Source organism: Methylosinus sp. shoA (genome assembly GCF_059718125.1).
Genome location: NZ_AP046091.1, coordinates 1,640,172 through 1,697,842 on the forward strand (window position 1 = coordinate 1,640,172; position 57,671 = coordinate 1,697,842).

General features: G+C 64.8%; 32 protein-coding genes and 2 pseudogenes (2 of these 34 cut by a window edge). 7 read left to right on the plus strand and 27 right to left on the minus strand.

Annotated features, from left to right (window positions below):
- The 9 genes from AC6IW9_RS07455 to AC6IW9_RS07495 form a co-directional block, all read right to left on the minus strand.
- Positions 1 to 3,967 carry the 5' portion of an amino acid adenylation domain-containing protein gene (locus AC6IW9_RS07455; RefSeq protein WP_497770879.1) on the minus strand. The gene continues 3,140 nt to the left of window position 1, outside the view, so only the first 3,967 of its 7,107 coding nucleotides appear in the window; it begins with the start codon at positions 3,965 to 3,967; its stop codon lies beyond the left edge, outside the window.
- Between the two features lie 3 nt (positions 3,968 to 3,970).
- Entirely contained in the window at positions 3,971 to 7,312 is a 3,342-nt protein-coding gene (locus AC6IW9_RS07460) for an amino acid adenylation domain-containing protein (RefSeq protein ID WP_497772461.1), read from the minus strand.
- A complete protein-coding gene (locus tag AC6IW9_RS07465) occupies positions 7,312 to 13,938 on the minus strand; it encodes an amino acid adenylation domain-containing protein (protein WP_497770882.1) in 6,627 nt (2,208 codons plus the stop codon). Before AC6IW9_RS07465 ends, AC6IW9_RS07460 begins: the two co-directional genes overlap by 1 nt.
- Positions 13,935 to 17,258, minus strand: a complete 3,324-nt coding sequence (locus tag AC6IW9_RS07470) for an amino acid adenylation domain-containing protein (protein WP_497770884.1) — start codon at positions 17,256 to 17,258, stop codon at positions 13,935 to 13,937. Before AC6IW9_RS07470 ends, AC6IW9_RS07465 begins: the two co-directional genes overlap by 4 nt.
- Positions 17,259 to 17,267: 9 nt before the next feature.
- Entirely contained in the window at positions 17,268 to 21,797 is a 4,530-nt protein-coding gene (locus AC6IW9_RS07475) for a type I polyketide synthase (protein ID WP_497770887.1), read from the minus strand.
- On the minus strand, positions 21,794 to 27,073 hold the full coding sequence (locus AC6IW9_RS07480; protein WP_497770890.1) for a non-ribosomal peptide synthetase: 5,280 nt from the start codon (positions 27,071 to 27,073) through the stop codon (positions 21,794 to 21,796). The genes AC6IW9_RS07475 and AC6IW9_RS07480 overlap by 4 nt, the downstream gene beginning before the upstream one ends.
- 80 nt (positions 27,074 to 27,153) lie before the next feature.
- Entirely contained in the window at positions 27,154 to 28,131 is a 978-nt protein-coding gene (locus tag AC6IW9_RS07485) for a TauD/TfdA family dioxygenase (protein WP_497770893.1), read from the minus strand.
- A 145-nt stretch (positions 28,132 to 28,276) separates the two neighbouring features.
- Positions 28,277 to 29,017 carry a thioesterase II family protein gene (locus tag AC6IW9_RS07490; protein ID WP_497770896.1) on the minus strand — a complete coding sequence of 247 codons (741 nt, stop codon included), beginning with the start codon at positions 29,015 to 29,017 and terminating at the stop codon, positions 28,277 to 28,279.
- 11 nt (positions 29,018 to 29,028) lie between these two features.
- Positions 29,029 to 29,283, minus strand: a complete 255-nt coding sequence (locus AC6IW9_RS07495; protein WP_497770899.1) for an MbtH family protein — start codon at positions 29,281 to 29,283, stop codon at positions 29,029 to 29,031.
- A gap of 469 nt (positions 29,284 to 29,752) precedes the next feature.
- On the opposite strand from AC6IW9_RS07495, the gene AC6IW9_RS07500 reads away from it, so the two are divergent.
- Together AC6IW9_RS07500 and AC6IW9_RS07505 are read left to right on the plus strand one after the other, a co-directional pair.
- Complete coding sequence (locus AC6IW9_RS07500) at positions 29,753 to 30,991, plus strand: efflux RND transporter periplasmic adaptor subunit (RefSeq protein WP_497770901.1); 1,239 nt, start codon at positions 29,753 to 29,755, stop codon at positions 30,989 to 30,991.
- A complete protein-coding gene (locus tag AC6IW9_RS07505) occupies positions 30,988 to 32,964 on the plus strand; it encodes a MacB family efflux pump subunit (RefSeq protein WP_497770904.1) in 1,977 nt (658 codons plus the stop codon). The genes AC6IW9_RS07500 and AC6IW9_RS07505 overlap by 4 nt, the downstream gene beginning before the upstream one ends.
- A gap of 20 nt (positions 32,965 to 32,984) precedes the next feature.
- Here AC6IW9_RS07505 and AC6IW9_RS07510 read toward each other — a convergent pair whose 3' ends face one another.
- The 3 genes from AC6IW9_RS07510 to AC6IW9_RS07520 are packed head-to-tail and all read right to left on the minus strand — an operon-like array spanning position 32,985 to position 37,377.
- Entirely contained in the window at positions 32,985 to 35,483 is a 2,499-nt protein-coding gene (locus AC6IW9_RS07510; protein ID WP_497770906.1) for a penicillin acylase family protein, read from the minus strand.
- Positions 35,471 to 36,520 (minus strand): histone deacetylase family protein, encoded by a 1,050-nt coding sequence (locus tag AC6IW9_RS07515; RefSeq protein WP_497770909.1) that lies wholly within the window; start codon positions 36,518 to 36,520, stop codon positions 35,471 to 35,473. Before AC6IW9_RS07515 ends, AC6IW9_RS07510 begins: the two co-directional genes overlap by 13 nt.
- Entirely contained in the window at positions 36,517 to 37,377 is an 861-nt protein-coding gene (locus AC6IW9_RS07520; protein ID WP_497770912.1) for a formyltransferase family protein, read from the minus strand. Before AC6IW9_RS07520 ends, AC6IW9_RS07515 begins: the two co-directional genes overlap by 4 nt.
- Before the next feature lie 456 nt (positions 37,378 to 37,833).
- On the opposite strand from AC6IW9_RS07520, the gene AC6IW9_RS07525 reads away from it, so the two are divergent.
- Positions 37,834 to 39,123 (plus strand): lysine N(6)-hydroxylase/L-ornithine N(5)-oxygenase family protein, encoded by a 1,290-nt coding sequence (locus tag AC6IW9_RS07525; RefSeq protein WP_497770916.1) that lies wholly within the window; start codon positions 37,834 to 37,836, stop codon positions 39,121 to 39,123.
- A 15-nt stretch (positions 39,124 to 39,138) separates the two neighbouring features.
- Entirely contained in the window at positions 39,139 to 40,611 is a 1,473-nt protein-coding gene (locus tag AC6IW9_RS07530) for a diaminobutyrate--2-oxoglutarate transaminase (protein WP_497770919.1), read from the plus strand.
- Between the two features lie 177 nt (positions 40,612 to 40,788).
- Here the strand turns inward: AC6IW9_RS07530 and AC6IW9_RS07535 are convergent, their stop codons facing one another.
- From AC6IW9_RS07535 to AC6IW9_RS07550, 4 genes are all read right to left on the minus strand, one after another.
- Positions 40,789 to 41,646 (minus strand): RNA polymerase factor sigma-70, encoded by an 858-nt coding sequence (locus tag AC6IW9_RS07535; protein WP_497770922.1) that lies wholly within the window; start codon positions 41,644 to 41,646, stop codon positions 40,789 to 40,791.
- 290 nt (positions 41,647 to 41,936) lie between these two features.
- On the minus strand, positions 41,937 to 43,640 hold the full coding sequence (locus AC6IW9_RS07540; protein ID WP_497770925.1) for a cyclic peptide export ABC transporter: 1,704 nt from the start codon (positions 43,638 to 43,640) through the stop codon (positions 41,937 to 41,939).
- A 183-nt stretch (positions 43,641 to 43,823) separates the two neighbouring features.
- Entirely contained in the window at positions 43,824 to 46,247 is a 2,424-nt protein-coding gene (locus AC6IW9_RS07545) for a TonB-dependent siderophore receptor (RefSeq protein ID WP_497770928.1), read from the minus strand.
- Between the two features lie 225 nt (positions 46,248 to 46,472).
- Positions 46,473 to 46,733 carry a hypothetical protein gene (locus AC6IW9_RS07550; RefSeq protein WP_497772462.1) on the minus strand — a complete coding sequence of 87 codons (261 nt, stop codon included), beginning with the start codon at positions 46,731 to 46,733 and terminating at the stop codon, positions 46,473 to 46,475.
- Between AC6IW9_RS07550 and AC6IW9_RS07555 the strand changes: the two genes are divergently transcribed.
- Entirely contained in the window at positions 46,644 to 46,835 is a 192-nt protein-coding gene (locus tag AC6IW9_RS07555; protein WP_497772601.1) for a hypothetical protein, read from the plus strand. The genes AC6IW9_RS07550 and AC6IW9_RS07555 overlap by 90 nt on opposite strands.
- A gap of 465 nt (positions 46,836 to 47,300) precedes the next feature.
- Here the strand turns inward: AC6IW9_RS07555 and fhuF are convergent, their stop codons facing one another.
- Positions 47,301 to 48,071 carry a siderophore-iron reductase FhuF gene (fhuF, locus tag AC6IW9_RS07560; protein WP_497770931.1) on the minus strand — a complete coding sequence of 257 codons (771 nt, stop codon included), beginning with the start codon at positions 48,069 to 48,071 and terminating at the stop codon, positions 47,301 to 47,303.
- 482 nt (positions 48,072 to 48,553) lie between these two features.
- Here fhuF and AC6IW9_RS07565 point away from each other — a divergent pair.
- Positions 48,554 to 48,727: pseudogene (locus AC6IW9_RS07565) on the plus strand (IS630 family transposase); the annotation flags it as partial.
- Positions 48,728 to 48,855: 128 nt separating this feature from the next.
- Here AC6IW9_RS07565 and AC6IW9_RS07570 read toward each other — a convergent pair.
- A pseudogene (locus AC6IW9_RS07570) lies at positions 48,856 to 49,934 on the minus strand (IS256 family transposase); the annotation flags it as partial.
- Positions 49,935 to 50,406: 472 nt separating this feature from the next.
- On the opposite strand from AC6IW9_RS07570, the gene AC6IW9_RS07575 reads away from it, so the two are divergent.
- Positions 50,407 to 50,922 carry a CBS domain-containing protein gene (locus tag AC6IW9_RS07575; protein WP_497770934.1) on the plus strand — a complete coding sequence of 172 codons (516 nt, stop codon included), beginning with the start codon at positions 50,407 to 50,409 and terminating at the stop codon, positions 50,920 to 50,922.
- A gap of 186 nt (positions 50,923 to 51,108) precedes the next feature.
- Here the strand turns inward: AC6IW9_RS07575 and AC6IW9_RS07580 are convergent, their stop codons facing one another.
- From AC6IW9_RS07580 to AC6IW9_RS07620, 9 genes are all read right to left on the minus strand, one after another.
- Positions 51,109 to 51,498, minus strand: a complete 390-nt coding sequence (locus AC6IW9_RS07580; protein WP_497772463.1) for a cytochrome C oxidase subunit IV family protein — start codon at positions 51,496 to 51,498, stop codon at positions 51,109 to 51,111.
- Positions 51,499 to 51,557: 59 nt separating this feature from the next.
- Positions 51,558 to 52,280 (minus strand): heme-copper oxidase subunit III family protein, encoded by a 723-nt coding sequence (locus AC6IW9_RS07585; RefSeq protein ID WP_497770937.1) that lies wholly within the window; start codon positions 52,278 to 52,280, stop codon positions 51,558 to 51,560.
- Positions 52,281 to 52,300: 20 nt separating this feature from the next.
- A complete protein-coding gene (locus AC6IW9_RS07590; RefSeq protein ID WP_497770940.1) occupies positions 52,301 to 53,005 on the minus strand; it encodes a cytochrome c oxidase subunit 3 in 705 nt (234 codons plus the stop codon).
- Positions 53,002 to 54,768 carry a cytochrome c oxidase subunit I gene (locus AC6IW9_RS07595; RefSeq protein WP_497770943.1) on the minus strand — a complete coding sequence of 589 codons (1,767 nt, stop codon included), beginning with the start codon at positions 54,766 to 54,768 and terminating at the stop codon, positions 53,002 to 53,004. The genes AC6IW9_RS07590 and AC6IW9_RS07595 overlap by 4 nt, the downstream gene beginning before the upstream one ends.
- A 47-nt stretch (positions 54,769 to 54,815) precedes the next feature.
- Entirely contained in the window at positions 54,816 to 55,643 is an 828-nt protein-coding gene (locus AC6IW9_RS07600; protein ID WP_497770946.1) for a cytochrome c oxidase subunit II, read from the minus strand.
- A 48-nt stretch (positions 55,644 to 55,691) separates the two neighbouring features.
- Positions 55,692 to 55,883, minus strand: a complete 192-nt coding sequence (locus AC6IW9_RS07605; RefSeq protein ID WP_497770949.1) for a hypothetical protein — start codon at positions 55,881 to 55,883, stop codon at positions 55,692 to 55,694.
- Positions 55,884 to 56,011: 128 nt separating this feature from the next.
- The gene (locus tag AC6IW9_RS07610) at positions 56,012 to 56,638 is read right to left on the minus strand and encodes a universal stress protein (protein WP_497770951.1); all 627 of its coding nucleotides are present in this window, start codon (positions 56,636 to 56,638) and stop codon (positions 56,012 to 56,014) included.
- A complete protein-coding gene (locus tag AC6IW9_RS07615) occupies positions 56,638 to 57,297 on the minus strand; it encodes a ribosomal maturation YjgA family protein (protein WP_497770954.1) in 660 nt (219 codons plus the stop codon). The genes AC6IW9_RS07610 and AC6IW9_RS07615 overlap by 1 nt, the downstream gene beginning before the upstream one ends.
- Positions 57,294 to 57,671: the final stretch of a sensor histidine kinase gene (locus AC6IW9_RS07620; RefSeq protein ID WP_497772464.1), read on the minus strand. Its footprint extends 1,182 nt past the window's final position; the window shows 378 of its 1,560 coding nt (coding positions 1,183–1,560); the start codon falls outside the window, past its right edge — the gene reads right to left on this strand; it ends in the stop codon at positions 57,294 to 57,296. The genes AC6IW9_RS07615 and AC6IW9_RS07620 overlap by 4 nt, the downstream gene beginning before the upstream one ends.

The window sequence follows — 57,671 nt, forward strand, 5'->3', positions numbered from 1 at the left end:
CGGCGTAACGCCCCGCGCGATAGCTTCCTTCCGCCTTGCGTGGATGGTCCGTCGGCAATTGCAGCACGGGATGCTCGTCGCCGAGCCGCCCCCGCCAATAGGAGAGCTGCCGCTCCTTCTCGCCCGCCTCGAGCCAGTTGCGCTGCCACGCCGCATAATCGGCATATTGGATCGGCAGAGGCTCCAGCGCCGGCGCTTCGCCGCGCAGCCGCGCCCGATATTGGGCGACGAACTCCTCGACGATGATCTGCATCGACCAGCCGTCGGAGACGATGTGGTGCATCACCACCACCAGCACATGCTCTTCGCGGGCGGTCCTGATCAGCGCCACCCGCAGCAGAGGGCCCTGCGTCAGATCGAAAGGGAGGTCGCCGATCGCCTGCGCCTGCTCGCGCATGCGGGCCTCGCGCTCGGCGTCGCCGAGCCCGCAGAGATCGATCAGCGGCGCGTCGATCGGCATCGCGGCGAGAATATGCTGCTCCACGCGGCCGTCCGCATCCGCCCGGAACACCGTGCGAAGCGACTCGTGACGCTCCACCAGCGCGGCGAAACTCGCCCGCAGCGCCGGGACATCGAGCGCCCCCTCGAGCCGAAGAGCCCCGCTGATGTGATACGCCGTGCTCGAAGAATCAAGTCGCCACAAAAACCATTGGCGCGCCTGCGCGTAGGACGCCGAAAGCGGCCGGGTTCCATGCGCTCTCTGCAACTTCGGCTGCGTCGACTCTTCCCCTTCCTTCGCCGATGCTTCGTCCACGAGCCGCGCCATACCGGCGAGCGTCTTCCCTGCGAACAGCTGCTTGGGCAGCATATGAACGCCGTGCTTGCGCGCTCGCGCCACGAGCTTCAACGCAAGAATCGAATCGCCCCCCAGAACGAAGAAATCATCGTTCCGACCGGCACGCTCGACGCCGAACACTTCGGCCCAAACGCCGGCCAGCGCTTCCTCCACCCTACCCTGCGGCGCCTCATAGCCCTTTGCCCCACGATCGGCCGGCGCCGGCAGAGCTTTGCGATCGACCTTTCCATTGACGGTCAGCGGCAGCGCATCCAGCGCCATGATCGCGCCCGGCATCATGTAATCGGGCAGCGTTCGGGCGAGCGATTCGCGCACACGCTCTACATCGATCCGTTCACCTGGACGCGCCACCACATAAGCATCGAGCCGATGGCGGCCGTCGTCATCCTGCGTTGCGACGACCTCGGCCTCCGCAATTCCCCGCTGCTGCCGCAAGGCGTGCGCGACTTCCCGCAATTCCACACGGTAGCCTCGAATTTTCACCTGATCGTCGACGCGGCCGAGAAATTCCAGGCTGCCGTCTTTCAGCGCCTTGACGCGATCGCCCGTGCGATATAACCGCCCGCCTGTTTGAAAAGGGGCGGCGATGAACCGATCGGCCGTTTGCGCCGCTCGCGACTGATAGCCGCGCGCCAAACCGACGCCACCCAGATACAGCTCACCCGCGACCCCGTGTGGAGCCGGATCGAGCTCGGCGTCGAGCACATATGCATCGCAGTTCGCGAGAGGCTTTCCCACCGGCAATGAATCGGCCAGTCGCGCTGCGTTGCTTGCTTCCTGGGTGAGTATGCCGACAGTTGTTTCGGTCGGGCCATAGTGATTGAGAACCGCACATGCGGGCTTGAGCGCGGCTATCCGTTCGAATAACGGCCAGCGCGTCGCTTCGCCTCCGACCACCAGTCGAGTGGTCGGCAGCACGTCGGCGGGCGCATTTGCATTCATGAGCGCTTGCAGATGACTGGGCACGATCTTGAGCACATCGATACGCCGATCCGCCATGAATTGCGCAAAGGCGTCGGGATCGAAAGCGCGATCCTGCGAAACGAGGTGCAAAGTGCGTCCGCTGCACAAGGCGCCGAACAGGCTCGTGTTGCCCAAATCCGCCGCCACGGTCGACGCCATGGCGACTTCCGTCGCGCGTTCGGGGAGATTCATTTGCTCGAGAACCGCCTGCACATAATTGGCGAGCGCTTCGCGAGTGACGACCACACCTTTGGGCTTTCCCGTGGAGCCGGAGGTGTAAACGACATATGCCGCCTGATCCGGATGCGGACTGTCTCGCAAAATGCGCCGGCCATTCGTCTCTTCGTCGAACGCTAATCGAATGATCGGCGCCGGGATCGTCCATGCCGGCGATTTCGTGCACAAGAGAGCGCGAACGCCGCTATCTTCGGCCTGAAAGGCGAGGCGTTCCGTGGGCAGTTGCGGATCCAGCGGCACGTAGGCGGCTCCTGCCTTGAGCGCCGCGAGCACGCCCAGCACGAATTCACACGAGCGCTCTGCTAGAATACCCACTCGCGCTTCCAGGCCGATATCACGATCCGTCAATTCCGCTGCGAGCCTATCGGACTGAGCGTCGAGCTCCTCGTAGCTATAGGTGTGACGTTCATCGCGAACAGCGGTTCGGCTCCCGAAGCGACGAACAGACGCGATCCACAAGCCCAACACATCGGCATTATCGAATGCTCGCCGGTCGCCTGGCAGACAGGAGGATTTCTCCCCGAGATCCAATTCGCTCAATTTGGATCCGGGGCGCTCGACAACCTGCTTCGCCAATATTTCGAACATATGTGCGAAGCGCTGGATCGAATCACGATCGAACAGCCCCTGCGGATAGGCGAATATCGCTTCGACGCCATCGGCGCCATCGACAAAGTCGAGACTGAGATCAAAATGGGCGTCCCCCGCTGAAAAGTCTTCGACCTGGATTTCGAGGCCGGGCAGTTCCCAATCGGCCGGCACATCATCTTGTTGCGTGCATTTCACCTGGAACAGCGGATTCACATTCGGCTGGCGCTCGGGCTGCAGCGCTTCCACCAACAGATCGAAAGGAAGATCCGGGTAACTATGGGCGTCCAGAACTGCTTTTCGCACATCGCCGAGCAGGTCGGAAAAAATTCGGAACGTCTCCACGCGGGTTCGCAATACCAGAACATTGGTCAAGCACGCGACCATGCCGCGAACTTCGGCGCGTGCGCGATTGGCAATCGGAACCCCGACGCGGATATCGCTCTGCCCGCTGAGGCGGCGCAACAACAGCATGAATAGCGCGAGCATGACCATGAACAGAGAGGCGTCGTGCTCTTTGGCCAAGACCGCGAGTCCTGCGCTCGTCCCCGCGGACAATCTGAAATGATGGCGGCCTTCTTTTCTTTCGGGCGACGATCCTCGCGCCCTGTCGAAGGGTAGTTCCAACACAGGATGGTCATCGCCGAGCCGGGCGCGCCAGTAAGCCAATTGTCGTTCTTTCTCGCCCGCCTCGAACCAATTACGTTGCCAAACGACATAATCCGCGAATTGGACCGGCAGCGGCTGCAGCCTTTCCACTTTCGGATCACATTCGATTTGATACAGATGAAGAAGCTCCTCGAGCAATATGCGAGCGGATACGCCGTCGCCCGCAATATGGTGAAGAACGATACCCAAGACATGGTCACTTTCACCGAGCTTCCACAACACGGTTCGCACGGGTGGCTCTGCATCGAGTATGAATGGAGCTTGTGCGAAGCGATGCTGCAGCCGGCGCAGCTCTTCGAAGCGAAGCTGCTCGGGGACCCGACCCAAATCCACGACTTCAGCGCCGATAGCGCTCGGCGACATGACCACCTGAACCGGATCGCCGTCGGCGCCGGCCCGTAAGACGGTGTGCAAAGTCTCGTGCCGTTCGATGAGAGCCCGCACCGCGGACAGCAATGCGCTTACGTTCAGCGATCCTTTGAAACGCAATGCGCCGGGCAAATTGTAGGCCGGGCTCGTCGGGTCCAGCTTCCAGGTCAACCACAGACTGCGCTGGGCGTAGGAGATCGGAATCGGATCGCCCCTGTCCGCTCTCACGATGGGAAGCTCGGCGAAACTCAGCCCGGCTTCGCGAAGCTTCTTTAAGAAATTGCATCGTGCGTCAGGGGTAAGCGCAGCGAAGCGGCGAGCGAGACGCTGATCATCACGTTCCATCAGTCAAACCTCGAATTCGCTCATAAGGCTATCGATCCGCGCCAGCCGGTCGCTGCGCGAGGCGGCGGTGGTCGACCACGATGGCGGGAGTTCGGCGGCGCATTCATGCAGCACCGGCGTCTCGAACAGGAGCCGAACGGAGACCTCGCAGGCGTGACGGATCGCCAGAAGCGCGACGACCTGCGACGCGAGCAAGGAGTGTCCGCCGAGCTCGAAGAAGTTATCGTTTCGTCCGACGCGGGTGACGCCGAGCGTCTCGGCCCAGATGGCGGCGAGCGCCTCTTCGACGTCGCCCTGCGGCGGCTCATAGCCGCGATCGCTCACGAACTCCGCCGCCGGCAGCGCCTTGCGATCGATCTTGCCGTTCGCGTTCAGCGGCAGGCTCTCCAGCACGACGAGCGCGCCCGGCGTCATATGATCCGGCAGCGTCTCGCGCAGCCGCGCGCGCAGCGCCGCGGCGTCGATCGCACGCCCGGCCGCCGCCGATACATAACCGACGAGCCGCGCGCCCGCAGGACCGGCCTGCGCGACCACGGCCGCCTCGCGCACCTCCGGCTGCGCCAGCAGCTGCGCCTCGATCTCCCCCAGCTCGATGCGGAACCCCCGCACCTTCACCTGATGGTCGATCCGCCCGAGATATTCCAGCGCGCCCTCGCTGTTCCAGCGCGCCAGATCGCCGGTGCGATACAGCCGCCCGCCATGATCGTCGAACGGATCGGCGACAAACCGCTCCGCGCTCAGCGCCGGACGATTCGAGTAGCCGCGCGCCAGCAATTCTCCGCCGATATAGAGCTCCCCCGCGACGCCCGCCGGAGCGGGAGCCAGCGCCGCGTCCAGCACATGGACCTGCGTCTCCGCGATCGGCCGGCCGATCGGAACCCGGCTGCCGCCATCGTCGCGGCAACGCCATCGCGTGACATGGATCGTCGTCTCGGTCGGACCATACAGATTCTCCAGGCTCGCTCCCTTCAAGCGCCGCAGGGCGTCCCGCTGCGTCGCCGCCGGCATGGCTTCGCCGCCGCAGATCACATGGCGCAGACGCGTCTCGACCTCAACGCCGTCATGCGCCAGAAACGCCTGCAGCATCGCCGGCACGAAGTTCAACGTCGTGATCTCGTGCCGGCGGATCAGCTCGACGATCCGCTCGGGATCGCGGTGATCTCCCGGATTCGCCGCCACCAGGCGCGCCCCCGAAGTCAACGGCCAGAAGATTTCCCACACCGACACGTCGAAGCCGAAAGGCGCCTTGTGCAGAACCGCATCGTCGCCCGTGAGCCCATAGGCGTGCTGCATCCAGTTCATGCAGCTCGCCAGCGACCGATGCCGGATCGCCGCGCCCTTGGGGCGTCCGGTGGAGCCGGAGGTGTAGATCACATAGGCGAGGCTCTCGGCATGAACGGCGACCGAAGGATCGAGATCGGATTCGTCGTCGAGGGCGAGCCGGTCGAGCTCCAGCGTCGTCAGCCGATCCGCGAAAGCAAGACGCTCCTTCACCCCGCTCTGCGTCAGCAGCAGGGCGATCCCGCTGTCCTGCGCCATATAGGCCAGCCGATCCGCCGGATAGTCCGGATCCAGCGGCACATAGGCTCCGCCCGCCTTCAGAACCGCCAGCAGGCCCGCCACCATGTCCAGCGAACGCTCCACCGCGACGCCGACCAGCGCATCCGGCTTCACGCCCAATGCGATCAGACGATGCGCCAGCCGGTTGGCGCGCGCGTTCAGCTCGCCATAAGAAAGCGATGCGCCGTCGAACGTCAGCGCGATCGCGTCGGGGCGGCTGCGCGCCTGTCGCTCGAACAGCCGCTGCACGGGCTCCACATCGGCGAAACGCAGATCATTCGCGCCCCACCGCCGCAATTGCGCCCGCTCCGCTGCGCCGAGAAGATCGACATCGCCGACCGCCTGCTCCGGCCGCTCCGCCAACGCCTCCAGCAGCGCCATGTAATGACCCGCCATCCGCTCGATCGTCGTCGCATCGAACAGCTCCCGCGCATAGATGAACGTCACGCTCAAACCGCCGTCCGCATCCTCGACGCTGTCCACCGCCAGCTCGAATTGCGCGCCCTGATCCCCGAGCGCGAGCTCCGTCAATCGCAATCCCGGCAGATCCCGCAGCGCCCGCCGATCCTGCCGCTGGTGATTGAACATCACCTGGAACAGAGGATTGGTTCCCAGATTGCGTTCCGGCTGCAGAGCCTCCACCAATTGCTCGAACGGCAAGTCCTGATGCGCCTGAGCGCCCAACGCCGCTTCCCGCGTCCGCCGCAACAGCTGCGTGAGGCTCTGCCGGGGCTCGACGACATTGCGCAGCACCTGCGTGTTCACGAAGAAGCCCACGACGCCCTCCGTCTCCGCCCGATGACGATTGGCGATCGGCACGCCGACGCGGATATCGCTCTCGCCGGCGTAGCGATGCAGCAGCGCCTGCAGGCTCGCCAGCAACGCCATGAACAAGGTCGCTTCTTCCGCCTGCGCACGGCGCTGCAGAGCGCCGACGAGACGCGCCGGCGCCTCGACGGCGTAACGCCCCGCGCGATAGCTTCCTTCCGCCTTGCGTGGATGGTCCGTCGGCAATTGCAGCACGGGATGCTCGTCGCCGAGCCGCCCCCGCCAATAGGAGAGCTGCCGCTCCTTCTCGCCCGCCTCGAGCCAGTTGCGCTGCCACGCCGCATAATCGGCATATTGGATCGGCAGAGGCTCCAGCGCCGGCGCTTCGCCGCGCAGCCGCGCCCGATATTGGGCGACGAACTCCTCGACGATGATCTGCATCGACCAGCCGTCGGAGACGATGTGGTGCATCACCACCACCAGCACATGCTCTTCGCGGGCGGTCCTGATCAGCGCCACCCGCAGCAGAGGGCCCTGCGTCAGATCGAAAGGGAGGTCGCCGATCGCCTGCGCCTGCTCGCGCATGCGGGCCTCGCGCTCGGCGTCGCCGAGCCCGCAGAGATCGATCAGCGGCGCGTCGATCGGCATCGCGGCGAGAATATGCTGCTCCACGCGGCCGTCCGCATCCGCCCGGAACACCGTGCGAAGCGACTCGTGACGCTCCACCAGCGCGGCGAAACTCGCCCGCAGCGCCGGGACATCGAGCGCCCCCTCGAGCCGAAGAGCCCCGCTGATGTGATACGCCGTGCTCGAAGAATCAAGTCGCCACAAAAACCATTGCCGAAGCTGAGAATAGGACGGCGTCTCTCCCCTACCGGCGCAAGCAGGCCGCGGAACGATCGGCAACTGCGATAGCGCCACACCTTCGCTACGCATCTTGGCGTAGAAAGCGCATCTGTTTTCGGCAGAAGCCGAGCCAAACCGCTCCATCAAACGAACAGCCACCGAGCGATCCATCAAGAATTCTCCAACACGCTCAAGAATGTGTCCAGGCGTTCCAGCGTGTGGTCACTCACGTGACCGCCTCGTTCATCGACGCTCGACGAAAATCGCTCGAAGGTTGGCGATGAAATCAGAACATTGATCGGAACGTCCTGGCGTAGAACGCTTTGAATCCGGGCAATCACCTGCATAGCGCTCAGCGAGTGCCCGCCCAATTCGAAGAAATTGTCATCAAGCCCGACACGATCCACATTCAGAACCTGCCGCCAGATATCCGCCAGACGCATCTGCGTTTCGGTGACTGGCGCCCGAAAGGCTCTGCTGTCCGACGAAAATTCGGGGGCAGGCAGCGCTCGCCGATCGACCTTTCCATTCGCATTCGTGGGCAGGGCGTCGAGCCGCATCCAAATAGTGGGGACCATATAGTCGGGCAGCCGATGCTCCATATACGCACGCAACTCGACGAATAAATCCTCGACATGTTCGGATGAAGACACGGGCACGACATGAGCGACGAGTCGTTGCCCTCGCGCCGTATCCACGCAAGCGGTGACGACCGCGTTCTGCACGTCGCCATGCTGAACGAGCAGTGCTTCGACCTCTCCGAGCTCGATCCGGTGTCCTCGAATTTTGACTTGGCTATCCGAGCGCCCCAAGTAATGGAACACTCCGTCGAATCCTTGCCGAACGATATCGCCGGTGCGATACATCCGAGCCCCCTCGACACCCGAAAACAGATCGGCGACAAATCGCTCGGCGGTGAGGTCCGGACGCTGCAGATATCCTTGTCCGACGCCTATTCCGGCCACATAGAGATCACCTGGAACGCCAGCAGGAACCGGATCGAGATTATCGTCGAGCACGCAAAGATGAATATTGTCTACCGCCCGGCCAATGGGAAATGTTCCGTCGGTCCAGGATTCCGTTGCGTCGAGCGCTTCGCCGGGAAACTTCATTTGCAGAGCCACGTCATCGGCGCATTCCGCTGGACCATAAGCATTCACCAGGATCGTCTGCCGATAGCGATCGTGCCAAACCTGTACATGCGCCAGCTTTGCCGCCTCTCCCGTCACCAAGGTCACACGCAGCTTCGGCAATGAGATAGGGGCGGCCTCCATCATCGCCTGCATCATCGATGGCACGCACTCGAACACCGTGACTCCGCGCTCCTCTAGGAGACCGAGGAGCGCGATCGGATCACGCGTCACGATCGTCGGAACGATTTCGACACACGCCCCACAAAGCAGGCCGCACAGCAGCTGCCATACGGAAATATCGAAACTCTGCAGAGCCGTCTGCGCGATGACGTCGTCGCAGCCCAGCGAGAACAGATCGATCTTGCTGAGTTGATTGTTGAGCATTCCCCTGCTCGTCACCACAGCGCCCTTGGGCTCGCCGGTCGAGCCGGACGTGAAAATCACATAAGTCGGAAGATCCGGATGAACGGGAATGACAGGCAGTCTTCCACTGGACATATCGCGTGCGAGCGAAAAATCGATGATGCGGGGCGTAGCGAAGGTCGCGGGCAGCGACGACAGCACGAGGTTCAACATCGCCGCGCAGCCGGGTCCTACGACGATGACCTGTGCGTCGGAGGAAGCGACGACTTGCGCCAGCCTCTGGACTGGCATGTCCACATCGACGGCCAAATATGCGGCGCCCGCTTTGAAGCATCCGACCACGATCTCCAAGAAGCCGATACTCCGCTCCGCAAACACGAGCGCCGTCCGGCCGGGCGTCACATCCGCATCCAGCAGCAGTCGCGCGATCCGGTTGGTCGACGCGTCGAGCGCTTCGTAAGTAATGGAAAGGCTTCCACACCGAGCCGCGATACGGCCAGCGTGGATCGCCACCTGCCGCTGAAACAGTCCGACAAATCCCAATTCGAATGGCTGCGCGCGATCCGGCCCTCGGCCGCTGGCAATCAAGGAGAGCTGCTCCGAATCTGGCAGCGCGCGAACTGCATCGAGAGTGGCGGCGGGAGCGCTGATGAGTTGCTCCACGATATGTCGAAAGCTCCTCAACAGCTGTTCGGCGACCACAGCGTCGAAAAATCGCTCGTCATAGGTGATCTGCAACAGCATTTCATTCTCGGGAACGACCACGACGGTGATCGGATAGTTGGTATGAGTGCGCGAGCTGGCGTCATGGACAGACCATTGTTTCGCCCTTGCGATGAGCGATACGTCCACGGGAGCATTTTCAAAGACGAATAGACTATCGAACAGCGACTGATCATGCGGCATGCCGGTCAGCCCGTGCACTTCGACCAAGGGCAAATATGCGAACTCCCTCGCCTCCAGATTCTGGGACAGCATCGCGCGCAGCCATTCGGCCACGTTTGTCGCAGAGCCGGGATCAGGCAGCTGCACACGCAAAGGAATAGTGTTGATGAACAAGCCAATCGTCCGGTGCAGCTCGGGCAGTTCTGCGGGACGACCGGCGACGGTGACGCCGAACAACACCTCCCGAAGTCCCGAGTAGCGTGCGAGAACCAACGCCCAGGCGCCTTGGACGAGCGTGTTCGGCGTAATCCGCTCGCGCTTCGAAACAGCGTTCAACTGCCGCGTCTGCTCCGCCGAGAGCGCGGTTCTGACATTGACCATTCTCGATCCGGCGGCGCCCGCCGGCGCCCGCCGATTGACAGGCAATGGCGTCACCTGATTGAAGCCGGCGAGGTTCTCACGCCAATAGCGAAGCGCGGCATCGCGGTCTTGGCGAAGCAGCCATGAGAGAAAATCTCGGTAAGGAGTCGACGGCGCAGGAGGTCGAGGCGGCTCGCTCGTCGCTATAAGTTTGTCATACTCGGATAGAACTTCTCCCATCAACAAACCCGAGCACCAAGCATCCATCAGCATGTGATGAAAGCTGAGCACCAGATGGAATTCGTGATCGGAGATTTGCGCCAGACGCAAACGTATGAGCGGAGCCCTGCTCATGTCGAAGCCGGTAGCGAGCTCCTCCTCCAAAATCTGCTCGATATGGGCGATTGCCGTCGATCGTTCGAGATGACGCAGGTCGAGGCCCTCCTTCGGTAGCGTCACGTTTCGATGAATGATTTGACACGGCGTTTCCATGCCTTGCCAAATGAATCCGGCGCGAAGCGCGGCGTGCTCCTGAAATGCGATATCCCAGCTTCGCCAAAGAGCATCGATGTCGAGAGCGCTATGAATGTCGAACCTGTCCTGCATCAGATACATGCCGGATTTCGGGTCGAGCAGCGTGTGCAGGAGCATGCCTTGCTGCATCGGCGTCAGCGGAAGAATGTCCTCGATCGATTCGACCGGAATTGCGAGCGCGTCGATCTCGGCCCGGCTGAGCTGCAAGAGCGGAGCGTTCGGCCGGCGTGGATTCGAGCGTTCATAGTTTTCGTTTGCTTTTTCCGCCCACGGCGCCAATTCCGCAACGGTCTGGCGTTCGAACATTTGGCGCGGCGCAATTTTCCATCCTGCCCGATGGAGTCTCGCCACGATCTGCAAGCTCAGAATAGAATCCCCGCCGAGCTCGAAGAAGTTATCGTTTCGTCCGACGCGGGTGACGCCGAGCGTCTCGGCCCAGATGGCGGCGAGCGCCTCTTCGACGTCGCCCTGCGGCGGCTCATAGCCGCGATCGCTCACGAACTCCGCCGCCGGCAGCGCCTTGCGATCGATCTTGCCGTTCGCGTTCAGCGGCAGGCTCTCCAGCACGACGAGCGCGCCCGGCGTCATATGATCCGGCAGCGTCTCGCGCAGCCGCGCGCGCAGCGCCGCGGCGTCGATCGCACGCCCGGCCGCCGCCGATACATAACCGACGAGCCGCGCGCCCGCAGGACCGGCCTGCGCGACCACGGCCGCCTCGCGCACCTCCGGCTGCGCCAGCAGCTGCGCCTCGATCTCCCCCAGCTCGATGCGGAACCCCCGCACCTTCACCTGATGGTCGATCCGCCCGAGATATTCCAGCGCGCCCTCGCTGTTCCAGCGCGCCAGATCGCCGGTGCGATACAGCCGCCCGCCATGATCGTCGAACGGATCGGCGACAAACCGCTCCGCGCTCAGCGCCGGACGATTCGAGTAGCCGCGCGCCAGCAATTCTCCGCCGATATAGAGCTCCCCCGCGACGCCCGCCGGAGCGGGAGCCAGCGCCGCGTCCAGCACATGGACCTGCGTCTCCGCGATCGGCCGGCCGATCGGAACCCGGCTGCCGCCATCGTCGCGGCAACGCCATCGCGTGACATGGATCGTCGTCTCGGTCGGACCATACAGATTCTCCAGGCTCGCTCCCTTCAAGCGCCGCAGGGCGTCCCGCTGCGTCGCCGCCGGCATGGCTTCGCCGCCGCAGATCACATGGCGCAGACGCGTCTCGACCTCAACGCCGTCATGCGCCAGAAACGCCTGCAGCATCGCCGGCACGAAGTTCAACGTCGTGATCTCGTGCCGGCGGATCAGCTCGACGATCCGCTCGGGATCGCGGTGATCTCCCGGATTCGCCGCCACCAGGCGCGCCCCCGAAGTCAACGGCCAGAAGATTTCCCACACCGACACGTCGAAGCCGAAAGGCGCCTTGTGCAGAACCGCATCGTCGCCCGTGAGCCCATAGGCGTGCTGCATCCAGTTCATGCAGCTCGCCAGCGACCGATGCCGGATCGCCGCGCCCTTGGGGCGTCCGGTGGAGCCGGAGGTGTAGATCACATAGGCGAGGCTCTCGGCATGAACGGCGACCGAAGGATCGAGATCGGATTCGTCGTCGAGGGCGAGCCGGTCGAGCTCCAGCGTCGTCAGCCGATCCGCGAAAGCAAGACGCTCCTTCACCCCGCTCTGCGTCAGCAGCAGGGCGATCCCGCTGTCCTGCGCCATATAGGCCAGCCGATCCGCCGGATAGTCCGGATCCAGCGGCACATAGGCTCCGCCCGCCTTCAGAACCGCCAGCAGGCCCGCCACCATGTCCAGCGAACGCTCCACCGCGACGCCGACCAGCGCATCCGGCTTCACGCCCAATGCGATCAGACGATGCGCCAGCCGGTTGGCGCGCGCGTTCAGCTCGCCATAAGAAAGCGATGCGCCGTCGAACGTCAGCGCGATCGCGTCGGGGCGGCTGCGCGCCTGTCGCTCGAACAGCCGCTGCACGGGCTCCACATCGGCGAAACGCAGATCATTCGCGCCCCACCGCCGCAATTGCGCCCGCTCCGCTGCGCCGAGAAGATCGACATCGCCGACCGCCTGCTCCGGCCGCTCCGCCAACGCCTCCAGCAGCGCCATGTAATGACCCGCCATCCGCTCGATCGTCGTCGCATCGAACAGCTCCCGCGCATAGATGAACGTCACGCTCAAACCGCCGTCCGCATCCTCGACGCTGTCCACCGCCAGCTCGAATTGCGCGCCCTGATCCCCGAGCGCGAGCTCCGTCAATCGCAATCCCGGCAGATCCCGCAGCGCCCGCCGATCCTGCCGCTGGTGATTGAACATCACCTGGAACAGAGGATTGGTTCCCAGATTGCGTTCCGGCTGCAGAGCCTCCACCAATTGCTCGAACGGCAAGTCCTGATGCGCCTGAGCGCCCAACGCCGCTTCCCGCGTCCGCCGCAACAGCTGCGTAAGGCTCTGCCGGGGCTCGACGACATTGCGCAGCACCTGCGTGTTCACGAAGAAGCCCACGACGCCCTCCGTCTCCGCCCGATGACGATTGGCGATCGGCACGCCGACGCGGATATCGCTCTCGCCGGCGTAGCGATGCAGCAGCGCCTGCAGGCTCGCCAGCAACGCCATGAACAAGGTCGCTTCTTCCGCCTGCGCACGGCGCTGCAGAGCGCCGACGAGACGCGCCGGCGCCTCGACGGCGTAACGCCCCGCGCGATAGCTTCCTTCCGCCTTGCGTGGATGGTCCGTCGGCAATTGCAGCACGGGATGCTCGTCGCCGAGCCGCCCCCGCCAATAGGAGAGCTGCCGCTCCTTCTCGCCCGCCTCGAGCCAGTTGCGCTGCCACGCCGCATAATCGGCATATTGGATCGGCAGAGGCTCCAGCGCCGGCGCTTCGCCGCGCAGCCGCGCCCGATATTGGGCGACGAACTCCTCGACGATGATCTGCATCGACCAGCCGTCGGAGACGATGTGGTGCATCACCACCACCAGCACATGCTCTTCGCGGGCGGTCCTGATCAGCGCCACCCGCAGCAGAGGGCCCTGCGTCAGATCGAAAGGGAGGTCGCCGATCGCCTGCGCCTGCTCGCGCATGCGGGCCTCGCGCTCGGCGTCGCCGAGCCCGCAGAGATCGATCAGCGGCGCGTCGATCGGCATCGCGGCGAGAATATGCTGCTCCACGCGGCCGTCCGCATCCGCCCGGAACACCGTGCGAAGCGACTCGTGACGCTCCACCAGCGCGGCGAAACTCGCCCGCAGCGCCGGGACATCGAGCGCCCCCTCGAGCCGAAGAGCCCCGCTGATGTGATACGCCGTGCTCGAAGAATCAAGTCGCCACAAAAACCATTGCCGAAGCTGAGAATAGGACGTCCCGCACGCTACCCCGAGCTCCTCGCCGCGAGGCAGAATCGGAAACTCGTCGATGGTGAAGCCCTGAGATCTGATCCGCTCGTATACTGCGTGACGCTGTTCCAGAGACAGGGTGACGAAGCGTTCCGCGATTCGACGGGCTGCCGCGCTTTCCATCATACGCCCTCCAGGCTATCGATGAAGCAATCGATTTCCAGCAGCGCTTCTTCGCCCGCCGCTACGCCCATCACATTCGCGCCTAGAGCCATTTCTCGCAGCGTGGAATATTCGAAGACATCACGAACGACCAAATTCGCTCGCATTCGTCTTCGCGCTCGGGTGACGAGCTGCACGGCCGAGAGCGAATCCCCGCCGAGCTCGAAGAAGTTATCGTTTCGTCCGACGCGGGTGACGCCGAGCGTCTCGGCCCAGATGGCGGCGAGCGCCTCTTCGACGTCGCCCTGCGGCGGCTCATAGCCGCGATCGCTCACGAACTCCGCCGCCGGCAGCGCCTTGCGATCGATCTTGCCGTTCGCGTTCAGCGGCAGGCTCTCCAGCACGACGAGCGCGCCCGGCGTCATATGATCCGGCAGCGTCTCGCGCAGCCGCGCGCGCAGCGCCGCGGCGTCGATCGCACGCCCGGCCGCCGCCGATACATAACCGACGAGCCGCGCGCCCGCAGGACCGGCCTGCGCGACCACGGCCGCCTCGCGCACCTCCGGCTGCGCCAGCAGCTGCGCCTCGATCTCCCCCAGCTCGATGCGGAACCCCCGCACCTTCACCTGATGGTCGATCCGCCCGAGATATTCCAGCGCGCCCTCGCTGTTCCAGCGCGCCAGATCGCCGGTGCGATACAGCCGCCCGCCATGATCGTCGAACGGATCGGCGACAAACCGCTCCGCGCTCAGCGCCGGACGATTCGAGTAGCCGCGCGCCAGCAATTCTCCGCCGATATAGAGCTCCCCCGCGACGCCCGCCGGAGCGGGAGCCAGCGCCGCGTCCAGCACATGGACCTGCGTCTCCGCGATCGGCCGGCCGATCGGAACCCGGCTGCCGCCATCGTCGCGGCAACGCCATCGCGTGACATGGATCGTCGTCTCGGTCGGACCATACAGATTCTCCAGGCTCGCTCCCTTCAAGCGCCGCAGGGCGTCCCGCTGCGTCGCCGCCGGCATGGCTTCGCCGCCGCAGATCACATGGCGCAGACGCGTCTCGACCTCAACGCCGTCATGCGCCAGAAACGCCTGCAGCATCGCCGGCACGAAGTTCAACGTCGTGATCTCGTGCCGGCGGATCAGCTCGACGATCCGCTCGGGATCGCGGTGATCTCCCGGATTCGCCGCCACCAGGCGCGCCCCCGAAGTCAACGGCCAGAAGATTTCCCACACCGACACGTCGAAGCCGAAAGGCGCCTTGTGCAGAACCGCATCGTCGCCCGTGAGCCCATAGGCGTGCTGCATCCAGTTCATGCAGCTCGCCAGCGACCGATGCCGGATCGCCGCGCCCTTGGGGCGTCCGGTGGAGCCGGAGGTGTAGATCACATAGGCGAGGCTCTCGGCATGAACGGCGACCGAAGGATCGAGATCGGATTCGTCGTCGAGGGCGAGCCGGTCGAGCTCCAGCGTCGTCAGCCGATCCGCGAAAGCAAGACGCTCCTTCACCCCGCTCTGCGTCAGCAGCAGGGCGATCCCGCTGTCCTGCGCCATATAGGCCAGCCGATCCGCCGGATAGTCCGGATCCAGCGGCACATAGGCTCCGCCCGCCTTCAGAACCGCCAGCAGGCCCGCCACCATGTCCAGCGAACGCTCCACCGCGACGCCGACCAGCGCATCCGGCTTCACGCCCAATGCGATCAGACGATGCGCCAGCCGGTTGGCGCGCGCGTTCAGCTCGCCATAAGAAAGCGATGCGCCGTCGAACGTCAGCGCGATCGCGTCGGGGCGGCTGCGCGCCTGTCGCTCGAACAGCCGCTGCACGGGCTCCACATCGGCGAAACGCAGATCATTCGCGCCCCACCGCCGCAATTGCGCCCGCTCCGCTGCGCCGAGAAGATCGACATCGCCGACCGCCTGCTCCGGCCGCTCCGCCAACGCCTCCAGCAGCGCCATGTAATGACCCGCCATCCGCTCGATCGTCGTCGCATCGAACAGCTCCCGCGCATAGGTGAACGTCACGCTCAAACCGCCGTCCGCATCCTCGCAGGTCTCCAAAGCGAGCTCGAACTGCGTGGCCGGCGCGTCGAAGTCCAATCGCTGCGCCGAAACGCCGGGCCAGGCCCGAAGCGCGCCGTCGTCGCGGCGAAGATGGTTGAACGCCACCTGAAACAGCGGGGTGTGGGCGACGCTGCGGACAGGCTGCAGAATCTCCACCAGCCGCTCGAACGGCAGGTCCTGATGCGCTTGGGCGCCGAAGGCGACGTCTCGCGTCCGGCGCAGCAAGTCGGCCAGCACGACACGTCCGTCGAGTTCGGCGCGCAGCACCTGCGTGTTCACGAAGAAGCCGACGACTCCGGCGACCTCCGCGCGATTGCGATTGCCGATCGGCACGCCGACGCGAATGTCGCTCTCGCCGGTATAGCGGAATAGCAGCGCCTGAAACGCCGCGAGCAGGCCGATGAACAGCGTGGCGCCGAACGACTGCGTTCTCTGGCGCAGCCTCGCCGCCAAGTCCTCATCTATCTCGACAGCGTGTGTCGCGGCGGCGTAACGGCCGTCCGTATTGCGTGGCCGATCGGTCGCGAGCACGAGCGCCGGAGCGTCATTGCTCAGCTGCGCCTTCCACCAGCCGAGCTGTCGCTCCCCTTCCGGACCGGCCAACCATTCGCGCTGCCAAGCCGCGTAATCGATATATCGGATGGGGGGGTCGGGGAGCCGCGGCGTCTCTTTCTGCAAATTCGCCCGATACAGCTCCGGCAGCTCGTCGAGGATGATCTGCGTGGACTGCGCATCCGAGACGATATGATGCATCACCACGATCAATCGATGCTCGTCCGTCTCGACACGAAGCAGCTCCGCGCGCATCAGCGGACCAGCGCCGAGATCGAACGGCGTCACGCGCAACTGCAGCGTCTCCTCGCATATGCGACGCTCGCGCGCCTCCGCATCGGCGCCGCTCAGGTCGACATAGGGAAGCGCCACCTCGCCTCGCGGCGAGATGATCTGCTCCACGTCGCCGTCATCCCCTTCTCGGAAGACGGTCCGCAACGACGCATGGCGGTCGACGAGAGCGTCGAGGCTGGCCCGGAGCGCCGCGGCGTCGAGCGGCCCGATCAAACGCAGTCCGCCGCTCAGATGATATGCCGCGCCGCCGGGATCGAGTTTCCAGAGAAACCACAAGCGCTGTTGCGCGAAAGAAAGCGGGCTGCGCTGCTCCTGCCGACAGCGTGGAATGACATGCGCCGCGGCGACGTCGCCCTCGCCTCGCAACCGCATCGCCAGCTTGACACGCTGGTCGGGACTGAGCCTCGCTCGACGTTCTGCGAGCTTATTCGTCTCGGGCATGAGTGCTTCTCATACGGTTGCAGAGCTGCGTTGCGCGGTCTCCAGGCCGACGCTTTCCGTCTCGATCTCCTCGATCAGCCGCTCCTCGACGAGCAGAGCCAGAGCCGCGATCGTCGGTCGTTCCAAGAAGGCGGTCGGATGAATCTCGACGCCATAGACATGGCGCACCTTCGCCAGCAGCTGAACCGCCTGCAACGAATCGCCGCCGAGCTCGAACAAATTGTCCTCGGCGCCGATGGACGACAGTCCGAGGAACTCTCCCCACAGATCGACCAGCCCCTCCTCTAGCTCATTGGACGGCGGAATGTAGATCGTGCGGAGCGCAGGACGTGGCTGCGACCGCTGCTGCTTCGTCGGGAGAACGGACGGCAAGCGGTCGGCGAGCGCGCCGGAGTTCGCCTGCGCGAACTGCCGGTCGAGATCGACAGTAGAAATCAGCACGCGCGCGCCGAGCGGAGCGGATAAAATTTTCTCGAGCAGCGCGCCGGCCTGCGTCGGCGCGATGCCGACGCCATCGGGCAATTTCTGGCTCATGGCCATTCCCACGCCGCGCCAAGCATCCCAGTTGACGGATAGAACAGGCGTCTCGCCGCGACGCGATTCTTCGGACGCCAGCGCATCGAGGAAGCAGTTGGCCGCGCAATAATCAACTTGGCCGAAATCGCCGGTGATCGCGCTGAGAGAGGAGCACAGCAACACGAAGTCGAGCATCTCCCCCTCGAGCGCAGCCATGAGATTTCTCGGTCCTCGCAGCTTCGGCGCGAACACCCGCTCGACCGCGGCGCGCTCGCGCTGCGCGATCATGCCGCCGCCCGCCACGCCCGCCGCATGCACGACTCCATGCAGGGCGCCGAAGCGGCGACGCGCCTCGTCGACGGCGGCGCGCAATTGCGTCGCCTCGGTCACGTCGGCCCGAAGGATCAGAACCTCGACGCCGAGCGCTTCCAGCTCGGCCGCCGCCTCGGCCTGGTCCGGCGAGATATTGCGCCCGAGCAGCGCCAATCGCGCCTGCCACTGCCCGGCCAGATGGCGCGCCAGCGCGAGACCGACGCCGCCCAAGCCGCCGGTGATCAGATAGACGCCGTTCTTGCGCAATGAACCGGCGCTCGGCGTTTCGATGCGCAGCGGTTCGAACGTGCGAGCCCAGCGGTGCGGGCCTCGATAGGCGACGATCGACTCTTCGACCGGAGCGTCGATTTCGGCGGCGATCTGGCGCACGAGCCTTTCCAGCGCGCCGGAATCCGTCGTCGGCGGCACGTCGATCACGCGGCAGGCGATATGCGGGTATTCTTGCGGAATGACCTTGCAAGGCCCGTGCAGGGTCGCCTTTTCGGGGCACAGGGGCTCGGCGCCCGTCACGTCCTCGAGCCGGCTCGCCACCACTGTCAGCGAGACCTTGCGCCCGCCGGTCGCTCCGAGCGCCTGCGCGAGGGCGAGCAGGCTGAAGAAGCCGCGTTCGACCGCCTCGTCAGGAGGCAGCGCTCTTTCGAGATCGACGTTCCACAAATGACAGATATCGGAGAGCGGTCCGACCTCGGCGTCGATGCGACGCAGAAGCTGCTCGATGTCATCGCGCGCGCCGATTCGCAGGGCGTAGCGACGCTCGCCGAGTCGTGCGAACTCCGGCCCCTGCTCCGCTCGGACCACCGCCCGGCCCGTGGCCTGCAAGACCTCGCACAGACGCTCGGTCAAATCGTCGCCGGAAGCGCCCATCACCAGAATGCAGCCGCTCTGCTTTTCGCCATTCGCCGCAGATGGAGGGGGAATGCGTTTCCACGCCGGCGTATAGAACCAATCGGCGATGTCGCGCTCGGCGGAATCGCGCTTGTCCGGACCTACGCCCGCACGCTCCTTCGGCGCCTCGACCCAGTACGACCGGCGCTCGAACGGATAGGTCGGCAGCGGCACGCGACGGCCGTAGACGCCGCGGAACAAATCCGCAGCCTCCACATCGACGTCGGCGACCCACAGCTGCGCCAGGCAACGCGCCGGCTGATCGGTGTTCTGCGCCGCCTGCCGAGGATGGCGCTGCGACGCGAGCGCCGGTCGCGTCGCGAGCCGCGGATGGCGGCGCGCCAAAGCAGTCAAAGATTCCCCCGGTCCGACTTCGAGCAGCACACGATCGGGCTTGGCCAGCAGCTCGTCCAGACCGTCCGCGAAGCGCACGGCGCCGCGCATGTGACGCGCCCAATAGGCTGGATCGCGCGCCTCGTCGACGGTGATCCAGCGCCCGCTCACATTAGAGACGAAGGGGATTCGCGGCACGGAGAGCGCAATGCGCGACAGGAGCGCCTCGAACGCGCCGAGCATCGGCTCGACCATTGCGGAGTGAAAAGCTCTCGACACATGCAGGCGCCGAACGGCGACGCCGCGGCCCGCGAGCTCCTGCTCGGCGGCATCGATCGCCGCGGTCGGCCCAGATAGGACGCAGAGATCCGACGCGTTGATCGCCGCCAACTCGCACCCCGTGAGATCGGCCGGCAATTCGGCCTCGGGCAGGCCGACCGTGAGCATGGCGCCGGGCTCCATCGCCTGCAGCAGCCGGCCGCGCGCGGCGACGACGGCCAGCGCGTCTTCCAGCGCGAACACGCCGGCGAGGCAAGCGGCCACATATTCGCCGATGCTGTGCCCGAGCATCGCATCGGGTCGGACGCCCTGCTGAACCCACCATTGCGCCAGCGCATATTCCACGACGAACAGCGCCGGCTGGGCGATGTCGGTCTGGGCCAGCCGCGCCGCCGCGTCGGCTTCGTTTGCGACCGGATACAGCAGCGCGCGCAGGTCCAGCCCCAGATGCGGCCGCAACAGCTCGCAGCACCGGTCTATTGCTTCGCGGAATCCGGCCTCGCGCTCGTACAGCGCGCGGCCCATGTCCACATGCTGCGCGCTCTGGCCGGGGAACAGAAAGGCCACAGTAGGGCGCGCCGACAATGCCTCGCCCTCGAAAAAGGCGGTGAGATCGTGTCGCGTCAGCGCGCGGATCGCCTCCTCTCGATCGCGGGCGAGCGCGACCGCGCGATGGTCGAAGCGCTTGCGCCCCTCGCGCAACGTATACGCCACATCGGCCAAGCATAAATCCGGGCGCCGCTCCAAATGGCGCGCGAGCTCGAGGCTCGCGGCCTCCAACGACGATGCGCTGCGGGTCGAGAGCATCAGCGCGTGCAAGCCCTCGGGCGATGCGACGCCTTCCGAAGGCTCCACGCCGTCGGCGGCCGAGGGCGCCTCTTCCAGCACGAGATGCACATTGGTTCCGCCCATGCCGAAGGAGCTGACGCCGGCTCGCCGCGGCGTCGCCGATTCCGGCCAGGGCTTCGCCTCGGTGTTCACGTAGAACGGGCTGTCGGCGAAATCGATCTGCGGATTGGGCCGCTCGAAATTCCGACTGGGCGGCAGAGTGCGGCGCTCGAGCGCCATCACCGTCTTTATCAGCGCAGTGACGCCGGCCGCTGCGTCGAGATGTCCGACATTGGTTTTCACCGAGCCGATGGCGCAATGGCCCTTGCGGTCGGAGCCGGCCCGGAACGCTTCGGTCAGCGCGGCGATCTCGATCGGATCGCCGAGCGTCGTGCCGGTCCCATGCGCCTCCACATAGTCGATCGTCTCGGCGCCCACATCGGCCATCGCCAGCGCGGCGAGGATCACCGCCGCCTGACCGTCGACGCTCGGCGCCGTATAGCCGACCTTGGCTGCGCCATCGTTGTTCATCGCCGACCCCTTGATCACCGCATGAATGGCGTCGCCGTCGGCGATCGCCTCCGCCAGACGTTTGAGCGCGACCACGCCGACGCCGCTGCCGATCGTGGTGCCCGCCGCCTCGGCGTCGAAGGCGCGACAGTGACCGTCCGGCGACAGGATGGCGCCGGGCTGATAGCGGTAGCCGCGGCCCTGCAGGAGATTGAGCCAGACGCCTCCGGCGAGCGCCATGTCGGCTTCATGGTTCAGCAGGCCTCTGCATGCGAGGTGCACCGCCGCGAGCGACGTGGAGCACGCCGTCTGCACACAGACCGCCGGCCCGCGCAGATCGAGCTTGTAAGCGACGCGAGTGGCGAGAGAATCGTGATCGCTGCCGTTCAGCAGGCCGAGCAGCGACGCGATGTCGCTCTCGCACAAATCTATCGACGGCAAGAGATGCCGCAGCAGATAGAGGCTCGGGCCGCTGCCGGCGTAGACGCCGACCAGGGCGGAGCCGGCGCCCGCGCCATATCCGGCGTGCTCCAGAGCCTGCCACGCCGTCTCGAGAAACAGGCGCTGCTGCGGATCGATGCGTTCCGCCTCGCGCGGCGAGTAGCCGAAGAAATCGGCGTCGAACAGATCGATGTTCGGCAGCACGACGCCGTTCTTGACATAGCTCGGATCGGCGAGAGCCGCGGCGGCGACGCCGCATGCGCGCAAGCTCTCGTCGCTCAGCGGCCTGACCGACTCGACCCCGTCGCGCACATTGCGCCACAGAGCGTCGACGTCCGGCGCGTCGGGAAAGCGACCAGCCATGCCGACGATGGCGATCTCCACGCCGGTCCGCGCTTCGGATGAACCGCTCATGTCCGCGTCCTCTCCACGCCCGGCCGGCGCGGCAGAAACGCCTGCCTTTGCCGCGCCGCCCGTTCCGAGATCTCTTGCCTGGAGTCGCCCGCAGCAGCCGCGCCGGCGGCCAGAAACGCCGCCAGGGACTCGATCGTCGGATAGCGAAAGAAATCGACGACCGAAGGCGCGACCGCGAAACCATGGCCGTCGAGGCGCTGGTGCAGCTTCAGCAGCAGCAGCGAATGGCCGCCGAGCTCGAAGAAATTGTCGCGGCGGCTGACGCGCTCGATCCCGAGAGTCTCGGCCCAGAGCCGCGCCAGCACTTCCTCCACTTCGCCTTGCGGCGCCTCGAATGCGAGCCGGCTCGGCCGTTCGGGCGCGGGCAGCGCGCGACGGTCCACCTTGCCGTTGGGGCTCAACGGCAGGGATTCCAGCAGCACGATCGAGCCGGGCGTCATGTAGTCGGGCAGCGCGTTCGCCAATCGCGCGCGCAACTCGACCACATCGATCGCCTGTCCCGCCTGCGGCGATACGTAAGCGAGCAGCCGGGCGTCTTTCGCCACTACCACCGCCTCCCGCACCTCAGGCTGCGCCAGCAATTGCGCTTCGATCTCGCCCGGCTCGACGCGGAAGCCGCGGATCTTCACCTGCTGATCGACGCGCCCGAGATATTCGAGATCGCCGTCGACGTTCCAGCACACGCGGTCGCCCGTGCGGTAGAGACGCCCGCCGGCAGCGTCGAACGGATCGGCCACGAATCGCTCCGCGGTCAGTCCCGCCCGGTCCAGATAGCCGCGCGCGAGCAAGGGGCCGCCGATGCACAGCTCGCCGGCCACGCCGAGCGGCGCCGGCTGCAGATCGGCGTCCAGCACGCGCAGGCTGCGGCCCGGCAGCGGTCCGCCGATCGGCATATGCAGCGGCGGCGCGCGATCGCCGGCGACGAAGGGCGCGCAGTCGAGCAGCGAGGCGACCACCACCGCCTCGGTCGGACCATAAGTGTTGAGCAGCTTCACGCCGCAGAGGCCTGCATCACGCCAGATCGGCACCGCCTCCGCGGGCATCGCTTCGCCGCCGATATGAACTTCACGAAGGCTGCCGTAGTCCTTGCGATCCGCGCGGGCGAAAGATTGGATCAGAGCGAACCAATAAGCGGTCGGCAGATCGACGATGCTGATGCGGCGCTCGCGCAGCTCATGCAGGAACTCGTCCGGGCTCCACAAGTCGGGCCCACGCAGCACGACAGCGGCGCCCACCAGCAGCGGCGGGAACAGCTGTTCGATGAAGCCGTCGAAATTCAGCGTCGCGAATTGGAGCATCCGGTCTTCCGGAGCGAGGCTCGAAAACACCGCCGACAGTCGGGCGTGCTCGGCGAGCGCGCCGTGCGCGACCGCGACGCCCTTCGCCCTGCCCGTCGAGCCGGAGGTGTAGATCACATAAGCGAGAGTCTCGCCGTGCACCATGACGCAGGGAGCATGATCGGGCTCGGCGCGGAGATCGAGCTCGTCCAACGCCAGCACATTCTGCGCCCGTCCGACGCAGAGCCGCTCCCGGACATGGCTTTGCGTGAGCACGAGCTCGATCCGGCTGTCCTCGACCATGTCGGCCAGCCGCTTGGACGGATAGCGCGGATCGAGAGGAACGAAAGCTCCTCCCGCCTTCAGGATCGCCAGCAGCCCCACGATCATGTCGATCGAACGCTCCACCGCGAGGCCCACCCGGCGTTCGCGTTCGACTCCCAGCGCGATCAAACGGCGCGCGAGGCGATTGGCCCGGCGATCGAGCTCTCCATAGCTCATCGTCTCCTCGCCCAGGATCAACGCCGTCGCATCGGGCCGTTGCACGACTTGGCGCTCGATCAGCCGATGAACGGGCTCGGCGCTCGCATAGCGCTCGCGGTTCTCCCCCAATTGCTCGAGCCGCCTCAATTCCTCGGCGTCTTGAATGACGATTTCGCCGAGCGCCTGATCGGGACGATCGGACAAAGCCTGCAGCAGCGCGAGATAGTGGCCGGCCAGACGCTCGATGCGCGAAGGTTCGAACAATTCGCGCGCATAAGTCAGATGAGCGTTCACGCGCCCGTCCGAATATTCCCGCGTGTCCAGCGTCAACTCGAACTGCGCGGCCTGTTCGGACAGCAGCTGCCCTTCCACGGCGAGGCCGGTCCGACGCGCGAATTCGCCGTAGTCCGCCTGAAGATGATTGAACACCACCTGGAACAACGGGCTGTGGCTGAGGCTGCGCTCCGGCTGAAGCGCTTCGACGAGTTGCTCGAAAGGCAGGTCCTGATTCGCCTGGGCGCCGATCGCGGCCTCCCTGGCGTTGTCCAACACATGGGCGAAGCTCGTTCGTCCATCGACGACAGTCCGCAGCACGAGCGTATTGACGAAGAGACCGACCACGCCTCGCAGCTCCGGGCGGCCGCGGTTGGCGACCGGCACGCCGACGCGGATGTCGTTCTGCCCAGTGTAGCGATGCAGCAGCGCCTGGAATGCGGCCAGCAGCGCCATGAATAGCGTCGCGCCCCGACTCTCCGCCTGCCGACGCAGCCCGATCAGCAAATCGGCCGGCAGTTCGAAACGGTGATGCGCCGCGCCATATCGGGCGACCGCCCGACGAGGATGATCGGTCGCCAGGACGAGAACCGGCTGAGCCTCGCCCGGCGCCACAGCGAGCTGCTCGCGCCAATAGGCCAATTGCCGTTCGTGCGCCTCCCCGTCCGGATGTTCGCGCCGCCACGCGGCGTAGTCCGTGTAACGAAGCGCTGGCGGTTGCGGCGGCGACGCGCCCGTGAGCCGCGCCGCATAGAGCGCCGCCAGATCATCCACGAGGATCTGCATCGACGCCCCGTCCGAGACGATGTGATGCGTCACCAGCGCCAGCGCATACGCCTGATCGTCCAAGCGCACGAGAGCGGCGCGCGCCAGAGGGCCGCATGTGAGATCGAAAGGCTGCGCATCGAGCTCGCGCAGCGCCTCCGCCGCGCACGCCTCGCGTCGATCCTTCGCGATGTCGCGCAGGTCGATCAGCTTCAAATCCAGCGAAACATCGGCTCGGACGATCTGTTCTGTTTCGCCGTCCGCCCGCGCGCGAAACACGCAACGCAGCGAATCGTGCCGCTTCGCCAGCTCTGCGACGGCATCGCGCATGGCGTCGACATCGAGCGCGCCGGCGATCCGCAGCGCGCATTGGATGTGATAGGCCGTGCTCTGCGGATCGAGCCGCCACAGGAACCATTGCCGCTGCTGGGCCGGGGACAAGGGCGAGGGTTCGCCGCGACTCTCCGGCGGTAAGACCGGAATGCGCGTCGTCCGCACGCCGGCGCTCTGGCGGGCCTGAACGCTCTCCGCCTGCTCCCGCAGACGCGGGCGCTCGAAGACGTGACGGACCGTGAAATCGATCTCCCATTTCTGCGAGACATGCGCCGCCAGTCGCGCGGCCGCCAGCGAATTGCCGCCCAGGGTGAAGAAATGCGCGTCGTCGGCGTATTGCCGCGTCGACTCGTGTCCGAGCGCCTCACGCCATATCTCCGCCAGCGCGCGCAACGTCTCGTCCCGGCTCGAGCGATCGCCGGTCGTCGGAGCGCTTTTCGTCAGCCCATCGCCGAAGACGAAGCGCCCGCCCTCGAACAGCGCATAGGCGTCGAGCGAACGTTCGGCCCATCCGTTACGGCAGGCGGCGCGCTGCAGCTTGCCGCTGGAGGTCTTGGGCAATGCGCCGGGATTGAGGAGCACGACCGCTTTCGGCGCCTCGCCGCATTGCTCGCTCACCGCTGCGCTCACGGCGTCGACCAGCGCCTGCGCAGGCACGAGCTTCTGCAGCCCGAGCGACACTTCCGCGGCGACGCCGACGCCTTCCTGCCCATCGATCGCGACCGCGAAGGCCGTCACCCTGCCCTTGCGGACCGCTTCCACTTCGGCTTCGACCGCGCGCTCGATGTCCTGCGGATAGATGTTGTGCCCGCGCACGATGATCATGTCCTTGAGCCGACCGGCCACGAAGAGCTGAGCGTCATGCAGGAAGCCGAGATCGCCGGTGCGCAGCCAGCGGACGCCGTTGCGCTCGACGAAGGCCTCCGCGCTCTCGCGCGGCTTGTTCCAATAGCCTGCCGCTATGCTGGGCCCCGCGGCCCAGATTTCTCCGATCACGCCTTCGGCGGCGGCCTCGCCGGTCTGCGGATCGACGATCCGTATCTCGTGCTCCGGGGGCGAGACGCCGCAACCGACCAGCGCCACGCCATCGACCTTGGCCGCGACGCGTCGCATCGCGAGCCCCTCGCCGTCGAAACGGTTCACCGCCATGCCGGCGTCACGGCCCGCTCCGGTGACGTAGAGCGTCGCTTCGGCCAGGCCGTAGCAGGGATGAACGGCGCCGGCGCGGAATCCGGCGGGAGCGAAACGCTCGACGAACGCCTCCATCGTGTCGTGCCGCACCGGCTCGGCGCCGGTGTAGGCCACGCGCCAGCTCGACAGATCCAGCCCATCGAGCTGCGTCTCCTTGATCCGATCCAGGCACAAGCGATACGCGAAGTCCGGGCCGCCGCTGATCGTCACGCGATGGCGCGAGATCATCTCCAGCCAGCGCAGCGGACGCTCCAGAAAAAAGCGCGGCGACGACAGCACACACGGAATCCCGCTGTAGAAGGGCTGCAACAGGCCGCCGATCAGTCCCATATCGTGGAACAGCGGAGACCATACGCCGAGCTTGTCGTCGGCGCGGATCGAGAGTCCCTCGCGGATCGCCCGCTCATTGGCCATCAGATTGCCGTGCGTCACCATCACGCCTTTCGGCGCCGAGGTGGAGCCGGAGGTGTATTGCAGGAATGCGATATCCGCGGTCGCCGGTTCGCGCGGACGCCAATCGCCGGCCGCCGCAGGATCGATTTCATCCACCGCGATGAGCTCCAGCCCGCCGAATTGGCCCGCGGCGGCGGCGATGTGCGTCCGCAGAGCGCTCGCGGTCAGGACGCCGCGCGCTCGCGCATCGGCGGCGATGCCGGCCAGTCGCGCCAGATGCTGCGGGCGCGTCGACTCCGGCGGAAACACAGGCACCGCGATCACGCCGGCGTGGAAACAGGCGAACAGGCCGACCGCATAATTCTCGTCGTTGTCGAGCAGGATCATGACGCGATCGCCCGTCTCGAAGCGACGCTGCAGCACTGCTGCGAGCGCCTGCACGCACAGGACGAACGCGCGATAGGTCGAGGTCGTCTCGACGACTTTGTCGTTACGCACCGCGACGACGGTCAGCGCCTCGTCCTCGGGACGAGTCGCGGCGAGGCGCTGCAGGCGTTCCACAAAATTCGCCGGATTATCGAACGCACTCCCAGGCGACGCGGGTCGTGTCGTCATCGGTCTTCCCCTGCTGGTCGAAGCGTTCAGAACCTGCTCAGATTGCTGTGGGATTCCGCCATCGCCACCACTACGTTTCGCGGTCCCTTGAACGGCGCGCGCGCATGGGCGACGAGCATGTTGTCGAGCATCGTGACGTCGCCCTTCTCCCAAGGAAACGACACCGTCTCCGCGTCGAGCACGTCGCGCACATCGTCGAGCATCGCATCGGGAATGGGCGAGCCATCGGCGAAATAGGTGTTGCGCGGCAGGTTCTCGACGCCGAGCAGATCCTCGAGCGATTCGCGCACCTCGGGCTGCAGGTTGGAAATGTGGAAGAGGTGCGCCTGGTTGAACCACACCGTCTCGCCGGTGACGGGATGGGTCTCGGCGGCTTGGCACAATTGGACGGTGCGCAGATCGCCATCGGGCTTCCACTCCCAGCGGATGCCGGCCTTGCGGCAAAAGGCTTCGACGTCGTCGCGGCGTTCGGTGTTGAACACCTTCCGCCAGCACACGTCGAAATCGCCGTAGTTGCGCACATAGATGATCCCGGGCGCGAAGCGGTCCCGGATCCGCGCGGGCATGCGCCGGTAGATCGACCGGCTGTCGGCGATCGGCGTCTCCCCTCCTTCGGTCGCCGGCGTCACGCAATGGAACCAGGCTTTCATGGGCCACATGCGGGTGTAAGCCTGCTCGTTGTGCAACGGGATCGATTGATGCGCCGGATACTCGGTGGTCGTATAGACTCCGCCGCCCACTTCGGTTCGCGGAGTCGAGCCGAACTCGTAGCTCAGCAGAGGATGGCCGAATCCCGCCGCAAACGCGCGGAAGCTCTCGACCGAGGGCACATCGAATCCGCGCAGCAGGACCCCGCCGACCGTGGCGACCCGCGCCTCGATCTCGGCGCGCAAGCGCGGCAGAGCCTCGAGCAGCGGCTCGCCGCGTTCGGCGGGCACGATCAGCGTCGGCAATTCGGAGCCGGGCGGCGCCTTGCGCTCGAAGCGGGGCTTCAACTCGATCATTTCAATGCTCCCGCGCCATCGCCTCCCCAGACCGGGATGGCGGCGTGACCCAGCGGCGTAACGAGGCGCATACGCAACGCGCGCACGCCCGCTTCATGCGGCGACACGATGTCGGCGTCGAGCGACGACGCCGGTCGGCCATAGCTCAGGCGGACGCTGTGGCTGCATGCTCCACTCCGGAAAACCGATGCGTCAGCTCCCGCACCACTGCGGCGATCACCCTTTGCTCTTGCTGTCGAATGAAGAAGTGGCCGCCGTCGAACCAGTCGAGCGTGAACCCGTCGCCGGCCTCGCGCCGCCAAGCCTCGATGCGCTCCGCGGCGATGTCGTCATCCCGTCCCGCAAAGGCGCGCATCGGCGCGGCGATCGGCGCGCCCCCCCGGTAGCGAAAGCTCGCGCAGACGCGGTAGTCGGCGGCCAATGCGTCCAGGGTCAGGCGCAACAGCTCGCTGCTGGCGAACACCTCCTCGGGCGTGCCGCCCTGCTTACGCAGATCGGCGATCAGCGCCGCGTCGTCGTCCTTGCCGGCGAAGCGATCCGGATCGCGGCGCGAGGGCGCCGGGCTGGCGGACACAAACACCGCACGGGGCGGAGGCTCGGCCAGCGCATGCCGGCGCTGCGCGACACCATAGGCCAGCAACGCGCCCATGCTGTGTCCGAACAAGGCGTAGCGGCCTCGCATCGACGCCGCGTGCTCGTCGCAGATCTGCGCGACGAGCCGATCGAAATCTTCGACGAAAGGCTCGCCCAGCCGACCGCCGCGCCCCGGCAACTCCACGGGAACGACTCGGATCCACGCCGGCATCGAGCGACGCCACCGCAGATACATGGTGGCGCTCGCTCCCGCGCAAGGCAGAGCCAGCAGATCGATGAACGGCGAGCCCATGAGACCGGCCGTCAAGCGTTCGCCGTGGAGGGCTGGGCGGTCTTCGCGGCTTGTTCGTCCATCCACTTGCGCAGCGACAGCGGACGCATGTCGGTCCATGTCTTCTCGACATATTCGAGGACGGTCTTCTTGTCGCCTTTGACGCCCTCGATGGCCCGCCACCCGCCGGGCACGGCCTTCCAGTGAGGCCAGATGGAATATTGTTCCTCGTGATTGACGAGAACGATGAAGGTTTCGTCCTCGCGGTCGAAGCAGCTGGTCGACATGGGCATCCTCGGGCAGTGAACGAAAAGCGCCCTCGCGCTCTGCCGGCCGCAGACACGTCGCAGGCACGCGGGTCACTGGCTATTAAGACGTGGCAGCCTTCGATTTGTTTAGTCGCCGATCGACTCGCAAGCGCGAAGCGCGCCGACGCAGGCGAACGCGACGTAGAGCTTGCGATGCGACCGCCGACGAAGCGCGCGAGAAGCGGCCGCCGTTTCGCGCGACGCAAAGGCCGCCGTGACGATCGCGTCGACAAATTCTCTCGCGAAAAGTGCAGAATCGCGCCGCTTGTTCGTCATAACAATGAGAGCACGCCGAGGACGAGGTTTCGATGGCTTCAAGTTCACCCAATGTTCCAGGCGCCGCATCGAGAGCGCCGGGCGAGACGAAGATCGTCGTCTCGCAAGAAGACGGTGATGTCGAGACGGCGTGGCCGAAACAGCCGGAAATTCAGGCGCAGGAGGCGCGAGGATGACGCCCGTCCACGGCATTGCTCCGATCAAGAGGCTCGGCGCGCAGAGCCGACCCGCGCGTCGCTTCAAGACGCTCCTCTTTTGCGCGGCGGCCATCGCTCTCGCCGGAGCGATCTATTCTCTGCGCCAGTTCGGTCAGGCCGGCGGCGAGACGCTCGTCACCTCCGTCGTCGCCCGCGGCGATCTCGAGGAGGTCGTCACCGCCACGGGCAAGATACAGCCTTTCGCTTATGTCGACGTCGGCGCGCAGGCCTCGGGACAATTGACCCATATCCTGGTGAAGATCGGCGATCACGCGAAGCAGGGCATGCTGCTCGCCGAGATCGATCCGCAGCTCCAATCCGCCAAGGTCGACGCCGACGAAGCGCAGCTCGCGCAATATCACGCCAATCTCGTCGAGCAGCTGGCGATCGTCGAATACGCCAAGGCCACGCTCGATCGCAATGCGAAGCTCCTCGAGAGCAAGGCGGTGTCGAAGCTGGCGATGGACGAAAGCCGGCGGGACGCCCAGACGGCCGCCGCCAAGGCCGACGCCATCCGCGCTCAGATCAAGCAGATGCAGTCGACGCTCGAATCCGATCGCGCCACGCTCGGCTATACGCGCATCTTCGCGCCCATGTCCGGCACGGTGGTGTCGATCGACGCGCGCGAAGGCCAAACCCTCAATGCGACCTATTCGACGCCGCAGCTTCTACGCATCGCCGACCTCTCGACGATGACCGTCTGGACGGAAGTCTCGGAAGCGGACGTCACGCGGCTCCATGCGGGCATGCCGGTCTATTTCATGACGCTCGGCCATGGCGACCGGCGCTGGGCGGCGCATCTGCGTCAGATCCTCCCGGCGCCGCACAAGCCCGTCGGCCCGCAAGGCGGAAACGACGCGAATGCGAACAAGAACAATGTCGCCAACAATGTCGTTCTCTACACGGCGCTGTTCGACGTCGACAACGCCGCGGGCGACCTCCGCCCTGAAATGACGGCCCAGGTCTTCTTCGTCGCGGCGCAGACGAAGGACGCGGTCATCGCGCCCGTGACGGCGCTCCGCACGGGGGTCGATGGAGGGACGACCGTCGGCGTCGTCGACGCGGAAGGCAGAGAGAGCGAAAGAACCGTGCAAGTCGGGCTGCGCACCCGCTTTCGAGCGGAGATACTGAATGGGCTCGCGGCGGGCGAGCGCGTCGTCACAGGCCGGAAAACCGATTCGGGCAAGGCGCCTCTCGTGAGCTTCCACCTGTGACCGCGGCGATCTCTCCGCCTCGACCGGGCGCCGGCGAGCCGCCGCTGATCGAGATCTGCGACGTCCACAAGTCCTATTTCACGAGCGGGAGCGTCCCGGTCGCCGTCTTGCACGGCGTCTCGCTGACGATCCGGGCCGGCGAATTCGTCGCCGTCATGGGCCAGTCGGGCTCCGGCAAATCGACGCTCATGAACATTCTGGGGCTGCTCGACAAGCCGACCAACGGCGTCTACCGCTTCGCGGGTCGCGACGTGACGGCGCTCTCACGTGACGAGCTCGCACGGCTCAGGCGCGACGCCTTCGGCTTTGTCTTCCAGCACTATCATCTCATTCCCGCCGTCACGGCCGTGGAGAATGTCGAAATCCCCGCGGTCTACGCCGGCATGGCGCCGGCCGCGCGGCGCGCCCGCGCCATCGCCCTGCTCGGCCGTCTGGGTCTCGCCGAGCGCGTCGATCATCGGCCGAACCAGCTCTCCGGCGGCCAGCAGCAGCGCGTGTCGATCGCCCGCGCGCTCATGAACGGCGGCGGCATTATTCTGGCCGATGAACCGACCGGCGCGCTCGACAGCGCGACGGGCGCCGAGGTCATGGCGCTCTTCGCCGAGCTCGCCGCGGAGGGCCATACGGTCATCCTGATCACGCACGACCTCGAGATCGCCAAGGCCGCGGATCGAATCATCGAGATCCGCGACGGGACGATCATCTCGGACGACGGGCCGGACGATGTGAGGCGCGACGCCGGTTTCGCGCAGTCCTTTCTCGACGGGAATGTCGGCGCGTCTTTCCTCCTCGATATGCGCGAAGCATTGCATGCGGGAGGCCGGACCCTCGCCGCCAATCCGTTCCGGACCGGCCTCGTCCTCCTCGGCATCATCCTCGGCATCGCGTCGGTCATCGCGCTCCTCGCGATCGGCGAAGGCGCCAAACGAGCGGTGTTGTCGCAACTCGCCGTTTTCGGGACCAATCGCATGTATGTGATTCCCGGCGGCGGCAGCAGCCACGGCTTGGCCGGGCGACTGCTCGCCGCCGACGCCGACCTCGTCCGCGACGTCCCGAACATCGCCGCCGCCATGCCTTATCTCGAGGGACAGGTCATGGTGCGCGCGGGCAATGTCGACTATGGCGCGAGCGGGGTCGCGATCACGACGGATTTCCCGCGCATTCTGAACTGGTCCGTCGAAGACGGCGTGTTCTTCACGAAGGAGGACGAGCGCGCGTTGACGGCCGTCACGGTGATCGGCTCCAAGCTCGCGACGCGACTCTTTCCCGACGGAGAAGATCCCATTCAGAGAATGATTCTCGTGAACAATGTGCCATTCCAGGTGATCGGCGTATTGTCGAGCAAAGGCGCGCTGTCGGGCAACAGCGACGACGACGACACGATCGTCTTTCCCTTTTCGACAGGCAGCGCACGCGTCTTCGGCAAGAAGGAGCTCTCGTGGATCTCGGTGCTGATCGACGATCTCGCGCGCGCCGACGAGACCGCGGACGCGATCGCCGCCGTTCTCGAGAAAGCTCATCATGCGCATGACTTCCGGGTTTTCAACAAGGCCGCCACGATCGAGGCGCAGAATCGCACGCAGGATGCTTTGACCCTGCTGCTGGGCTTCACGGCCGCGATCTCGCTCTTCGTCGGCGGCATCGGCGTGATGAACGTCATGCTGATGGCGGTGACCGAACGAACGCGCGAGATCGGCATCCGAATGGCGACGGGCGCGCGCACGATCGACATTCTGCGCCAGTTCCTCACCGAGGCGATGATGGTTTCGGGCGCCGGCGGACTGGTCGGCGCCGCGATCGGCGTCGCCGCCGGAGTCGGCGCCTCGCTGGCCTTCGGCATGCCGGTGATCTTTTCCGGCGCCGCGATCCTCGGCGCCATCGCCGGCGCGGTGCTGACCGGCCTCGTCTTCGGCTTCATGCCGGCGTTGCGCGCGGCGCGGCTCGAGCCCGTCGCCGCCCTCGCCCGGGAGTGACGAGACCGACAGCCCGAGGCTCAGGGCCGCAGCACGACGCGGCCGAGCATAGGATCGCGCGCGATCTCATCCTTGCGGAACGGGAAGCGCAGCCAATCCTTGCGGGCGTAGCGGGCGATCGGGGCCACGCCGCGGCCGCCGGTCACCGCCGCTTCATCCAGTCCATGCGCGAGCAGCGTGTGAGCCTCGACGCCGTCCGCGCCGAAACGCACGACCTGCAGATAGCTGTTCGCTACGGCGTCCGGTCCCATGCGATCACCATGCATGTGATCACAGGCCACGGTGAAATAGCCCGCCGACTGGCATCCCCCGTAGATCGGAAAGCGATGTCCGCCGCTCTCCACGAAACGGCGCCCGCCCAACGCCTCGTCCAGCGGCCGGCCCTCGGCGCCGAACGCCGCCACGGTCGACGCCAGCGCCTTCGCCGCGTTCCCTGCCAGCAGCTCGCGAGGCGTGTCCAGCGGGGCGTCGCCGGAAAAGGCGACGCGATAGAGATCGTCGGCCGGACTCTGTTCCAAGCGCGTCCAGAGCGCCTCCCACAGCAGGACGCCACGGTCGTCGACATCCGCCTTGTTCGACCAGCGGCGAAGAACGTCGCAGGCTTCGGCGATGTCGATGCTGCGCGCTTCCGCTCCCACTTTCACGAGCCCGTCCAGACCAGCGACTTTCGGCGCGCCGGCGTCCAACCGGACCTGCGGCTGCGCACATGCCTCGGCGAGAACCTCGTCCTTGAACAATTCGGCCGAATAGGCCCTCGGCGTCAGCACGTCCCGCATCAAGCGCAGGGACAGCGCCTCCGCCGACGCCTCCCGGACCTGCAGCAGATCGAGCGCCATGCGATGCCCCAGCCTGCCCCGGAGCCCCAACGGCCGGCGTTCGCCGCCGAGCAGCGAAGGAAATCCCTCCAACGGCCGCCGGGCGTTGCTCAGCCAATAGCTGTCGTTCATGTTCGCCACATAGTCGTCGCGCAGCAGCCGAGGCAGCGCGTCGGCGGGCATGGCGCCGGCCTGCGCCGCGGCCGGATCCACCCGCCAATCGCAAGCCGAACGACTGCCGTCGAGCACGGGCGTGAGCGGGTCCACATGCGCGAATCGCGCCGCCGAAGGCGTCATGCAGGCCTTGCGCAGACCATCCGGGGCGTTGGGGATCGCGCCGACGTCGCCGAACCACACCCGCCCGTCGCCGCGACCGATCGCCACCGTATTGACCCAGGGAACGGCCGCTTCGCGGCGCTGGATGGCGATGAACTCCTCCAGCGACTTCGCCTGATTCCAATAAAAATAGTTGCGGAAGATGCGAAAGTTCTCGGCGTTCACGTCCCGAATGGCCAATGCGTGCGCCGCGCCCCAGCCGAGCGCCGCGTCATGGCGGCCGAGGTCCACCACCGGTCCTGAGCGGGTTCGATAGAAGGAGCGTGTCAATCGATGCGTGCTCCCGTCGTCTCCTCGCACATCGACGCCGATTTCGTGCGCCGTCATCGCTTCGGTCTCGCCGTCGATCCGGTAGCGTGTCGGATCGGCCGCATCCAGCGTCAGATCGAACAGGCCGAAACGCCGCGCCTCCGACACGGTGTGACTCCAGGCCACATGATCGTTGAAACCGATCATGATCAGCGGCACGCCGAGAAAGGCGACGCCCGCCACATCGACCGTTCCGGGAATCGTCAGATGCATTTGATAGAAGCGATCCGGCCCGCCCCAGAACCAGTGCGGATTGCCGAACAGCACCGCGCCATCTCCGCCCGTCGCCTCGCGGCCGAAGGCGAGCACATTGCTTCCGACGCCCGGCTGTTCGCCGATCTGCTGGGCGAGCCGGCTACGCAGCGCGAGGCCGTCGTTCTCGCCCGATTTCGACGGCGCCGCGGACTGCGCCGGCGCGGCGTCGGCGATCTCGGCGATGAATTTGGCGTAGCCGGCGGCGATCTGCGCCGCATACATGCGCCTAAAAATGTCGTTCGCGGCGATGTCCCGAATCCAGGGCTGCTCCAGACAAGACCTGTCGACCGACGGCGCGCGGCCGCCGCGGGCGTCCGCGAGATAGCGGTTGTAGCCGGCGGCGAATCCCTCGACGAGCTCGTTCAGCTCGGGCGGATTCTGCTCCCGGTAGCGGGCCGCCACTTCGTCGGTGGCGAAGGCGCGAAAGAAGAAATCCAGATCGAGGTTCTTCGGCCGCCCGAATGTGGAGCCGCGAGCCGGCTTGCCGTCGGCCCCGAAGAACCAGGCGCGCCGACCCTCATAGGTCACGAAGGCCTCGGCCAGAGTGCACAGAGCGTCCTGCGCCTGGACATAGCCGACGCCGATCCCGAGCTCCCGCCAACCGCCCGCACGCAGATGCGGCACGCCATCCGTCGTGCGCCGGATCTCGACCCCCGTCGCGGTCGGCCCCACCGACGGCGTAGGCCCCATTCTCGCGAGAAAGACCGCCCCGACCAGCAGCAGCGCGCCGCAGAGCGCCGAGACCCGGCCGCGCCAGGAAACCGCGCCTCGCCCGATTTTCTGCGACCCGCTCACGAACGACATGCCTCGAATCCTTCCAGCACATTCGTCACATTGACGCCGATCTCGTCGACCGCATAGCCGCCTTCCATCACGAAGACCGTCGGCAGGCCGGCGCGGGCGAGGTCCTCTCCGACCCGGAAGTAGTCTTCGCTGCGCAAACGGAACCCGGAGATCGGGTCGGCCTCGAATGTATCGACCCCCAAGGACGCGACGAGGGCGTCGGCGCGGAATTCGGCGACGGCGCGCAGCGCATGCGCCAGTGCTGCGCGCCAGGCGGAGAACTCGGTTCCTCGCGGCAGCGGGATATTCAGGTTGAAGCCATGCCCCTGCGCCGCTCCTAATTCATCGGCGTAGCCCAGGAAGAACGGATATTCGGTCCGCGGATCGCCATGGATGCTCGCGAAGAAGACGTCGCCGCGCTCGTAGAAGAGGCATTGGGTGCCATTTCCGTGATGATAGTCGACGTCCAGCACGGCCACCCGCTCGACGCCGCCGTCGCGCAGCGCCTGCGCCGCTATGGCGGCGTTGTTCAAAAAGCAATAGCCGCCGAAGAAGTCGTAGCCGGAATGGTGCCCGGGCGGGCGCGTCAGCGCGAAGGCCGACCGTGCCGCGCCCGACCGGACGCTTTCTGCGGCGGACAGCGCGCAGGCCGCGCCGCTGCGCGCCGCACGCCATGCGCCGGAGGTGAGAGGCGTCCCCGCATCGAACGAGAAGAGGCCCAAGCGCGCGGCGAAGGTCTCGGGCAGCACGTCGCAGCGATGCTGTCGCACCGGCCAGACCGAGGGCAGCGCGTCGCGATCCTCGTGCGCTGGATTCAGCGCGACCCACTCGTCCCAGGCGCCGCGAAGGAAATCGACGTAGCGAGGCGCGTGAACCCGATGCAAGGCCGCGTCGTCGCAGGACGACGGCTCCTCGATCGCGCCGAGCCGGCGGCGACGCAATTCGTCCAGAACGCGCTCGACTCGCGCCGGCGTCTCGAAGCACGGCAGCAGTTCGCCTCGAAACATCTCCACCTTGCCCTGGTGATGAACATGCTCCGCATTGAAGAAGGTGATCATCGGACAGATTCGCTCGCGACGACGCCCGAAACACCGGCCATATGCATCAAGCCCTGGCGCAGAGCCGGGAACAGGCTATTGTTGAAATTGTTCCAGCGCAGCTCCAGTATAGTGTCCCGAGGATCGATCCTGGTGGCGAGCGCGTCGACGATCACCTCTCCGGAGTCGATGCCATTGTCGACATAGTGGAACGATGCGCCCGTCATGTCGACGACCGGCGCGGGCTTCGTCTCCATGGTTTGCCAATTCACCACTTTGAGACCCCTCGCGCCATACAGAGCGTCGAGCGTCGCATGAGCCCCGCGCCGTTCATAAGGCGATTCGATCCGGGTTACGCCGGGATGGATGTTGACGATTCTGCGGTGGAACCGCGCGCCCGGACGCACCAGCTCGTCCAGTATGACCAGCAATCCGTCCAGCACCACGAGATCCGCGTCCAGCGTCGACAATTTGTCCAGCAGGCGGGCTTCGAAATCGCTCTTGCCCGCCTTGCGCTCGGGCGCGTCAGGGGGCAGCCGGCGATAGGTCGACGGGATGGCGCAGAGCAGATCGTTCACGCGCCGTCCGTTCACCGCGAGCGTCGGCGGATAGAACCATTGGCGGCCGGCACCGCAAGAAAAACCGTAGTCCTCGAGCTTCTCGCGATCACGAGCCGACCCCTCGTCGTCGTCGAAGACGACCGCCTCGAGGGAATAGGCCTCTCCGAGCTTCGTCCCATTCAAGGACTCGACCAGATACTCGAGCGGCGACTTCATGTACCGCCGCTCCCCTTTGTAGTCGATGTGCCGCCCGGCCTCGTCCGCCGCGGCATTCCTCAACGACCATATGTAGACCAGCCTCAGCTTCGCCTTCGCCATCTACGTCCATCACCATGAAGTTGGAAGAACGACGGTCGGGACGCGCGAGGCGCTCTCGACGCGACATCGACGCACATGCCATCACGCCGATGCGCCGGGAGAAACGCGCGGCGCGTCCCACTGTGCAAGACGAAGATCTCGCCCGAATGTTTAGCGCGCGTCGTGCGGCGGCCCTCTGGTTCGATGCGCGGAGCGCATCGCGGGCGTGCGCGTATCGGCTTCGACGTCCGAACGCGACGCCGCTTCAGCGCGCTGCGCCACTCGCGGCGACCAGGCGCGAACGCTTCGCCGTGTCGTCGCCGATCTGCGACGCATGCGAGATCCGCCTAGTCTCTTCGACGCGTCGACTAAACAAACGCCGGCGCATCTCGTCTAGGACGTTGTGACACGGCCGGACGAGCGGCCGACGACCCGGCCCATGCGGCGTCGACATTCAACCCGACAAAGGAGTGCGGCATGCTCATTTATGACGTCCTGGGCATCGGCTTCGGCCCATCCAATATCGCGCTGGCCATCGCCCTGGAGGAGAAACGGCAAGCCGGCGACCACAATATCGACATGATGTTCATCGAACGCCAGACGAGCTTCACATGGCATCCGAACATGCTGCTCGATCACGCGCACATGCAGATCTCCTTTCTCAAGGATCTGGCGACCCTGCGCAACCCGACCAGCCGATTCACCTTCGTCAACTACCTGCACGAGAAGGAGCGCCTGCAGGATTTCATCAATCTCAAGACGTTCTTCCCGAGCCGCCACGAGTTCTGCGACTATTTCGCCTGGGCCGCCGCCCAGTTCCAGGACCGTTGCGTCTATGGCGAGACGGTGTTCGACGTCTTGCCGGAGAAGCGCGGCGGCGAAATCGCGCTTCTGCGCGTGCGCTCACGCGACCAGGCGGGCGAAGTGCGCGAGCGACTGGCGCGAAACCTCGTGGTGAGCGTCGGCGGCTCCGTTCACGTGCCCGAGTGCTTCCGGCCCTTCGGGGACGATGCGCGAATCTTTCATTCCCACAACTATCTGCGCAGCATCGAGGCGAATGCGCAGGCTCGGAAGATCGCCATCATCGGCGCGGGCCAGAGCGCTGCGGAGATATTCATGGACCTGCACGGCCGGCCCAACGCTCCCCAGCTCGACTTCGTCATGCGCGCGCGGTCGATCAGGCCGTCCGATGACAGTCCCTTCGTCAACGAGATCTTCAACGCCGATTTCGTCGACCACATGTTCAGCCGCACGCCGGCGGAGCGCGTCGAAATGCTTCGAGAGTTCCGCCACACCAACTACGCCTGCCCGGATCTGGAGCTGATCCAGCAGATCTTCGGCGTCTTCTACGAACAGAAGGTCAAGGAGCAGACGCGCCATCGAATGCTGCGCCGACACGAGGTCAAGGGCGTTCGCGCCGCCAATGACGGCGTCCATCTGACCCTCTTCGACCGAAACAGCGAGCGCGCCAGCACCGTTCGCTATGACGCCGTGGTGCTGGCCACGGGCTATGAGCGCGAATACCACAAGACAATGCTCACGTCCCTGGCCCCGTATCTCGGCGATTTCGAGATCGATCGCCAGTATCGCGTCAAGACGTCCCCATACTTCCGTCCGGCCATCTTCGTGCAGGGCGCCAGCGAGCCGACTCATGGCCTGAGCGACACTCTGCTGTCGGTGACCGCCGTGCGCACGGGCGAGATCGGCGACGCCTTGCTGGCGACGGCGCAGCCCTCCGAGCGGCAGATGGCTGTCGGGGCCCACTGACCGAAGGAATTGGCCATGTCGACTTCCGTCGCCTCGACCACCCGCGCGGTCACCGGCAAATGCGACGAGTTTGCGCTCCGGCACAATGCGCTGACCCATCCCTACACTCTGGCGTCGAACGCCTTGCTGGAGCGACAGGCCGCGCGCGAATCCAATGCGCGAAGCTATCCGCGCCGCATCCCGCTGGCGCTCAAGCGGGCGCATGGAATCTATGTGGAGGATGTCGAGGGCCGCGTCTTCATCGACTGCCTGGCGGGCGCCGGCACATTGGCCCTCGGGCACAATCATCCCGTCGTCATCGAAGCGATCCAGCAGGTCATGAAGGACGGCCTGCCGCTGCACACATTGGATCTGACGACGCCGGTCAAGGACCGCTTCATTCAAGACCTCTTCGACATCCTGCCGACGGAGTTCGCGCGCGACGCCAAGGTGCAGTTCTGCGGGCCCACGGGCTCCGACGCGGTGGAAGCCGCGCTGAAGCTCGTGAAGACGGCGACCGGCGGCGGCACGATTCTGGCGTTCCATGGCGCGTATCACGGCATGACGCAAGGCGCTCTGCAGCTGATGGGAAACCGCGGCCCGAAGCGCCCGCTGAACTCCATCCAGCACGGCGTGCAGTTCCTGCCCTACCCCTATGACTACCGCTGCCCGTTCGGTCTCGGCGGCGAAACCGGCGTCCAGGTGGGGCTGCATTACATCGAAACGGTGCTGAATGATCCGGAAGGCGGCGTGCCCCGAGCCGCCGGCATGATCTTGGAGGCGATCCAGGGCGAAGGCGGCGTCATCCCCGCGTCCGACGCCTGGATGCGCGGCATTCGCGAGTTGACGGCCAAAGCCGATGTGCCGCTCATCGTCGACGAGGTGCAATCCGGCTTTTGTCGCACCGGCAAGATGTTCGCCTTCGAGCACGCCGGCGTCACGCCCGACGTCGTGGCGCTCTCCAAGGCCATCGGCGGTAGCCTGCCCCTGTCGGTGGTGGTCTATCGAGGCGAACTCGACCAATGGAAACCCGGCGCGCACGCGGGCACGTTCCGCGGCAACCAGATGGCCATGGCGGCGGGCTCCGCGACCATTCGATTCCTTCGCGCAGAGGGACTTCACGAGCACGCCCGGCAGGTCGGCGACCGCCTCGCCAACGGCCTCAGGCAATTGCAGAGCTATTTCCCGCAGATCGGCGACGTGCGCGGCCGGGGGCTGATGATCGGGGTCGAGATCGTCGATCCCGAAGGACGCCGAGACAATGCCGCGCAGCCACCGCCCGCTGCTCCCACGCTCGCGAGCGCCATCCAGACCGAGTGTCTGCGACGAGGGCTGATCATCGAGCTCGGGGGCCGACACGGCAGCGTCGTTCGCTTCCTTCCCCCCCTCGTCATCACCGAGCAGCAGATCGATCACGTGCTCGAGATTTTCACGATCTCGCTTCAAACCGCTACGAAATTCGGTTGCGTCGAAAATTTCATCTATGAGGAGATGGGCGTGAGAGAGTGACGAGCGCCGCCGCGCGCGTCCAGTGCTTGCGCTCGACGCATTCCGGGCTGCGATCGCCTCTTTCCGATTACGCGCATGAGGCCGACTACGGAAGAGTCGCTGCGACGACCGAAAAATTCGAAACCCGGCGCCGGCCGTCCCTCGTCACCGGCAGGCGCTCCGATCCGAACGAGATCCCTATTCTTTCTGCGCCGTCGCTTCTCGGCAATGCTTCACCGCGTCTCGGATCATAAAATTGACGAGCGTCGGCGATACGTTCAACTGCTTGGCGACCTCGCGCTGCGTGTAGCCGCCTATGCTGTGGAGCGCGAATGCGCGCTGCGTCCGTTTCGGGAGGTCGGCGAGCGCCGCGGCGAGACTTCGCAATTGGAGACGGTCGATGACGATCGTCTCCGGCGTCCGCGTCGAATCCGCGATTCCGCTTCCCTCTTCTTCGCTCGTGAAGTAACGGCTCTCGAGCAGGGCCCGCCGATAATGGTCGATCGCCAGATTCCGCACGATCTGATATAGATAAGAGACAGGGCGCTCGATTTCCGCCGTGGCGGCGGTCTCGGCAGCCTTTATATAGGCGTCCTGTACGACATCCTCCGCGCTGTGAGGGCAGCCGAGTATCTTTGCTGCATGTTTTTCCAGCCGGCATCGATGTTCCATGAACACGACCGACAGGGCCCGAACGCCGAGAGTATTGGACGCGATCGACCTCGTCGAGGACGATGACGCATCGACGGCCCGATCTTTCTTCGGCGCCGAACGAAGCTCGTGCAGTCGTAGCGACGCGTTCATACGCCCGACTTCCTCTGGAGGTCGGCCGTCGAATGGAGCGGCCGCCCCGTGGCGGCGAGAGCCGATCGCTCGGCGTTCGACTGCCGAAGACGAGCGAGCTCGTTCTTCGGTTCGGAGATCGAACCGCGTCGACATGAAAGATCGACAGGAGCGAGACCAAAATATAAATCCGACGTGTAGTCGACGTCCGACGTATTTATCTTTCTCACAGAAGGCACGACACGCGCATATATACTCATTTTTCCGCTCCATTCTCAAGTATTTAAACTATATATGTTATAATATAACATATATGTGCGTATGTCAACTATGGCATGTAATTTGTTACAACAGTTACAGAGTTATAAAAGTGAAAACAATCGCGATTTGTGCATATTAGATTGAATATAATCGTAGTTGCAGAGCGCCTGAGACGCGATATAGCGTATTTTTTCTCGTCACAACTTGGAATCATGGCTGAAAACGCCTCCGGGGAAGAGTGCAACGGCGCCGGTGCGAAAGTGACGCGATCGTATGGGATGCCCCGTTTCGCGGCCAGCCGGCTAAGCCACTTCCTGCCGTGGGGCGAGGCCGCGACGAGCCGCCTCGCCCGGAGCTTCGACGATCTCCACGATGCGTCCCTTGTCGAGGCGCACGAGCCGGTCCGCCGCTCCGAAATAGCGGTCGTCATGGGAGATCACGATCAGCGTCTTGCCCTGGGCTTTGAGGGCGGGCAGCATCTCGGTGTAGAACACCCGCCGAAAGGTCGGATCCTGCTCGGCCGCCCATTCGTCGAACACGACGATCGGCCGCTGCTCGAGATAGACCTGGATCAGGGCGAGGCGCTTGCGTTGACCCGCCGAAAGGTCGGTGGTCGAGAACTTGCCGTCCTCCACGCTGACCTTATGGGCGATCTCGAGCGCCTCGAGATAGGTCCCGGTCTTCTCCCGTACGTCGCCTTCCGGCGCAACGAGATCATCGAACAGGAAATAGTCGAAGAACACCGCGGAGATGAGCTGGCGGTAATCGTCGCGCCCCTCGGCGGTGATGGGCGCGCCGTTCAGCAACAACTCGCCCTCCTGTGGCGGATAGAGAGCGAGCAGGAGTTTGATCAGCGTGGTCTTGCCGCAGCCGTTTTCGCCGACGACGAAGAGAAGCTCGCCGCCGCGGACCGTGAGGTCGATGGGCCCGAGCGCGAAGGGCTCGGCGCCTTCCGCCGCCGGGAAAGCGTAACGGGCGCCGCGCAGCGCGATGCTGCCGATGCGCGGCGACGGTCCCGAAGGCGCCGGCGTCGGAAGAGCCGCCACGAAGCCGGGCTCTGGATTGGCGAAGTCGGCCGAGAGCTCGGCGATGCGCCGGAACGAGACCTGCGCATTGACGAAATGCGAATAGGCGGCGAGCGCCTGGTCGAGCGGCCCCTTCACATAAAGCAGGACCAGGACGAAGCCGGAGACCGCCGCGCGCTCGACTCCGAGCCAGCCCTGCCATCCGATGATCATCGCGATCATCACGAAGAACAGGGCGCTGTCGGCGGCGTTGGCCGACATGAAGATGCAGAACGCTCTGACCTTCATGTCGCGGATGCGGTCGATCGCCTGGGTCAGCAGCTCGCCATGCACGCGGCGGCGGCGATCGCGATTGAGGCGCAGCTCCTTCGCGCCGTCCGTGATGGCGCGGTAATGGCGATAGACTTCGTCCTGCGCGACGCGGGCCTCTTCGTAATAGGCCGATCCGCGCTTGCGGGCGCAATAGTTGACGAGAACCCCGGCGGCGATCGCGACCGCCACGATCAGGAACATGATCGGCGACAGGAAGACGAGATAGAGCACGCAGCCGGAGGTCACCGCCAATGCGATGGCGAGCGAGGAAAAACTGTAGGAGAAGATCGACACGGCGTCGACGTCCTGCCCGAGGACGGAGAGCAGCCGGTGCGCCTTGTACCGCTCGATCTGATCGATCGGCGCCGCCACGACCTTGGCGACGAGCTCCTTGCGCAAGGATGCGACGACCTGCTGCCCTATCCAGCTATTGCCGAGGTCCGAGACGATCTCGCCCATGAGCGTCACCGACACGAGCCCGGCGAAGGTCCACATCAATGCGGCGGCGATGTCGCCATCCGCATAGAGCGCGTGGTTGATCGTCGCCAGCAGCCAAGCCGTCGCGAGCCCGCTCAGCGCGCCCATGGCCGTGGCGAAAACGGCGATCGGCCAGAACGGCCGGAGCAGTCGTAGCGCTGTGCGCGCGAGCGTTTCCTGTTTCGGATGCATGGCTCCGCCTTTTCTGACCCCCTAGGGGCTCCTCGATATGTCAACGTGCGAACGCAGAAATTTCGGCAATCGTTTTCTTGATAATTTCGCCGCGTGAGACGGCCGGAGCCGTGTCGCCCTCCCGCGGCGCGTGACGAGCGCGGCGGAAGCGGGGAGTGGGCGGATGATTGCTGGTCTCCATGATCAAAAGTCCACGGCCGCCGACAATCTGAACATGCGCGGCACGCCTATCGTCACCCACCCGCCGTCGACTCCGGCCCAATAATCTCTGTCGAAAACGTTCTCGACACGGGCGCGCAGAACGACTGGGTTGCCGAAAGCGCGAAGGCGATATCGAGCGCCGACATCGAACCGAGTCCAGCCGGATATCTTCTGGGTGTTGGCCTGATCGAGAAATTGAGAGCTGGTCGCGATCATCCGGCCCGAGAGCGTCGCCCCCTCGAGGAAATCCGGATCCCATTCGATCCCGAAATTGCTCTGCCACTTGGGGACGCCGATCGCAGCCCTCCCATCGAACTCGCCATTGGCCGTCCTGGTGAGCGCGCCTTGCGTGTAGGCGAAGCCGCCGAGCAGGCGAACGCCCGGAACGACCTCTCCGAACACATTGAGCTCGACGCCGCGATTTTGCTGCTGGCCATCGAGGCCGAACGTCGAAACGTCGCCCACCGTCGTGATCACGGCGCTCGGTTGAGTGATCTCGAAAAAACTGGCCGTCACGGCGATCGCTCCGAAGTCGTATTTGACCCCGGCCTCGTTCTGCCTAGTGCGCACGGGCGGGAACGCCTGCCCGCGGTTCGCTCCGCCCGAGGCCGGGCCTTGCTCCAGGCCCTCGATATAGTTCGCATAGAGCGAAAGCCTTTCGAACGGCTTCACCACCAGAGCGAAAGCGGGCGTGAAGGCATGATCGCCATATTGCTGCGAAACGGTCGCGTCCGGGTCGAATATGTCCTGCGTGATCTGCTGGTAGCGAACGCCCGCCGTCAGCAAGACGCGATTGTCGAAGAAGGAGAGCGTATCGGCGAATGTGACGGTCGGGAATGTCTGTCTCCAATATTTCGGCGGCTTGCCGCTCTCGCCGGCGGTCGACGGTCGCACACGCCGAGCCGCGGCATAGATATTCGTCTCGAACTCCTCGAATCCGTAATATTGTCCGGTGTAGCTCATCGTCTGGAAAATGCTCGATGCGTTCAGACTTACTCTATGAGTGACCGGGCCTGTCGAGAACTCCCCGCGAGCTCCGATCTGCGCCGATATCCCATAGCCGTCGAACGGGGTGAAATATGTCCATCCGTCGGCATTCCCGAGCGCATCGGTAACGAATATGTCCGACGACAGATATTTCTCGTCGTAGCGACGATATCCGGCGGCCGCGTAGATCGTCCAATTTTTGCCGATATCATATTCGAGCTTGCTGATCACATAGGTGCTTCTCGACTTCGCATATTCCCAATTCTGATAAATTTGCTTCTCGAGATTTGGCGCGGAGAGGGACAGGACCTCGGAGGCGACGCCGAAGCCGGCGGCACCGGTGGGGCTCTCGACCTTCGAATTCACATGGCCGAAGTCGAGACTGGTTCGAAAATCTCCGCCGCGATAGTCGAGCGCAACGGCGCCGACGCCGAGCTCGGCGAATTGGCCGTCGATCGCGGTGTTTCCGCCCCGGAACAGGCCGTTGACGCGAACGCCCCATTCTTCGTTCGCGCCGAAGCGGCGTCCGACATCGACATGAGTTCCGAATAGACTATTGGAGAAATAGCTCGCCGTCACGCGGGTGATCGGCGTATCGGTCGCCCGCTTCGGAACGACATTCACGATTCCACCGAGCGCGGCGTAGCCGGTAAAGCCGTTCAACAATGCGTTCGGGCCCTTCAATATCTCCACCCGCTCCATCGTTTCGACCGGGATGAGACGCAATGGCGCGACGCTCCCCAATCCGTCGAACAACACCGTCGAAGAGCCGACGGTGAATCCTCTGATCCGGAGGCTGTCGCCCTGGCCCGCGGACGAGGCGAGGCCGGTCGTGAAGACGCGAACCGAGGGGTCGTTGGCGACGACGTCGGCAATGGTGGCGGCCTGCTGGTCCTGTATCGTCTTCGACGTATAGCCGGTGACGTTGAACGGCGCGTCCATGACGCTCGTGTTGCCGAGCAAGCCGAGCTTGGCGCCGGTCGCGACCTGACCGCCCGAATAGCCGGGCGGCGGGTCCCAATTCTCGATGTATTGTTGTTCCGCGCCGATCTCGATCGTGTCGAGCACCGTCGCGCCGTCATAGACGTCGGCGGCCTCGCGGTCGACCAGCGCAGCGGAGCCCGGAGCGGCGATGACCACATGAACGCCCGTGCCGGAGACGAGGAGCCGCAACGCCTCGGCCGGCGTCATGCCGCCATCGACCGGCGTGGACGTCTTGCCGCGAGCGAGCGCCGAGGCATAACTGATCTGCCAGCCGGTCTGGCGGATGAAAGCGTCGATCGCCGCACGGAGAGGCTGCGCCGGTATCGAGAAATTCATGATCTGATCGGCCGCCGCCGCGGGCGAGGATTGTTGCGTGCGAGCAGGCTGAGCGATCAAAGCCGCGCCGCTCACGACGACCGTGGTCGCCAGGAGCATCGACGCCGATCGACGACGCTCCGCACGCCCGTCTCGCGCCGACGCCCTTGCGAGCCCAGCCCTTGCGCACATTACTCGCACCCCCTTCTCGACAGGAGGGCCTCGGTCGACGTGACGCCGAAAATATCCCTCGTACAGCTGACGTTTCGAGAGAGCAGTGTCGGCAAAAAAATTGTAGCGTCAGAGAATGATGATGATCCCGCGCCCGGCAATCGACGGGCATCGTCACGCCGGCCGCGTCCGTCGACGTGCGAATGGCGCCTTCGATATTGTCGAGGCGAAGATTGCCCGTGATCGACAAGCAATATTGCCGAGAGCGTCGTCATCATCCGACTCCACTTCGACCGCGGCGCGCGCGCCGCGACGCCTGCGAACGGCGAGATTGCGCACCGTCTGATGCAGGAAGGCTTCGAGATGCTCGATCGGACCAATCTCCGCCGTGCGACGCACTCGCAGATAGGTTTCGTGCGCGAGGTCCTCCGTAATCTGCGCTTCTCCCACGATGCGCCTCACGCTCCACATCAGGGACCGGCGCTGGAGCTGGAAAACGTGATTCAGGGCCGCGAGCATATGCATACGCCCTCGTGACTGCAGCCGCGCCGACGCGAGAGAACGGCGACATTCACCAGCCGGCCGTTTGTTCGAGCGGATTCGTTCGCTCTGTCACCAGTCGCCGTACGCATGAACCGCGTACCTCCGCTCACCGATGGCGTCCGTTCCGGCCGCCGGAAAGCCCCTAGCCGCCAATACATATCGAAAGCGGAATCTACCTACAACAACAGTGATTTAGAACAAATCCAGAGAAAGTCGCGTCACCGTGCGCAATTCTTGTATGGGTCGGTCGGGTTTCGTGCTTGATTTTCCTGTGCGCGACCGGCCCGCTTCGGCGTCGCTCGGAGGACGCGACATCGCCTTCTTCTCGCCGCTTTTTGTATGAGTGCGGCCGGACTGCAACAATTATGGCGATCCGAAATCTTCCCGACGCGCGCGATCGATCGTCACGGTCGCCGTCGCGCGATTCTCCGCGCGCTCTCGCGATCCGATCCATGCCCTTCATGGCGATCGAGGCGCCGGCCTCCGACGATGTTGCGGCGCGAGTGGGCAGACGTCGCAATAGCTCTGTCCGGGCAATCGGTAGGACAGACAGCACTCGCGGCGCAGGGAGATGGCGGCGGCGACGCCGTTTTCGATGCGCACCGAAGTGCGCTGGCGACCGTAGAGAGGATTGGGACGACCGTCGGGACGAATGGGCTGCCGCAGCAGCGCCTCACGGTCCTCGGCGATGTGGCCGGCGTCGTCGGTCAGCGCCAGCGCCTGGTCGAGAATGGCCTCGAGATAGCGCGCCGCATTGCCCCAGAGAATTTTCTGCGCGAGGCGAGTCTGCCGACCAAAGGCCTCGAACAGCGGGTGGAGGTGCTCCTCGAGCAGAGGTCCATAGCGGACGGCCGTCGGAGAGCCGGGCATCGCGCGGCCTTCATGCATGATGTGAAAGCGAACGGGCGAGCCGACGTCGTCGAGACTTACCGCGACGTCGTCGACGCGCATCGGAAATCTGTGCTGCAGCACGCTCGCCGCAGCGGCGGCTGCAGGCAGCAAGCTCCACAAATAGTTCCGGCTCCAGGCCGAGGCCGCCGCCCGTAAATCGTCGCCGGTGACGCCGAGATGGGTCGCATAGCGGCGAATGGCGTCGCCGAGCAGAGCGTCGTCGCCCGCCGAGAGGCGGGAAACGGGGATGGCCCCGGACGGCCATTGGGACGCGCAGGCGAGCGTCTCGCCATATGCCGCCCATTCGCCTCGAAACAAAGGCGCGAGCAAGGGAATCATCGCTGCTTCCCCCGCGCGCCGCTGTTCCTCGGCAGACAAGGAGCCGGTCGGGCGTGGTTCCGAAAGCCGCGTCTCATGCACTCATGACGTTCCGGCCGGTCGGAATGTTTATGCCCGAAGCTCCCTATTCCGATCGAGCGGAGCTCTTTCGGCGATGCGTCGATGAGATCTCGCAACGCGCATTCGGCCGCACGCCGTGTCGGCGGCGTTGGCCAAAAGTGCTATTGGGCTTATCCTCGATAGGCGAGGATGAAGATCGCAAGCAGCCGATGCCCCGACGTTCCGCGCAAACCCTTCGATCCGACCGGATGTTGCAATGTCCGAATTTGTTCGGTTGCTCGTTTCGAATGTGCCGGCGATCGCCTTCGCCGCGGTTCTACTCATTGTGGCATTGCGACGCGGTGGCCGTCCGATCGCCGCTCGGCTCCTCGACTGGATGCTCCTGCTCGGCGCTGGAGTCGAATCGCTATGAGCGGACGGCTTCACCGGACTTCAATCCGATCGAGAAATCCCTCTCGAAGATCAAGTCCGTTCTCGAGCGCATCGCCGCGCGGACCGTCGACGCCCTCGACGCCGCGGTCGCGCAAGCCCTGCGAAGCTTCACACCGTGTGAATGCGCGAACTACTTTGCTGCGTCCGGCTACGACGCAGCTTGATATCGCGGTTGGGACGCATATTGCTATGCGCCCTCCGCACAAATCCGTACGTGCGGATTGGATCGTGCCCCAGCGGATGGTGTAGCTCTGGTCGGCCTTGGCAGGACCTCCGGCAACAGCCGGCTTGATCAAGCTGCCACGGCGAGCAGCTTGACGATGGGATCATCGCTCAGAGTGACGATTGTTTCCAGCGTCATATAGCGACCGCGCTGCACGGCCCATTCGTCGTTTTGCTCCAACAGGATCGCGCCGACGAGGCGTCTGATCGCCTTTTCGTCGGGGAAGATGCCGATGCCCTCGGTGCGGCGCTTGATCTCGCCGTTGAGGCGCTCGATGCCGTTGGTGGGATTGAATTTTCGGCCAGTGATCCTTGGGAAAGCTCGCATAGGCGAGCACGTCGCACTCGGCGTCGTCCATGAAAGCGGCGAGCTTGGGGAGCGCCGGCCGGAGCTGACCGGCGACCTTACGCCATTGCGTCTCGGCGGCGCCTTCGTCCTCTTGCGCGAAGGCGGTGGCGATCAGCGCCGAGACGACGCGCCGGCCGCTCCTGTCCGCATGGGCGAGCGCGTTGCGCATGAAGTGCACGCGGCAGCGCTGCCAGGAGGCGTTCATCATCTTGGCGACCGCGGCCTTCAGCCCCTCATGCGCGTCGGAGACGGCGAGCTTCACGCCTCGCAGTCCCCGTCGGCGTAGGCCGCGCAGGAACTCGGTCCAGAAGGTCTCAGCCTCTGAGGGGCCCGTATCCATTCCCAGCACTTCGCGGCGCCCATCGGCGTTGACGCCGACGGCGACGATCGTCGCCACCGAGACGATGCGGCCATTTTGGCGCGGCCTTCACATAGGTGGCGTCGATCCACAGATAGGGCCAATCGCCCTCGAGCGGGCGCTCGAAGAAGGCGTCGACCTTCTCGTCGATCTCCTGGCAGAGCCGACTGACTTGGCTCTTGGAGACGCCGGAGCCGCCCATGGCTTTGACGAGATCGTCGACGGAGCGTGTCGAGACCCCATGCACATAGGCTTCTCGAATAACGGCGGCGAGCGCCTTCTCGGCCATGCGGCGCGGCTCCAGGACGCAGGGAAGTAGGAGCCCTTGCGCAGCTTGGGGATGCGCAGCTCGACGATCCCGGCCCGCGTCTCCCAAACCCGGGGCGGTTCAGTTGCGCTGGACGCGGCGGTCCGCCGAGCGCTCGCCATGGGCGGCGCCGGTCAGGTCTCACATGCCGAGCCGTTCGCGTTCGTCGCCGCCGTCGCTCTGACTAACCTTAGCAGGGCGTGAACCCCGCGCCCGATCGGGCTGACCCAATCCGGGACCGGCGGTACAGGACCGGCACAAACCCTGTCCGAATCGGAAGCGGCGGAGTTCCGCCGCTGATTCCTTGCGAAAGGGTCGAGGGCCAGGGCTGCTGCGCTGGGCCGACGAGCGCTACGGATTCTGAGCCGGGCGAGGCTCGTCCTGCTGGCGGGGCGAGACGCCTCCGGCACGACAGTCGTCGATGAGCCAAGTACTGCCCGCATAGCGAAGCGACATCGAGGGAGAAGACATGTCTCTTTTTGCAATGCAAAAGCCTCGACGGACTGCACTAAAGGTGCGAGACTGAATGTGGCGAATGCTCCGGCGCGCCCGTCATGAGCGCGGTCGAAATCAGGCGCGCGAAGTCGACGATGGGGAGGAGCGGTCCATGAGAATCGAAGAGCTTCCCGAATTTCAGAACAAGCCCGAGCCATTTGCGCTGCAGGGCGACGAAATGGTGTCCACTGCCGTCGAAACCATGGCGGCGATGAACATCGGCTCCGTCGTCATCGTCGACGGCGATCGGAATGTGTGCGGCATCGTCACCGAGCGTGATCTTCTGCGCCGCCTGCTGGGTCGCAAGCTCGATCCGGAAACGACGCCGCTCTCCGTCATCATGACGCGAGAGCCCCACCTCGCGAAAGTCGACGACGAGCATTACGACTGGCTGCGCATGATGTCGAACAAGCGCTTCCGCCACTTGCCGGTCGTGGACGACGATGGGCGGCTTGTCAATCTGCTCTCCCAGGGCGACTTCGTCTCGCATTCCTGGCCCGAGCTGGTCGCCATGGTCAGCGGCAAGGCGTCCGAGACGATCAAGGGGCCCGCCGCGCAACTGCCGATTCTCCTCGGCGGCGTGATAATTTATACGTTCGCGATCGTCGCCCTGATGAAATTGCTGTAGGCGCTCGGCGTCGTCGACGATCGTATCGGCGACGCTCCGTTTCCGCAAACCTCATTGCACGCTCATCCCCAGTCGTTCGACGACGCGCCAAGCGGCGAAGAAGACGACGAAGATGATCGCGACGGCGGTTGCGACCAGCAAGATGGCCCTGCGCCTCGGAGCGCTATTCATCGCCCTCTCCCGCGTCTACGACCCGGCGAAAAACACCAAGCGTGAAAAATTGGTGTAATAGCCCTCGAGAGCCATGATCCCCATGAAGACGAGCACGGCGAGCGGCGGCAACAAGATCGCATAGACGAGCGCGAGCCGCTCCCATGCCATATGCATGAAGACAGCGACGATCAGCCCTGCCTTCAACAGCATGAAGGCGATGATGAGCGTCCAGCGCAGATAGCCGTGAAAGTTGAAATAATCGACGGCGTAGGAGCAGGCGCTCAGTACAAACAGCAGGATCCAGACGGTGAAATAGAGCTTGAGTGGATGCTGCTGACCTTGAACGTGAGCTTTCGGCGTCGCAGCGGGCGTATGGTGATAGCCGTGCTCACTCTCCACCCGAGCCACGGCCGTCGCATTCATCCTGTCTGTATTCGTCGTCGATGTCATGTCTGCCTCATAGGAGCGGCCGCCGCCGCGTGTCACCAGAGATAGAAGAAGGCGAAGATGAAGACCCAGACGAGGTCGACGAAGTGCCAATAGAGCCCGACGACCTCGACGATCTCATAATCGCCGGTGCGATGAGAATATGTGGTGCGGCGGCCGACTTCATAGTCGCCCCGCCAGACGTTGCGCCCGATGATGAGCAGAGCGATGACGCCCATGGACACGTGGAACCCATGGAAGCCGGTGATCATGAAGAAGGAGGAGCCGAACTGGGCGGCGCCGAACGGATTGCCCCAGGGTCGCACGCCCTCGTGAATGAGCTTGCTCCATTCGAAGGCCTGCATGCCGACGAAGGCTGCGCCGATGACGGCGGTCAGGACCAGCAGAATCGCGGCGGGCTTGCGCTTGCGCGCATAGGCGTAGTTCACCGCGAGCGCCATGGTGCCCGAGCTCGTGATGAGATCGAATGTCATGATGGCAATGAGGATCAGCGGAATTTTCCGACCGTTGAACTCGAGCGCAAAAATCTCGCTCGGATTCGGCCAATCCACCGTCGTGGAAATGCGCACCGTCATGTACGAAATCAGAAAACAGCTGAAGATGAAGGTGTCGCTGACGAGGAAGATCCACATCATCGCCTTGCGCCAGGACGCCGTCTTGAACGAGCGCTGGTCCGAGCTCCAGTCGGCCACGACGCCCAGAAGGCCCGACGGCCGTTTCGAGAGATGATCCGACGTGGTCGTGGGTTCCGCGGTCATGTGCCTCGTCCTGCGCTGGTTCAGCTGAGTATGCGTCGGCAGATGGCCCCGAGCGCGTCGGCCCGTCCGGTCAACATCAGGAAGAGCAGTAGCCAGACGAACAGGAGGAAGTGCCAATAGATCGCGCAAAGCTCGACGCTCGACGCGAGAGTTTCGTGCGGCCGCTGGTCCCGAACTTTGCCTATCGCGCCCGTCAATGCCACCAGCCCGCCGACCAGATGCACGCCATGGGCGCCGGTGAGCAGATAGAAGAAGGCGTTGGCCGGGTTGCCTGCGGCATAGACGCCGGCCGCGATGAAGTCGCGCCACGCCCAGAGCTGGCCCAGGACGAATAGCAGCGACAGAGCGGCGCTCGCGACGAGCCATGTCGCGAGCCGCTCACGCGCGCCCTGCATGGCGGCGGAATGCGCCATCTGCATCGTGACGCTGGCCGCGATGAGCGTCAGCGTGTTGATCACGAGCACGCCGGGCATGGGCGGCGTCTGCCAGTCGGGCGACTCCTGGCGCATGAAATACGCGGCCGTCATCAGCGAGAAGACGCAGGCCGCGACGGCGAGGAACACGACGAGACCAACCTTCGCCGCGGGCGGCGGCGAGACCGCGTCCCCCGGATAGGCTGCGACCTCGCCCTCCTGCAGCCAGGGCGCTTGCAGCACGCCCTGACGCCAAAGCCAAACCGCCGCGACGGCAGCGATCACGACGAAAAGCAGCCCCATCACGCTCATGACGAATGCTCTCCCGCGATCGGCGGCGCGTTCTGAGGGAGATAATCCTCCGGCGCGCCGGGGACGCTATAGGCGTAGGCCCAGCGATAGACGATCGGCGGCTCGTCGCCCCAGTTGCCATGGCCCGGCGGCGTCTGCGGCGTCTGCCATTCGAGCGAGGCCGCCCGCCAGGGGTTGCCGCCCGCAGGCTTGCCGTGCTTCAGGCTTCTGAACAGATTGTAGAAGAATATCGCCTGCGCGAAGCCGACGGCAAGCGCTATGACTGTGATCGCGATGTTGAGCAGATGCGCGGAGTCCGGGACGAAGGCGGTCTCGCCCAGCTCGTAGAAGCGGCGCGGCACGCCGAGCACGCCGAGGTAATGCATCGGGAAGAAAATCGCATAGGCTCCGAGGAAGGTGACCCAGAAATGGGTCTTTCCCAGCGTCTCGTCCATCATTCGGCCGGTGATCTTCGGATACCAATGATAGATCGCGCCGAAGATGACGAGAACGGGGGCGATGCCCATCACCATGTGGAAATGCGCGACGACGAAAAGCGTCTTCGACAGTGGCACGTCGACGATCACATTGCCGAGATAGAGGCCGGTGACGCCGCCATTGACGAAGGTGACCAGAAAGCCCAGCGCGAACAGCATCGGAGTGGTGAACCTGATGTCGGCGCGCCAGAGCGTGATCACCCAATTGTAGACTTTGAGCGCCGTCGGCACAGCGATGGCCAGCGTCGTCACGGCGAAGAAAAAGCCGAACAGGGGATCCATGCCGCTGACGTACATGTGATGGCCCCAGACCACCATGCTGAGCACGCCGATCGCGATGATCGCCCAGACCATCATCCGGTAGCCGAAGATATTCTTGCGCGCGTGAACGCTGATGAGATCGGATACGATGCCAAACGCCGGCAGCGCCACGATATAGACCTCTGGATGTCCGAAGAACCAGAAGAGATGCTGGAAGAGGAGCGGGCTGCCGCCGACATATTCCTTGCGGTCGCCGAACTCGACGATCGACGGCATGAAGAAGCTCGTTCCGAGCGTGCGGTCGAAAAGAAGCATCACGCAGGCGACGAATAGGCCCGGAAAGGCCAGCAGCGCCATCACCGCCGCGGCGAAAATGCCCCAGACGGTGAGCGGCATGCGCATCAGCGTCATGCCGCGTGTGCGCGCCTGCAGCACGGTCACGACATAGTTGAGACCGCCCATCGTGAAGCCGACGATGAACAGGATGAGCGAAGCGAGCATCATGATGATGCCGTAGTCGTAACCCGGCGTGCCGGTGAGGATCGATTGCGGCGGATAGAGCGTCCACCCGGCTCCGGAGGGACCGCCCGGCACGAAATAGCTCGCCGTCAGAACCAGTGTCGCGAGCAGATAGACCCAGTAGCTGAGCATGTTGACGAAGGGAAACACCATGTCCCGCGCGCCCACCATCAACGGTATCAAGTAATTGCCGAAGCCTCCCAGGAAGATGGCTGTCAGCATGTAGACGACCATGATCATGCCGTGCATGGTCACGGCTTGGTAATAGACCTTGGCGTCGATGAGAGGCACGGCGCCGGGAAAGGCGAGCTGAATGCGAATGACCCAGGACAAGACCAGTGCGAGCACGCCGATGGCGATGGCGGTGCCGGCATATTGGATGGCGATGACCTTGGCGTCCTGAGAGAAGATATATTTTGTTATGAAACTATGCGCGTGAAACAGCTCCATCTCTGGAACTTCCGCGGGCAGGACCGCGTCCTCGGGTCGTCCCGTCAGGTCGGTCATCGGCTCGTGTCTCCTCCCGCCCCATTCGATGCGCCATGCGCTGGCTATTATTGGTTCGAAGCGCTTTTCACCCCGCCCCTGTCCGACTTGCGCGACTGCTCGAAGGTCTGCTGGGCCGAAAGCCATGTGGCGTAATCGGCCTCCTCCTCGACGATCAGCATGCCGCGCATCTGCGGATGTCCGATGCCGCAATAGGCGGCGCAGAGAATCTCATATCGGCCGATCTTGGTCGGTGTGAACCACAGATAGGTGACGAGCCCGGGCACGAGATCCATTTTCGCTCGGATCTGCGGCACGTAGAAATCATGCAGAACGTCCAGAGAGCGCAGCAGCATTTTCACCGGCTTTCCCACTGGCAGATGCAATTCGCCGTCGGCGACGATGAGATCGTCCTTGCTCTTGGGATCGGAAAGGCTGACGCCGAGCGAATTGCCGCCGTCGACGAAGCGCACGTCGCTCGTTCCGAGCTTGTTGTCGGCCCCCGGCAGGCGGAAGCTCCAGCTCCACTGGACGCCGACCGCCTCCACCTCCATCGCCCCGTCGGGCACGGTGATATATTGGCCCCAGACGAGCAGCCCCGGCGCGAGGAGAATGACGACCCCGATTGTCGTCACGATCGCGAGCCACGCCTCCAGCTTCTGATTTTCCGGCTCATAGGCGGCGCGCCGCCCCGGCTGATGGCGGAAGCGATAGAGACAATAGGCCATGAACAGCACGACGGCGACGAAGCCTGCGCTCGTGATCCAGAACGTCAGCGCCACCGTGTCGTCGATGAAGCCCCAGTTCGAAGCAATCGGCGTCGCGCGCCAGGGGCTGAGGAAATGGAACGCGAGCGACCCGACCACTACGAGAACCATGGCAAGTGCGACGAGCATGGCAGCCGATCCCGCAACGAGCATGAGCGTCCGAGACCGTGGCCGATCTCACGATTTGCTGCAGTCTAGTCCCAAAACGATCTGCGCGTCAAAAAAACAGTTGCGAGCCATGCCGAACTCCGCCGGGATTTTTGAAGGCCGCGAGTCTCGATAAAGATGGGGCGTGGACAGCGAGAAGAAGACGTCGCCGCGATATTCACTCGGACGGCGCAGGAACGCCGAGGCGATGATGCCTCGCAAGGGGACCGATCGCTTCGATTGCGACGATGGTCGCGATCTCAGCCAGGCCTCGGCAGGCGCAGCACGACCCTGCGCCACGCCGGAATCACTCGAACGCAGCAGCCTCCGGCGTCCGGGCGCGTTGGCGTCTATCGGACCACCAAGACCGAGCAGGTCGCATGTCTCACGACCGCGCTCGCATTCGAACCCATGAGAAATCGCTCCTTACCGGGTCTATGAGATCCGATGATTATCGAATCTGCTGCCCAATCTCGGGCTTCAGCGAGAATATTCTGATAAACAGGACCGAACAGTATAGAGGTGGATATCCGTTCTGGGGAACGTTTGCATTTGGCGGCGACAGCCGCAATCTCGCTCTGCAGTCCAACTCGAATGTTCTGATCGAAATTATCGGGCACATAGTCGATTATCGATATGGGAACGAGAGATTGGATGTTGATGATGCGCATATCGCTATCGAATTGTTTCGCCAGTGCTTCGGCGACGCTCATGGCCTGCGCGACGAGCGCCTGTTCCGTCAGATCGATCGGGATGAGAATTCTCTTGAACATGGCTGCCTCCCACGCTCGCTGTGATGACAACTGTGGCGTTGCATCCGCTTCACAATGGCCGGACGCAGGAAGCGCCGCCCAGACCTCGTAGGCCCATACGTAACGATCCAAGGCGCGCCGGAGAGGCGCGACCTCGCCGAAGCTCTCATAGCCGACAATGAAATGTCGGCCGTAACGCTGGCCGAGCTCCAGCGGCGTGTTCATCACGCGATTTTCACGCAGCCGTGCCGAGAACCATCTACCGCCGAGCGCGGGCGGCACGCAGCACTAAAGCGCGAGCAGGCGACCTTGGCGGCGCGAAATTCTACCGCCGCGCCGCGCGGCGAAGACCGACGCCAAGACACCTGCGGTCGACGCGCCGAAGATCGTCGCCCTGTCCAGTTGTGATACGGGAAGAACAATGGATCGTCGAGGCTGACGGCGATCGCGATCGAGCCGGCGCCGGCCGCCCACTGGAAGACGGACATTACGCGCGACGACGTCGGCTCGCGCCCGCTCCCGTGCAAGGATCGGTCGCCGTCGCCAATACGACGCCGATGGCAATAGGCGAGAATGTTCCACAGCGAGAATATGCGGCCGAGGAGAAGTGCGCCTGGCAGCGTCAGGCGAAAAGCATCGAGCCAGGGCGGATGATAGAGGCGGAAGGCCTCCACCGCGGTCGCGATGGCCATCGCGACCGCTGCGATCCGCCATCGCGGCCAGTCGCCTGGGCCAGCGGCGACGAGGAAATAGACCATCGCCGCCCACAGGACAGAGCCGCCGTATTTCACCATGAAGGCTGGCAGGCCGAGCCCATGCCCGAAGACGCGCAGGGACAGTCCGGAGAGAATGATCGCCGCACAGATCGCCAACCGCATCTTCATGATTGCGACCGCTCCCGTCCTACGAGCGGGATCGTCAGCACGAAAGCTGCGCCGGGCGGTGCGCCCTCGCCATCCTCTGCCAGAGCAATGCTTCCGCCATGCGCGTGGAGCATGGCGCGCACGATCGCCAGGCCCATTCCGGTGCCGCCGCTGTCGCGCCGCGTCGTGAAGAAACTGTCGAAGACCTTGTCGCGGTTGGCGCGCGAGATGCCTGAACCATCGTCGCGGACTGCGACGCGCATGTCGTCGCCTCGTCTCACGACCGAAATAGTCAAATGCGTCGCGCCATGGCGTGCGGCATTGTCGCCGAGGTGCGCGAGCACGATGCGGAGGCTCTCCGCCGACATTCGTATCGGACGGGCGAGATCGCCATT

What these genes read in the sequence shown, in the direction of transcription:
- AC6IW9_RS07460 (WP_497772461.1), bottom strand. Translation starts at nt 7,312, where the DNA reads ATGGATCGCTCGGTGGCTGTTCGTTTGATGGAGCGGTTTGGCTCGGCT.
- AC6IW9_RS07465 (WP_497770882.1), bottom strand. Translation starts at nt 13,938, where the DNA reads ATGATGGAAAGCGCGGCAGCCCGTCGAATCGCGGAACGCTTCGTCACC.
- AC6IW9_RS07470 (WP_497770884.1), bottom strand. Translation starts at nt 17,258, where the DNA reads ATGCCCGAGACGAATAAGCTCGCAGAACGTCGAGCGAGGCTCAGTCCC.
- AC6IW9_RS07475 (WP_497770887.1), bottom strand. Translation starts at nt 21,797, where the DNA reads ATGAGCGGTTCATCCGAAGCGCGGACCGGCGTGGAGATCGCCATCGTC.
- AC6IW9_RS07485 (WP_497770893.1), bottom strand. Translation starts at nt 28,131, where the DNA reads ATGATCGAGTTGAAGCCCCGCTTCGAGCGCAAGGCGCCGCCCGGCTCC.
- AC6IW9_RS07490 (WP_497770896.1), bottom strand. Translation starts at nt 29,017, where the DNA reads ATGGGCTCGCCGTTCATCGATCTGCTGGCTCTGCCTTGCGCGGGAGCG.
- AC6IW9_RS07495 (WP_497770899.1), bottom strand. Translation starts at nt 29,283, where the DNA reads ATGTCGACCAGCTGCTTCGACCGCGAGGACGAAACCTTCATCGTTCTC.
- AC6IW9_RS07500 (WP_497770901.1), top strand. Translation starts at nt 29,753, where the DNA reads ATGACGCCCGTCCACGGCATTGCTCCGATCAAGAGGCTCGGCGCGCAG.
- AC6IW9_RS07510 (WP_497770906.1), bottom strand. Translation starts at nt 35,483, where the DNA reads ATGTCGTTCGTGAGCGGGTCGCAGAAAATCGGGCGAGGCGCGGTTTCC.
- AC6IW9_RS07515 (WP_497770909.1), bottom strand. Translation starts at nt 36,520, where the DNA reads ATGATCACCTTCTTCAATGCGGAGCATGTTCATCACCAGGGCAAGGTG.
- AC6IW9_RS07520 (WP_497770912.1), bottom strand. Translation starts at nt 37,377, where the DNA reads ATGGCGAAGGCGAAGCTGAGGCTGGTCTACATATGGTCGTTGAGGAAT.
- AC6IW9_RS07525 (WP_497770916.1), top strand. Translation starts at nt 37,834, where the DNA reads ATGCTCATTTATGACGTCCTGGGCATCGGCTTCGGCCCATCCAATATC.
- AC6IW9_RS07530 (WP_497770919.1), top strand. Translation starts at nt 39,139, where the DNA reads ATGTCGACTTCCGTCGCCTCGACCACCCGCGCGGTCACCGGCAAATGC.
- AC6IW9_RS07535 (WP_497770922.1), bottom strand. Translation starts at nt 41,646, where the DNA reads ATGGAGCGGAAAAATGAGTATATATGCGCGTGTCGTGCCTTCTGTGAG.
- AC6IW9_RS07540 (WP_497770925.1), bottom strand. Translation starts at nt 43,640, where the DNA reads ATGCATCCGAAACAGGAAACGCTCGCGCGCACAGCGCTACGACTGCTC.
- AC6IW9_RS07545 (WP_497770928.1), bottom strand. Translation starts at nt 46,247, where the DNA reads ATGCTCCTGGCGACCACGGTCGTCGTGAGCGGCGCGGCTTTGATCGCT.
- AC6IW9_RS07555 (WP_497772601.1), top strand. Translation starts at nt 46,644, where the DNA reads ATGCAGGAAGGCTTCGAGATGCTCGATCGGACCAATCTCCGCCGTGCG.
- fhuF (WP_497770931.1), bottom strand. Translation starts at nt 48,071, where the DNA reads ATGATTCCCTTGCTCGCGCCTTTGTTTCGAGGCGAATGGGCGGCATAT.
- AC6IW9_RS07575 (WP_497770934.1), top strand. Translation starts at nt 50,407, where the DNA reads ATGAGAATCGAAGAGCTTCCCGAATTTCAGAACAAGCCCGAGCCATTT.
- AC6IW9_RS07580 (WP_497772463.1), bottom strand. Translation starts at nt 51,498, where the DNA reads ATGAATGCGACGGCCGTGGCTCGGGTGGAGAGTGAGCACGGCTATCAC.
- AC6IW9_RS07585 (WP_497770937.1), bottom strand. Translation starts at nt 52,280, where the DNA reads ATGACCGCGGAACCCACGACCACGTCGGATCATCTCTCGAAACGGCCG.
- AC6IW9_RS07590 (WP_497770940.1), bottom strand. Translation starts at nt 53,005, where the DNA reads ATGAGCGTGATGGGGCTGCTTTTCGTCGTGATCGCTGCCGTCGCGGCG.
- AC6IW9_RS07595 (WP_497770943.1), bottom strand. Translation starts at nt 54,768, where the DNA reads ATGACCGACCTGACGGGACGACCCGAGGACGCGGTCCTGCCCGCGGAA.
- AC6IW9_RS07600 (WP_497770946.1), bottom strand. Translation starts at nt 55,643, where the DNA reads ATGCTCGTCGCACTTGCCATGGTTCTCGTAGTGGTCGGGTCGCTCGCG.
- AC6IW9_RS07610 (WP_497770951.1), bottom strand. Translation starts at nt 56,638, where the DNA reads ATGAACACGCCGCTGGAGCTCGGCCAGCGTTACGGCCGACATTTCATT.
- AC6IW9_RS07615 (WP_497770954.1), bottom strand. Translation starts at nt 57,297, where the DNA reads ATGAAGATGCGGTTGGCGATCTGTGCGGCGATCATTCTCTCCGGACTG.